Origin of the sequence: Actinacidiphila cocklensis (assembly GCF_907177275.1) — a bacterium.
Classification (GTDB): domain Bacteria; phylum Actinomycetota; class Actinomycetes; order Streptomycetales; family Streptomycetaceae; genus Actinacidiphila; species Actinacidiphila cocklensis.
On the sequence record NZ_CAJSLV010000059.1, the window covers coordinates 317206 to 370798 of the forward strand.

General features: G+C 73.4%; 57 protein-coding genes, 1 tRNA gene and 1 pseudogene (2 of these 59 running past the window's edge). 28 read left to right on the top strand and 31 right to left on the bottom strand.

Annotated features, from left to right (window positions below):
• From NFU81_RS20700 to NFU81_RS20735, 8 genes are all read right to left on the bottom strand, one after another.
• Nucleotides 1-1878 carry the start of a bifunctional nitrate reductase/sulfite reductase flavoprotein subunit alpha gene (locus NFU81_RS20700; RefSeq protein ID WP_251492036.1) on the bottom strand. 2169 nt of this gene lie to the left of the window's left edge, so 1878 of the gene's 4047 nt are visible here — the first part of the coding sequence; the start codon lies at nt 1876-1878; its stop codon lies beyond the left edge, outside the window.
• Nucleotides 1879-2185: 307 nt separating this feature from the next.
• A complete protein-coding gene (locus NFU81_RS20705) occupies nt 2186-2824 on the bottom strand; it encodes a DJ-1/PfpI family protein (RefSeq protein WP_251492038.1) in 639 nt (212 codons plus the stop codon).
• A gap of 2 nt (nt 2825-2826) precedes the next feature.
• Complete coding sequence (locus NFU81_RS20710) at nt 2827-3801, bottom strand: GlxA family transcriptional regulator (protein WP_251492040.1); 975 nt, start codon at nt 3799-3801, stop codon at nt 2827-2829.
• 153 nt (nt 3802-3954) lie between these two features.
• Nucleotides 3955-4362: a rodlin gene (locus NFU81_RS20715; protein ID WP_251492042.1), complete on the bottom strand. Its 408-nt coding sequence runs from the start codon at nt 4360-4362 to the stop codon at nt 3955-3957.
• Nucleotides 4363-4483: 121 nt separating this feature from the next.
• Entirely contained in the window at nt 4484-4822 is a 339-nt protein-coding gene (locus NFU81_RS20720) for a hypothetical protein (protein WP_251492044.1), read from the bottom strand.
• Nucleotides 4823-4999: 177 nt separating this feature from the next.
• The gene (locus NFU81_RS20725; RefSeq protein WP_251492046.1) at nt 5000-5545 is read right to left on the bottom strand and encodes a chaplin; all 546 of its coding nucleotides are present in this window, start codon (nt 5543-5545) and stop codon (nt 5000-5002) included.
• A gap of 131 nt (nt 5546-5676) precedes the next feature.
• Nucleotides 5677-5916: a chaplin gene (locus tag NFU81_RS20730; RefSeq protein WP_251492048.1), complete on the bottom strand. Its 240-nt coding sequence runs from the start codon at nt 5914-5916 to the stop codon at nt 5677-5679.
• A gap of 282 nt (nt 5917-6198) precedes the next feature.
• Entirely contained in the window at nt 6199-6609 is a 411-nt protein-coding gene (locus NFU81_RS20735) for a rodlin (protein WP_251492050.1), read from the bottom strand.
• Nucleotides 6610-6986: 377 nt separating this feature from the next.
• Between NFU81_RS20735 and NFU81_RS20740 the strand changes: the two genes are divergently transcribed.
• The 8 genes from NFU81_RS20740 to NFU81_RS20775 all read left to right on the top strand — a co-directional run bounded on the left by NFU81_RS20740 (nt 6987) and on the right by NFU81_RS20775 (nt 16911).
• The gene (locus NFU81_RS20740) at nt 6987-8207 is read left to right on the top strand and encodes a glycosyltransferase (RefSeq protein WP_251492052.1); all 1221 of its coding nucleotides are present in this window, start codon (nt 6987-6989) and stop codon (nt 8205-8207) included.
• Nucleotides 8204-9826: a sugar transferase gene (locus NFU81_RS20745; RefSeq protein WP_251492054.1), complete on the top strand. Its 1623-nt coding sequence runs from the start codon at nt 8204-8206 to the stop codon at nt 9824-9826. Before NFU81_RS20740 ends, NFU81_RS20745 begins: the two co-directional genes overlap by 4 nt.
• 7 nt (nt 9827-9833) lie before the next feature.
• Nucleotides 9834-11168, top strand: coding sequence for an O-antigen ligase family protein (locus NFU81_RS20750; RefSeq protein WP_251492056.1), 1335 nt, complete (start codon nt 9834-9836; stop codon nt 11166-11168).
• Nucleotides 11165-12808, top strand: a complete 1644-nt coding sequence (locus NFU81_RS20755) for a lipid II flippase MurJ (protein WP_251492058.1) — start codon at nt 11165-11167, stop codon at nt 12806-12808. Before NFU81_RS20750 ends, NFU81_RS20755 begins: the two co-directional genes overlap by 4 nt.
• Nucleotides 12798-13532, top strand: coding sequence for a polysaccharide deacetylase family protein (locus NFU81_RS20760; RefSeq protein WP_251492060.1), 735 nt, complete (start codon nt 12798-12800; stop codon nt 13530-13532). Before NFU81_RS20755 ends, NFU81_RS20760 begins: the two co-directional genes overlap by 11 nt.
• A gap of 426 nt (nt 13533-13958) precedes the next feature.
• Complete coding sequence (locus NFU81_RS20765) at nt 13959-15077, top strand: glycosyltransferase (RefSeq protein WP_251492062.1); 1119 nt, start codon at nt 13959-13961, stop codon at nt 15075-15077.
• A gap of 8 nt (nt 15078-15085) precedes the next feature.
• Nucleotides 15086-15685 (top strand): lipopolysaccharide biosynthesis protein, encoded by a 600-nt coding sequence (locus tag NFU81_RS20770; protein ID WP_251492064.1) that lies wholly within the window; start codon nt 15086-15088, stop codon nt 15683-15685.
• Nucleotides 15682-16911, top strand: a complete 1230-nt coding sequence (locus NFU81_RS20775; protein WP_251492066.1) for a GNAT family N-acetyltransferase — start codon at nt 15682-15684, stop codon at nt 16909-16911. The genes NFU81_RS20770 and NFU81_RS20775 overlap by 4 nt, the downstream gene beginning before the upstream one ends.
• 27 nt (nt 16912-16938) lie before the next feature.
• On the opposite strand, the gene NFU81_RS20780 is transcribed toward NFU81_RS20775, so the two are convergent.
• Nucleotides 16939-18375, bottom strand: a complete 1437-nt coding sequence (locus NFU81_RS20780; RefSeq protein WP_251492068.1) for a glycoside hydrolase family 26 protein — start codon at nt 18373-18375, stop codon at nt 16939-16941.
• A 404-nt stretch (nt 18376-18779) separates the two neighbouring features.
• Between NFU81_RS20780 and NFU81_RS20785 the strand changes: the two genes are divergently transcribed.
• On the top strand, nt 18780-19193 hold the full coding sequence (locus NFU81_RS20785; protein WP_251492070.1) for a tyrosinase cofactor: 414 nt from the start codon (nt 18780-18782) through the stop codon (nt 19191-19193).
• A gap of 15 nt (nt 19194-19208) precedes the next feature.
• Nucleotides 19209-20078: a tyrosinase family protein gene (locus NFU81_RS20790; protein WP_251492072.1), complete on the top strand. Its 870-nt coding sequence runs from the start codon at nt 19209-19211 to the stop codon at nt 20076-20078.
• A 325-nt stretch (nt 20079-20403) separates the two neighbouring features.
• Here the strand turns inward: NFU81_RS20790 and NFU81_RS20795 are convergent, their stop codons facing one another.
• Nucleotides 20404-20679, bottom strand: a complete 276-nt coding sequence (locus NFU81_RS20795; protein ID WP_251492085.1) for a chaplin — start codon at nt 20677-20679, stop codon at nt 20404-20406.
• A gap of 179 nt (nt 20680-20858) precedes the next feature.
• Between NFU81_RS20795 and NFU81_RS20800 the strand changes: the two genes are divergently transcribed.
• Nucleotides 20859-21362 carry a DUF5949 family protein gene (locus NFU81_RS20800; RefSeq protein WP_251492087.1) on the top strand — a complete coding sequence of 168 codons (504 nt, stop codon included), beginning with the start codon at nt 20859-20861 and terminating at the stop codon, nt 21360-21362.
• A 67-nt stretch (nt 21363-21429) separates the two neighbouring features.
• On the opposite strand, the gene NFU81_RS20805 is transcribed toward NFU81_RS20800, so the two are convergent.
• From NFU81_RS20805 to crcB (NFU81_RS20820), 4 genes are read right to left on the bottom strand one after another with little or no spacing between them, the layout of a single operon-like run.
• Nucleotides 21430-21702 (bottom strand): hypothetical protein, encoded by a 273-nt coding sequence (locus tag NFU81_RS20805; RefSeq protein WP_251492089.1) that lies wholly within the window; start codon nt 21700-21702, stop codon nt 21430-21432.
• Between the two features lie 40 nt (nt 21703-21742).
• Nucleotides 21743-22117, bottom strand: coding sequence for a fluoride efflux transporter CrcB (crcB, locus tag NFU81_RS20810; RefSeq protein WP_251492091.1), 375 nt, complete (start codon nt 22115-22117; stop codon nt 21743-21745).
• Nucleotides 22114-22503 carry a DUF190 domain-containing protein gene (locus NFU81_RS20815; RefSeq protein ID WP_251492189.1) on the bottom strand — a complete coding sequence of 130 codons (390 nt, stop codon included), beginning with the start codon at nt 22501-22503 and terminating at the stop codon, nt 22114-22116. The genes crcB (NFU81_RS20810) and NFU81_RS20815 overlap by 4 nt, the downstream gene beginning before the upstream one ends.
• A 14-nt stretch (nt 22504-22517) precedes the next feature.
• Nucleotides 22518-22946 carry a fluoride efflux transporter CrcB gene (crcB, locus tag NFU81_RS20820; protein ID WP_251492093.1) on the bottom strand — a complete coding sequence of 143 codons (429 nt, stop codon included), beginning with the start codon at nt 22944-22946 and terminating at the stop codon, nt 22518-22520.
• 273 nt (nt 22947-23219) lie between these two features.
• On the opposite strand from crcB (NFU81_RS20820), the gene NFU81_RS20825 reads away from it, so the two are divergent.
• Complete coding sequence (locus NFU81_RS20825) at nt 23220-24302, top strand: TolB-like translocation protein (protein ID WP_251492095.1); 1083 nt, start codon at nt 23220-23222, stop codon at nt 24300-24302.
• Between the two features lie 15 nt (nt 24303-24317).
• Here NFU81_RS20825 and NFU81_RS20830 read toward each other — a convergent pair whose 3' ends face one another.
• From NFU81_RS20830 to NFU81_RS20840, 3 genes are all read right to left on the bottom strand, one after another.
• Nucleotides 24318-24899 carry a hypothetical protein gene (locus tag NFU81_RS20830; RefSeq protein ID WP_251492097.1) on the bottom strand — a complete coding sequence of 194 codons (582 nt, stop codon included), beginning with the start codon at nt 24897-24899 and terminating at the stop codon, nt 24318-24320.
• A 12-nt stretch (nt 24900-24911) separates the two neighbouring features.
• Nucleotides 24912-25415, bottom strand: a complete 504-nt coding sequence (locus tag NFU81_RS20835) for a DnaJ family domain-containing protein (RefSeq protein WP_251492099.1) — start codon at nt 25413-25415, stop codon at nt 24912-24914.
• A gap of 64 nt (nt 25416-25479) precedes the next feature.
• Nucleotides 25480-27186 (bottom strand): SpoIIE family protein phosphatase, encoded by a 1707-nt coding sequence (locus NFU81_RS20840; RefSeq protein ID WP_251492101.1) that lies wholly within the window; start codon nt 27184-27186, stop codon nt 25480-25482.
• A gap of 155 nt (nt 27187-27341) precedes the next feature.
• Here NFU81_RS20840 and pip point away from each other — a divergent pair, with 155 nt between their 5' ends.
• Complete coding sequence (gene pip / locus NFU81_RS20845; protein WP_251492103.1) at nt 27342-28286, top strand: prolyl aminopeptidase; 945 nt, start codon at nt 27342-27344, stop codon at nt 28284-28286.
• A 3-nt stretch (nt 28287-28289) separates the two neighbouring features.
• On the opposite strand, the gene NFU81_RS20850 is transcribed toward pip, so the two are convergent.
• Complete coding sequence (locus tag NFU81_RS20850) at nt 28290-29696, bottom strand: MFS transporter (RefSeq protein WP_251492105.1); 1407 nt, start codon at nt 29694-29696, stop codon at nt 28290-28292.
• 147 nt (nt 29697-29843) lie between these two features.
• Between NFU81_RS20850 and NFU81_RS20855 the strand changes: the two genes are divergently transcribed.
• The 3 genes from NFU81_RS20855 (at nt 29844) to NFU81_RS20865 (ending at nt 31887) form a co-directional block, all read left to right on the top strand.
• Entirely contained in the window at nt 29844-30743 is a 900-nt protein-coding gene (locus tag NFU81_RS20855; RefSeq protein WP_251492107.1) for a LysR family transcriptional regulator, read from the top strand.
• A 166-nt stretch (nt 30744-30909) separates the two neighbouring features.
• Nucleotides 30910-31206, top strand: a complete 297-nt coding sequence (locus NFU81_RS20860; RefSeq protein ID WP_033173270.1) for a type II toxin-antitoxin system VapB family antitoxin — start codon at nt 30910-30912, stop codon at nt 31204-31206.
• Nucleotides 31207-31227: 21 nt separating this feature from the next.
• A complete protein-coding gene (locus tag NFU81_RS20865) occupies nt 31228-31887 on the top strand; it encodes a LytR C-terminal domain-containing protein (protein ID WP_251492109.1) in 660 nt (219 codons plus the stop codon).
• Nucleotides 31888-31939: 52 nt separating this feature from the next.
• On the opposite strand, the gene upp is transcribed toward NFU81_RS20865, so the two are convergent.
• Nucleotides 31940-32575, bottom strand: a complete 636-nt coding sequence (gene upp / locus NFU81_RS20870; protein ID WP_251492111.1) for a uracil phosphoribosyltransferase — start codon at nt 32573-32575, stop codon at nt 31940-31942.
• A gap of 158 nt (nt 32576-32733) precedes the next feature.
• On the opposite strand from upp, the gene NFU81_RS20875 reads away from it, so the two are divergent.
• The 4 genes from NFU81_RS20875 (at nt 32734) to NFU81_RS20890 (ending at nt 34341) form a co-directional block, all read left to right on the top strand.
• A complete protein-coding gene (locus NFU81_RS20875) occupies nt 32734-32898 on the top strand; it encodes a hypothetical protein (protein WP_251492113.1) in 165 nt (54 codons plus the stop codon).
• A 255-nt stretch (nt 32899-33153) separates the two neighbouring features.
• Complete coding sequence (locus tag NFU81_RS20880; RefSeq protein ID WP_251492115.1) at nt 33154-33693, top strand: tRNA adenosine deaminase-associated protein; 540 nt, start codon at nt 33154-33156, stop codon at nt 33691-33693.
• Nucleotides 33694-33776: 83 nt separating this feature from the next.
• Nucleotides 33777-34214: a nucleoside deaminase gene (locus NFU81_RS20885; protein ID WP_251492117.1), complete on the top strand. Its 438-nt coding sequence runs from the start codon at nt 33777-33779 to the stop codon at nt 34212-34214.
• A 40-nt stretch (nt 34215-34254) separates the two neighbouring features.
• Nucleotides 34255-34341 (top strand) — tRNA-Ser (locus NFU81_RS20890).
• 272 nt (nt 34342-34613) lie between these two features.
• Here NFU81_RS20890 and NFU81_RS20895 read toward each other — a convergent pair.
• Nucleotides 34614-35054, bottom strand: a complete 441-nt coding sequence (locus NFU81_RS20895) for a peptidoglycan-binding protein (RefSeq protein WP_251492119.1) — start codon at nt 35052-35054, stop codon at nt 34614-34616.
• Nucleotides 35055-35234: 180 nt separating this feature from the next.
• On the opposite strand from NFU81_RS20895, the gene NFU81_RS20900 reads away from it, so the two are divergent.
• A complete protein-coding gene (locus tag NFU81_RS20900; RefSeq protein WP_251492121.1) occupies nt 35235-36452 on the top strand; it encodes a GNAT family N-acetyltransferase in 1218 nt (405 codons plus the stop codon).
• A 7-nt stretch (nt 36453-36459) separates the two neighbouring features.
• On the opposite strand, the gene NFU81_RS20905 is transcribed toward NFU81_RS20900, so the two are convergent.
• Nucleotides 36460-37428 (bottom strand): FAD-dependent oxidoreductase, encoded by a 969-nt coding sequence (locus NFU81_RS20905; RefSeq protein WP_251492123.1) that lies wholly within the window; start codon nt 37426-37428, stop codon nt 36460-36462.
• Nucleotides 37429-37587: 159 nt separating this feature from the next.
• On the opposite strand from NFU81_RS20905, the gene NFU81_RS20910 reads away from it, so the two are divergent.
• The 4 genes from NFU81_RS20910 to NFU81_RS20925 all read left to right on the top strand — a co-directional run bounded on the left by NFU81_RS20910 (nt 37588) and on the right by NFU81_RS20925 (nt 40087).
• Nucleotides 37588-37752, top strand: coding sequence for a hypothetical protein (locus NFU81_RS20910; RefSeq protein ID WP_251492125.1), 165 nt, complete (start codon nt 37588-37590; stop codon nt 37750-37752).
• A gap of 23 nt (nt 37753-37775) precedes the next feature.
• Nucleotides 37776-38069, top strand: coding sequence for a Dabb family protein (locus NFU81_RS20915; RefSeq protein ID WP_251492127.1), 294 nt, complete (start codon nt 37776-37778; stop codon nt 38067-38069).
• Nucleotides 38070-38283: 214 nt separating this feature from the next.
• Nucleotides 38284-39081, top strand: a complete 798-nt coding sequence (locus NFU81_RS20920) for an RNA polymerase sigma factor SigF (RefSeq protein ID WP_251492129.1) — start codon at nt 38284-38286, stop codon at nt 39079-39081.
• 166 nt (nt 39082-39247) lie between these two features.
• A complete protein-coding gene (locus NFU81_RS20925; protein WP_251492131.1) occupies nt 39248-40087 on the top strand; it encodes an RNA polymerase sigma factor SigF in 840 nt (279 codons plus the stop codon).
• A 25-nt stretch (nt 40088-40112) separates the two neighbouring features.
• Here NFU81_RS20925 and NFU81_RS20930 read toward each other — a convergent pair whose 3' ends face one another.
• Nucleotides 40113-40301, bottom strand: a complete 189-nt coding sequence (locus NFU81_RS20930) for a hypothetical protein (protein ID WP_251492133.1) — start codon at nt 40299-40301, stop codon at nt 40113-40115.
• Between the two features lie 235 nt (nt 40302-40536).
• Here NFU81_RS20930 and NFU81_RS20935 point away from each other — a divergent pair.
• Together NFU81_RS20935 and NFU81_RS20940 are read left to right on the top strand one after the other, a co-directional pair.
• A pseudogene (locus NFU81_RS20935) lies at nt 40537-42051 on the top strand (MDR family MFS transporter); the annotation flags it as partial.
• Between the two features lie 239 nt (nt 42052-42290).
• Complete coding sequence (locus NFU81_RS20940; protein ID WP_251492135.1) at nt 42291-42752, top strand: PPOX class F420-dependent oxidoreductase; 462 nt, start codon at nt 42291-42293, stop codon at nt 42750-42752.
• Between the two features lie 159 nt (nt 42753-42911).
• Here NFU81_RS20940 and NFU81_RS20945 read toward each other — a convergent pair whose 3' ends face one another.
• From NFU81_RS20945 to NFU81_RS20970, 6 genes are all read right to left on the bottom strand, one after another.
• The gene (locus NFU81_RS20945) at nt 42912-45032 is read right to left on the bottom strand and encodes an ArnT family glycosyltransferase (RefSeq protein ID WP_251492137.1); all 2121 of its coding nucleotides are present in this window, start codon (nt 45030-45032) and stop codon (nt 42912-42914) included.
• Complete coding sequence (locus NFU81_RS20950; RefSeq protein WP_251492139.1) at nt 45029-46303, bottom strand: bifunctional glycosyltransferase family 2/GtrA family protein; 1275 nt, start codon at nt 46301-46303, stop codon at nt 45029-45031. Before NFU81_RS20950 ends, NFU81_RS20945 begins: the two co-directional genes overlap by 4 nt.
• Nucleotides 46304-46328: 25 nt before the next feature.
• Nucleotides 46329-47894: a HAMP domain-containing sensor histidine kinase gene (locus NFU81_RS20955; protein WP_274036955.1), complete on the bottom strand. Its 1566-nt coding sequence runs from the start codon at nt 47892-47894 to the stop codon at nt 46329-46331.
• Nucleotides 47891-48655 carry a response regulator transcription factor gene (locus NFU81_RS20960; protein WP_274036954.1) on the bottom strand — a complete coding sequence of 255 codons (765 nt, stop codon included), beginning with the start codon at nt 48653-48655 and terminating at the stop codon, nt 47891-47893. Before NFU81_RS20960 ends, NFU81_RS20955 begins: the two co-directional genes overlap by 4 nt.
• A gap of 110 nt (nt 48656-48765) precedes the next feature.
• Complete coding sequence (locus NFU81_RS20965; RefSeq protein WP_251492141.1) at nt 48766-49413, bottom strand: HAD family hydrolase; 648 nt, start codon at nt 49411-49413, stop codon at nt 48766-48768.
• Between the two features lie 78 nt (nt 49414-49491).
• A complete protein-coding gene (locus tag NFU81_RS20970) occupies nt 49492-50421 on the bottom strand; it encodes an NAD-dependent epimerase/dehydratase family protein (protein WP_251492142.1) in 930 nt (309 codons plus the stop codon).
• Nucleotides 50422-50521: 100 nt separating this feature from the next.
• Between NFU81_RS20970 and NFU81_RS20975 the strand changes: the two genes are divergently transcribed.
• Nucleotides 50522-51544: a GlxA family transcriptional regulator gene (locus NFU81_RS20975; RefSeq protein ID WP_251492143.1), complete on the top strand. Its 1023-nt coding sequence runs from the start codon at nt 50522-50524 to the stop codon at nt 51542-51544.
• Between the two features lie 45 nt (nt 51545-51589).
• On the opposite strand, the gene NFU81_RS20980 is transcribed toward NFU81_RS20975, so the two are convergent.
• The 3 genes in view from NFU81_RS20980 to NFU81_RS20990 are tightly spaced (at most 59 nt apart) and all read right to left on the bottom strand, a layout consistent with a single transcriptional unit that may run on beyond the window.
• Nucleotides 51590-52102: a GNAT family N-acetyltransferase gene (locus tag NFU81_RS20980; protein WP_251492144.1), complete on the bottom strand. Its 513-nt coding sequence runs from the start codon at nt 52100-52102 to the stop codon at nt 51590-51592.
• Nucleotides 52103-52161: 59 nt separating this feature from the next.
• Entirely contained in the window at nt 52162-53004 is an 843-nt protein-coding gene (locus NFU81_RS20985; RefSeq protein WP_251492145.1) for a PhzF family phenazine biosynthesis protein, read from the bottom strand.
• Nucleotides 53005-53028: 24 nt separating this feature from the next.
• A protein-coding gene (locus NFU81_RS20990; RefSeq protein ID WP_251492146.1) for a histone deacetylase crosses the window boundary here: on the bottom strand, nt 53029-53593 show its 3' portion. It continues 122 nt past the right edge of the window; 565 of the gene's 687 nt are visible here — the last part of the coding sequence; its start codon lies off the right edge, out of view; its stop codon occupies nt 53029-53031.

A 53593-nucleotide genomic window follows, 5' to 3' on the forward strand; every position in this document is an offset into this window, starting at 1 on the left:
CGGGTGCAGCTCCACGAAGGGGCCGGGGTTGAGCTTGTTGAGCCGGGCGACCTTGCCGGTCTTGGTCAGGGTGTGCCACTGGTGCTGCAGCCGACCGGTGTTGAGCACGAAGGGGAAGTCGTCGTCGGGCATCTCCGCGGGCGGCACGTGCGGCCTGGGGTGGAAGACGGCCCGCCCGCTCGGCGTCGGGAAGCGCAGGCCGTCGCCCTCGACATAGCGGACCGGGTTGCGGTCCGGGCCGTCCGCGGTGGGCGCCGGCCACTGCACGGGGGTCTCGCGCAGCCGCTCGTACGTCACGCCCCGCAGGTCGTAGCCGGTGACCGGGTTCCAGGCGCGGCGGATCTCGTCGAAGACGTCCTCGGGTCCCGCGTAGTCGAACGCGTCGCCGTAGCCCATCGCGCGCGCCACCTCGGCGATGATGCGCCAGTCGGGCAGCGCCTCACCCGGCGGGTCGACGGCCTGCCGGGCCAGGGTGAGGTTGCGCTCGCTGTTGATCAGGACGCCGTCGGACTCCGTCCACATCGCGCCGGGCAGCACGACGTCGGCGTAGGCGTTGGTCTCGGTCTCGGCGAAGACGTCCTGCGTGACGACGAACTCCGCCGCCTCCAGGCCCTCGATGACGGTACGGCGGTTCGCGACCGACGCGACCGGGTTGGTGCACATGATCCAGCAGGCCTTGATGTCGCCCTCGGCCATCCGCTGGAACATCTCCACGGTGCCGCGCCCCACGCCGTCCGCCCGGACCGTGCCGGCCGGCAGCCCCCACAACTCCTCGGCGAACGCCCGGTCCTCCGCGACCAGCACCGAGCGCTGCCCCGGCAGGCCGGGACCCATGTAGCCCATCTCCCGGCCGCCCATGGCGTTCGGCTGGCCGGTGAGCGAGAACGGGCCGCTGCCCGGGCGGCAGATCGCGCCGGTCGCCAGGTGCAGGTTGATCAGCGCGTTGGTGTTCCAGGTGCCGTGCGTCGACTGGTTGAGGCCCATCGTCCAGCAGCTCGTCCACTCGGCCGCGCCGCCGATCAGCTCGGCGGCCCGCCGGATGTCGGCCTCCGGGATGCCGGTGGTCCCGGCGACCGCCGCCGGCGGGTAGTCGGCGAGGAAGTCCGGCATCGCCTCCCAGCCCTCGGTCCAGCGGGCGATGAAGTCCTGGTCGGTGTGGCCGCCCTCGTGCAGCAGGTGCAGCAGGCCGTTGAGCAGCGCCAGGTCCGTGCCCGGGCGGATCTGCAGGAACAGGTCCGCCTTCGCGGCCGTCGCGTTGCGCCGCGGGTCCACCACGATCAGCTTGGCGCCCGCCTTGACCCGCTCCATCATCCGCAGGAAGAGGATCGGGTGGCAGTCGGCCATGTTCGAGCCGATGACGAGGAAGACGTCGGCGCGGTCCAGGTCCTGGTACGACCCGGGCGGGCCGTCCGCCCCCAGCGACAGCTTGTAGCCGCTACCCGCGCTGGCCATGCACAGCCGGGAGTTGGACTCGATCTGGTTGGTGCCGACGAAGCCCTTGGCGAGCTTGTTCGCCAGGTACTGCGCCTCCAGGCTCAGCTGGCCCGAGACGTAGAGGGCGAGCGCGTCGGGGCCGTGCTCGTCCACGATCGCCCGCAGGCGGCGGCCGGTCTCGGCGATCGCCGCCCCCGCGGGCGACGGTACGGCCTCGGCGCCGCGCTCCTGCCTGACCAGGGCCGTCTCCAGCCGGCCCGGCGCCGAGAGCATGTCCGCGGTCGTGGCGCCCTTGGTGCACAGGCGGCCGTGGTTCGCCGGGTGCGCCTTGTCGCCGACCGCCTTCAGCACGGTGCGGCGCCCGTCGGGACCGGCGCCGACGTCCAGCAGGAGGCCGCAGCCGACACCGCAGTAGGAGCACACCGTTCGCACCGTCGTGCCCACCCGGGGGTCCTCCCTCCGCGGCCCCCGCGGCCGCGCCCGCTCGACGCTACGAACCCGCGATTACGCGGCGGTCACCCCGCGGGCCGCCCGCGGTTACGCCCTCTGCACAGCCGCCGGCCCGCGCGTGTGAGCAGTGGCCTGCGGCGGGGTGCCGTTTGCAGGTGCCCCTGGTGTGACGGTCGCCTTTCCCCGGTGGGGGCTGATCGCGCGGTTCCCCGCGCCCCCACGTGACGGCCACCGTGCGCCGCGCCGCTTGCCCGCGACTGCACCGCGGCTTGGCGCGCAGGTCCCCGCGCCCCCGCCGGGGTCAGCGCGGAAGGACCGCGAGCTGCGTCGAGCGGAGGCTCGCGACCAGGTCGGGCGGGGCGGCGGCGACCGAGCCGACCGCGTACGGCGGCTCGGGGTCGTACTCCACGACCAGCTGGATCGCCTCGGCGACCGCGTCCCCGGCGATCCGGCCTGCCAGGTGCAGGGCCAGGTCGATACCGGCGGACACTCCCGCGGCCGTGGCGTACTTGCCGTCGAAGACGACCCGGTCGGTGCTCGGGACCGCGCCGAAGAGCGGCAGGTGCTCCAGGGCGATCCAGTGCGAGGCGGCCCGCCGCCCGCGCAGCAGCCCCGCCGCGGCCAGCAGCAGCGAGCCGGAGCAGACGGACGTCGTCCAGGTCGTCCCGGCGTCGGCGGCCCGCAGCCAGTCCAGGACCGCGGTGTCGGCGAGCACCTGCTCGGTGCCGGGGCCGCCGGGGACGACCAGCATGTCGGGCGAGGTGACCTCGGACAGCGGGCGGTCCGCGGTCAGCGCGAGGCTGGCCATGTCGGTGCGCACCGGCCCGGCCTGGACCGCGGTGAAGACCACCTCGGCACCGGGCATGCGGGAAAGGATCTCGTACGGGCCGACCACGTCGAGCCCGGTGAAGCCCTCGTAGAGCAGTACGGCTATCTGCATCGTCAACTCCTGGCAGAGTGGAAACGCCGGCGGTACTCCGCCGGCGGGACCGACAGCGTGCGGACGAACGCGCGGCGCATCGCCTCGGCCGTGCCGTAGCCCGCCGCGCGGGCGACCTCGGCGACCCCGGAGCCGGTGTCCTCCAGCAGCCGGCGCGCCGCTTCGAGCCGCGTCCTGTCGACGTACCGGCCGGGCGTGACCCCGACCTCGGCCCGGAAAGCGCGGGCGAACTGCCGCGGGGACAGGGCGGCGCGTTCCGCGAGCGCGTCCACCGACAGGTCGGCGTCCGGGTGCTCGGTGATCCAGCGCTGGACCTCCCGCAGCGGGTGCCGCTGCGCGAGCTGCGCGGCCAGCTGCGTGCTGAACTGCGCCTGGCTGCCCGGCCTGCGCAGGAAGACCACCAGGCCGCGGGCCACCGCGAGGGCGACGTCCCGGCCCAGGTCCTCCTCGACCAGGGCGAGCGCCAGGTCGATGCCCGCGGTGACACCCGCGGAGGTGGCGTAGCGGCCGTCGCGTACGAAGACCGGCTCGGGGTCGACGGTGATCCCCGGGAAGCGGCGGGCGAGCGTGCCGCAGTACGCCCAGTGCGTGGTCGCCCGGCGGCCGTCCAGCAGGCCCGCCTCGGCCAGCAGGAAGGCGCCGGTGCAGACCGACACGACCCGTCCGGCGCCAGGGGCGAGCGCCGCGATCCGGGCGACGACCTCGGGGTCGGCCGGGTGCGTGCCGTGGCCGCCGGGGACGAGCAGGACGTCGGGCGGCGCGGCGGTCCGCAGGTCCTCGTCGGGCAGCAGCCGCAGCCCGGCGGAGGTGCGTACGGGGCCGCCGCCGAGCGCCGCGGTCCGTATCCGGTAGGCCGGTGCGCACCCGTCCGCCGCGGTGGCGACGTCCGCGGCGCCGGCGAGGACTTCGAGCGGGCCGGTCACGTCGAGGCTCTGCACCCCCGTGAAGAGCACGATGAGCACGTCATGGCTGGTCACGCCGTTCAGCCTGGCAGCGTGCCCGGATGGCGGCAATGACGGGTCTCCCACCTTTCCTGCCATCGGACACGCCGACGGGCCGCCGGCGGGAGATCGCCGGCGGCCCGGGGTGGAGCAGGTGGTGCGGGTCGAGCAGGTGGTGCGGGCGGAACGTCAGCCGTTGGCGACACCGTTGCCGGTCAGGACCGGGATGTTGCTGAGGACGTGCGACAGCGGCTCGTCGCCCTTGGCCTGGGTCGAGTTCTCGGCGCACTGCTCGTTCTGCGGCGACGACAGGACGTTGACGTCCTGCGCGGTGATCGGAACCAGGCCGATCAGCGAGCCGACGTTCGCCTTGACCGGCAGGCCGACGCAGGGCTTGTTCAGGCTGCCCTGGACCAGGCCGAGCTGCGGGCTCTCGGTACCGCTGGTCACGGTGTTGCCGAAGTTCTCGGCGGAGCCGTTGCCGTTGACCGTGGTCGTGCCCGACTCGTCGCCGAGCGCCATGGCCGGCCCGGCGCTGACGCCGACGGTGACGACCGAGGCGGCGAGGGCGGCTCCGGCCAGCATCTTCTTCATCATTGGGTGTCCCCTTGCAGTGGGATGGTACGTGGTTGGGAAGGAGGGTCCGGGCGCTCCGGTCGACCGCACCCGGCGGTTCGGGCCGGGCCGGCTGCCGGGCCGCCCGGGGCGTGACCGCTCGTCAGCGGCCGAGGGCGCTGAGCGGCAGCCCGCCGAGCAGCACAGCACCGGGCGCGGCATCGGCAAGACCGGACTTGGCGACGTCCTGGGCGACCAGGCCCGCCTGGCCCACGAGGGCGTCGGCCGAAGTGTCGCCCCGGAGGTGGTCGCTCGCCTGGGCGAGAGTGTCCAGCGCGGAGTCGACCTGCGCGCCGTCGGCGGCCTTCTGCAGCGGCTGCTCGTTGAGCGCCTGCTCAATGCCACCGTTGATGCTGGTGGGCATCGAGGTCATGTTGTCGGTGTTCACCGTGTCGGCGAACGCGGGGGCACCCACGCCGACCGCCATGATGGATCCGACCACAACCCCTGCAGCCTTCGCGTACTTCACTTGCCAGCCTTTCCGTAGCGCCGAATTCCTTCGAAATGACAACGACTACGTTTTCCAACGGAAACTGTTCGCGGACCCATAACCGGGTAATCACCCGATAGTGCGGGAGCGTGACCTCCCGCACCGGGCGGCGCTACGGTCGGGAATCGCTCACGAACCGGCGCGCTGAACGGGCACCGCACGGGACTTGCGTCGATAGAGCATCGCGCCGCCCAGCAGCAGCACCGCCCCCGCGCCCACCGCCGTGCCCACCGTGCCGGCCGACGCGCCGGTCTCCGCGAGCTGCGTGTGCACTTCGGGTGCCGCGGCCGGTGCCGGCGGCTGTGCCCGCGGTGCCGGCACCGCGGGAGTGGTGGGCGCCTCGCCGTTCGCACAGGAAACCCCACTCACCGCATCGAGCAGCGCGACGGCGTCAACAGAGTTGCCGCAGACGTTCACCGGCGCCTCGATCGGGAGACTCAAGCTGTTTCCCGACAGCAGCCCGGGGGAGCCCTGAGTGATTCCCTGCGCAGTCGCCCCGGACGGATGGCCGTCGCTCTGCGAATCGGCCTCCTCCTGGGCGGTGGCCGAACGGGCCGATCCGTGAGGACCCCCGTGTACATCGGAGTCCGCGTTCGCATAGCCGCCCGTCACCGCAAGGATGCTGCTCGCGGCAGCAACGGTGAGAAGGCTACGGCTCAGGATCTGTCGTCGCATCGACTCATTTTCTCCGCTCGTGCTACTCGTACAAAAAGGTGGTGGGGAAGAAGAACCGCCCGGTGTGCTGCGCACTCGACCCGGGCGGGATCTGGCCGGAGCGTGGCGCCCGGCCGGTGGGACCTCAGCCGTCAGTCGGCGTCGACGCAAGTGGTGCCGAACGCCGGGTCCAGCAGGCCGATGACGTCGACGGTGTCGCCGCACGCGTTGACCGGCACGTGGACCGGCACCTCGACGAGGTTGCCGGACACGACACCCGGGGAGTGGTCGGCGACGCCGTTCGCGTCGGAGTTGGCGAACGCCGGGGTGGCGAGGCCGACGGCGATGACCGTTCCGGCGGTGAATGCTGCGGCCCTGGTGAACTTCTTCATTGTTCTACTCCTTTTTTCCGGCGGCGGCGGCCTCGCGCCGTCACGGATTTCGTGTCGGCAGTACTCGCTTTTCGCGGGCACCTGCACACCGCGCCGACAGGTCAAACGACGATTGGTGCCGGAAGGTGACTCCCCGCGCTTCCCCGAGTGCCATCAATCACTCGAATGGAGGGCGGCGGAATTTTCCTCCCAGGTGAAACGAACGGCTCCGGCCGCTGGTTTTCCACCGGCGGGCGGAGCCGCGAAAGGGGGGACCGGGCGGCCCGTGGGGACGTCGCGCCCTCAGCTGTTGCCGCGGCCGTTGCCGGACAGCACCGGGATGTTGTCCAGGATGTGCGAGAGCGGCTCGTCGCCCTTGGCCTGGGTCGAGTTCTCGGTGCACTGCTGGTTCTGCGGCGACGACAGGACGTTGACGTCCTGGAGGCTGACCGGGATGCCGCCGACGAGCGATCCGAGGTTGGCCTTGGCCGGCAGGGCGACGCAGGGCTTGTTGAGCGAGCCCTGGACCAGCGCGAACGACGGGCTCATGTAGCCGCCGGTGTAGGTGTTGCCGTAGCTCTGCTCGGAACCGTTGCCATTGGCGGTCGTGGTCCCGGTGCCGTTGCCGATGGCCATCGCCTGCGGAGCGATCGTCGCCGAGACGCCCGCGACGGACACGGCCACGGCGGCCGTGGCGAAGAGCTTCTTGATCACGGTGTGTCCTTTGTGAACTGGGTGGATTGCCCTCGTAAGACCGGTCGGCCTGTCCAACACCATGACGTGCGTTTAGTAATGACGTTTCACCCGAACGGCTACCGCCGACCGTTGCATTCGCCTGCACCAGGGGCCGGGGTGAGTGCGCCGTCAGCGGGATGACACGCCGTCAACAACGCTCCGGTGTGATCGTCATAAGAGGCCCGAACAAGCCCGGCGCTCGCGCGGCTTACGTGATTTTCGACGCGCCATCTGCCACGGTGCATTCCTGTTTCCCGGGATTTCCTGGACGACTCGCTTCGCGTCGGGTCCACGCAGCCGCCCGGGGGGACCGAGTGGCGGGGTCTGACGGGCTCGTAGAGGGAGAACGGCGCGCGATGCCGCAACAGCAGGACGGACTTGCCGGGCTGACGGTGCTGCACATGGCCCAGCCTGTCGAGGGCGGGGTGGCCCGCGTCGTGGCGGACCTGGTCCGCGCGCAGGTGCGTGCGGGAGCGCGGGTCGTCGTCGGCTGCCCGGAACCGGGCGCCCGGGGGCGGTCCGGGGCGCGGGACCCTGCGGTACCGGCGCCCGACACGCTGCCCGCGGCTGCCGCACGCGCGGGCGCGCAGGTGATCCGCTGGCCCGCCGGCCGCGCGCCCGGCCCCGCGCTCCCCCGCGAGGTGGCGGCCGCGGCCCGCATGGTGCGTGCGGTACGCCCCGACCTGCTGCACCTGCACAGTGCCAAGGCGGGCCTGGCGGCACGCCTCGCGGTTCGCGGCCGGGTGCCGACCGTCTTCCAGCCGCACGCCTGGTCCTTCGACGCCGTCGGCGGCGCGACCGCCGCGGCCGCACGGAACTGGGAGCGGTACGCGGCCCGCTGGGCGGACCGGGTGCTGTGCGTCAGCGAGGCCGAGTGCCGGGCCGGGCGGCAGGCCGGGGTACGCGCCCGATGGTCCGTGGTGCGCAACGGCGTCGACCTCGCCCGCTTCACCCCCGCCCCCGACCGCGACGCCGTCAGGGTCGCGCTGCCCGCGCTGTCCGACGCCGGGCCGCGGACGCCGCTGGTGGTGTGCGTCGGGCGGCTGTGCCCGCAGAAGGGCCAGGACGTGCTGCTGCGGGCCTGGCCCGCGGTCTCCGCGGCCCTTCCCCAGGCCCGCCTCGTCCTGGTCGGCGACGGACCCGACCACCGCCGGCTGCTGCTCGACGCGCCCCCGGGCGTCCTGCTCGCGGGCGCGGCCCGCGACACGCTGCCGTGGTACAGGGCCGCGGACGTCGTCGTGCTGCCCTCCCGGTGGGAGGGCATGGCGCTCGCCCCGCTGGAGGCGATGGCCTGCGGGCGCCCGGTGGTGACCACCGACGTCAGCGGCGCCCGCGAAGCCCTCCACCCGGACGACGCCGCCGGCTGCGTCGTCCCGGTCGGGGACGCCGCCGCCCTGTCCGCGGCCCTGCTGCGGCTGCTGGACGACCGGCCGCTGCGTACGGCGGCGTCGCTGCGCGCGCTGGCCCGCGCCCGCGACCGGCACGACGTGGCAAGAGCCGCGGCCGAGACCACCGCGGTCTACTGCGACGTGCTGGCGCTCCCCCGCTCCGCCCGCGCCCGGCGGCTCCCCCGGTGATCCCCGACCCCGCGCCCCGCACCTGCGACCCGACCCGCCCCGACCCCGAACGGGTGCTGGCTCCGCGGACGTACGACTCCGGCGCGAACGCCGCCGACCGGACGCCCGCCTACGCCGCGGGTCAGCCCGCCGGCACCCGGACTTCCCCGGTCGCCCGCAGTGCCCCCGCCCCGGCGCCCGTACCCGCCCCGGCACACTTCCCCCGGCAGGGGGTTGGGCAGCCGCGGCACCGGGCGGCGCGGGAGCGGGTCGGGGGAGTGCTTGCCGCGGCGGACTGCGCCGGTGCCGTCGCCGGGGCCGCGGTCGCGGTGCCGCGCGGGGTGCTCGCCGGCTGCGTGGTCGCCGGGTGCCTGCTCCTCACCCAGCACAGGGCCGGGCTCTACCGGCCGGGTTTCGCGCCCGGCGCCTTCGCGGAACTGCCCGGGCTCGCCTGGCGCACCGTCCTGGCCTGGGGCCTGCTCGCCGCCGTGGCGGGTCCCTGGGCACCCGGCTGGGCGGCGCTGCCCGTCGCGGTGGTGCTGACCGCGGCCGTCGCGTGCGGGCTGCGGGCCGCCGTCTACGGCACGCGCCGCCGGATGGCCCGCAGGCGCCCCTCCTCGACGCTGGTCGTCGGCGCCGACGCGGCGTCAGCGGCCCGGATCGCCGCGGTCCTGCACGCCCGCCGCGAGTACGGGATGCGCCCGGTGGGGCTCGCCGCGCCGGCCCCCGTACGCCCGGCGCCGCCGGAACCCCCAGAGCCGCCCACCCTGCACATTGCCGCGTCGAAGACCGCGCCGCCCGTGCCGCCGCCGGTGCTGCCCGTGCTGCCGTCGCCGGGCGACGTCACCCGAGCCGTGGTCCAGAACGCCGTGCGGGACGCCGTCGTTGCCGGCCCCGCCGCGCTGGACGCCAGGACCACCGCGACCGTACGGCTGCTGGCCGCGCAGGGCTGCCGGCTGTGGCAGGTCGACGGGGACAGGCGCGGCAAGAGCGGCGGCACCGGCCACCTGTGGGGCCACCCGTGCCGCAGGCTCGAACCGTACCCGCCGACCGCGAGCCGCACCGCCCTCGGCGGCAAGCGCCTGCTGGACGCGGCCGGGGCCGGCGCCGCGCTGCTGTGCCTGACGCCGGTGCTCGCCGCGTGCGCGCTCGCCGTACGGCTGGCGGACGGCCCCGGCGTGATCTTCCGGCAGGAGCGGATCGGGCTGCACGGGCGGCCGTTCACGCTGCTGAAGTTCCGCACGCTGCGCCCCGCCGACGACCACGAGTCCGCGACCCGGTGGAGCGTCGCCGACGACCGCCGGATGAGCCGCGCGGGACGCCTGCTGCGCCGCACCTCCCTCGACGAGCTGCCGCAGCTGTGGAACGTCCTGCGGGGCGACATGAGCCTGGTCGGGCCGCGACCGGAACGCCCGTACTTCGTCACGCAGTTCAGCCAGACCCTGCCCGGCTACACCGACCGGCACCGGATGCCCGCCGGCATCACCGGGCTCGCCCAGGTGCACGGCCTGCGCGGCGACACCTCGATCGCCGACCGCGCGCGCTTCGACAACCACTACATCGACAGCTGGACGCTGTGGCAGGACGTGTCGATCCTGCTGCGGACCGCCGCCACGCTGTTCCGCTGCGGCGGGAGCTGACCGGCCCATGGCCCTTGCCACGGCGGCGCTTGCGCCGCTCACCCTGCACCGGCTGCGGCGGTTCGCCCCGCTGCTGCCCGCCCTCGCCACCGTGCTGCTGCTGGCCGCGCCCGTCGCCACCGGCGACGTCAGCACCTCGGGCAAGGTCACCCCGGCCGACGCCGCCTCCGCGGTGCTCGTCGCGACCGCCGCGGTACGGCTGCTGCGCGACCGCGCCCGCCCCCTCACCCCGGCCGCGGCCGCTGTGCTCGGCGCACCCGTGGTCGGCTTCGCGGCGGCCGCCGCGACCTCGCTGGACCCGGGAGCGGGGCTCGCCGGATTCCTGCGCTATGTGCAGGTGTTCGTCGCCGTGCCCGCCGCCGTGGTCCTGCTGCTGCGCGACCGCCGGGACTTCGCCGTGGTCGCCGCCGCGATCGTGCTGCTCGCCCTGGTGCAGGGGGCGATCGGCACGTGGCAGTACGCCACGGCGAGCGGGGCGTCGTACATGGGCGAGGACATCCGCGCGGTCGGCACCTTCGGCCCGTCCGACGTGATGGGCATGGCCACCGTCGTGGCGTACGGGCTGGTGATCGCCGTGGGCTACGCCCTCGTACCGCCGCCGCCCGGCGCCCCGCGCTGGCTGCGGCCCGCGGCAATGTGCTGCGCCGCACTGCTCGTGGTCCCGCTCACCGTGTCCTTCAGCCGCGGTACGTGGATCGCCACCGCCGTCGCCTGCACGGCGATGATCCTGCTCGCGGGCCGGCGCCAGGCGCTGCGCGTGCTGGCCGCGCTCACCGCGGGCGCCGTCGTCGCCGTCGGCGGCCTCGGCGTCGGGTCCCAGATGATCAGCGAACGCGCCGCCAGCATCACCCGGGTCACCGACGCCCCCGACCCCTCCGTCACCGACCGGTACACCCTGTGGACCGCGGCCCTGGGCATGTGGCGCGAACACCCCGTCACCGGAGTCGGCCTGAAGCGCTTCCCCGCGGAACGCGACGGCCACGCCGGGCTCGGCCTGTCGTCGGCGAGCGACACGGCAGGCGCCGGGCAGGGCTTCGCGCGCGAACCCCTGCTCTCGCCGCACAACATGTACCTGCTCACGCTGAGCGAGCAGGGCCTGCTCGGCTGCACCCTCCTGACCGGCGGCTGGGCGGCCGTCCTCGCGCTCGGCCTGCGCCGGCTGCGAACCGCCCCCGGGCGGCGGGTGCCCGGTCCGGGGCTCGTCGCGGCCGGGTTGCTGCTCTGGCAGTGCGTCGACTTCCTTTACGCCGACATCGGCGGCCCGTCGACCGTACTGACCGCGCTGCTCCTCGGCCTGGCCGCGTGGTGGGCGCTGCACCCGGAGGACGGCGGCGCCCGGTGACCGACCTCGTCCGCGTACCGCCGCGGCCGCGCTCCGGGCCGCGGCACGCGGGGCCGCCGCGCGGCTTCGTGGCGCGGGCCGCCGCGCTGACCGCGGGACTGACCGCGGCCGGCTCCGCGCTCGGGCTGGTACGCGACCAGGTCATCGCGCGGCTGTTCGGTGCGGGCGCGGCCAGCGACGCCTTCCTCGTCGCATGGACGGTGCCGGAACTGGCCGCGACCGTCCTCATCGAGGACGCGATGGCGCTGCTGCTCGTCCCGGCCTTCAGCGCGGCTCTCGCCAAGGGCGGCGCCCACGCGCTTGTCCGCGGCACATTGCCGCGCATCGCCGCACTCCTCGCCGCCGCCACCGCCGGCTTGTACGCCGCCGCCCCGCTCGTCGTCCGCCTCCTCGCCCCCGGCCTCGCCGACCCCCGCCTCGCCGTCACCTGCACCCGCCTGACCGCGGCCACGCTCCTCACCTTCGGCCTCGCCGGCTACCTGAGCGCCGCCCTCCGCGCCCACCACCGCTTCCTCCCCCCCGCCGCCATCTACGTCGCCTACAACGCCGCGATCATCACCACCCTGCTGGCCTTCCACGCCCGTTGGGGCGTGCGCGCGGCAGCGGCGGGCGTGGCGATCGGCGGCGCGACGATGGCCCTGGTCCAACTCCCCGCCTTCTTCCGCATGCTGCGCCGCCCTCCGCTCCCCGCGGCCCATCCGGTGGCCGAGCTCCCGCGTGCCCACGTGCCCGGCCCTGCGGACGCGCCCGGCCCTGCGGACGCGCCCGGCAGCCGGGCGCCCTCGCGGCGGGTGGGTGCGGCGGTCGGGGTGGGGGTGGTGGTCCCGGTCGTCGTGTTCGCCGTCGAGCGGCAGGCGCAGGTCCTGGCCGAGCGGTTCTTCGCCGCAGGGCTGCCCGCGGGGGCGATCTCGCACCTCAACTACGCGCAGAAGATCGCGCAGTTGCCGATGGTGCTGTCGCTCATGGTCTGCACCGTCACCTTCCCCGTCGTCGCGCGCGCCCTCGCCGCAGGGGACCGCGAGCGCGCCAGGCAGCGCGTCGAGCGCGACCTCACCCTCGCCTGCGTCCTCGTCCTGCTCGGCACCGCCTACGTCGTCGCCTGCGCGCCGCAGATCGTCCAGGCCCTCTTCCAGCGCGGCGCGTTCGACGCCGCCGACACCGCCGCGACCGCCGCCGTCATGCGGGTCTACGCGCTCGGGCTGCTCGGGCAGAGCCTGGTCGGCGCACTCATCCGCGCTTACTTCTCCGCGGGTCGGCCCACCTGGTACCCCGTCGCCGCCATGTCCGCGGGCCTCGGCCTCACCGTCGTGACCGACGCCGCCGCCGTCACCGCGTGGGGCGCGTACGGCGTCGCGGCCGGCAATGCCGCGGGGATCAGCCTCACCGCCGCCCTGCTGCTGCGCGGGCTGCCCGCCCGCGCCGTGCCCGTCCGCGTACGCGCCCTCGCCTCGGCCGTGTCCCGCTACGTACTGGCCGCGGCCGCCGCCACCGGTGCCGGGTGGTGCACCACCCGGCTGCTGCCCTCGTCCGCCCCCGCCGCGCTCGTCGCGGCAGCCTGCTGCCTCACCGTCCCGCTCGCCTTCGCCGCCGCAGCCGCCGCGGTCGGCGCACCCGTACGGAGCCTGCCCCATGCCGCCTGACGCCGCGCCCGCCCCCTGGGTGCTCATGTACCACTCCGTCGCCGACTGCCGCGACGACCCGTACCTCGTCACCGTCAGCCCGCAGCGGCTCGCCGCACAACTGGCCTGGCTGCGGCGGTGCGGCCTGACCGGCGTCGGCGTCGGCGAGCTCCTCACCGCCCGGGCGGAGGGGCGCGGCCGCGGGCTGGTCGGGCTCACCTTCGACGATGGTTACGCCGACTTCCTCACCACAGCGGTGCCGCTATTGCGCCGGCACGGCCACCGCGCCACCGTCTTCGTGCTGCCCGGGCGGCTCGGCGGCACCAACGCGTGGGACGCAGAAGGGCCGCGCAAACCGCTGCTCACTGCCGAGGGCATCCGGGCGGTCGCCTCCGCCGGGATGGAGGTGGGGTCGCACGGGCTCCTCCACACCGACCTCACGTCGGACGCGGTCGACGAGGAACGGCTCACCGCCGAGGCCACGGACAGCCGCGCGCTGATCGCCGAGATCACCGGGCGTGCCCCGGACGGCTTCTGCTACCCGTACGGTGCGGTGGACGCCCGGGCCGTGCGCGTGGTGCGCTCCGCGGGGTACGCCTACGCGTGCGGTGTCGCGCCCGGGCCGCTCACCGGGACCTTCGCGCTGGCCCGCACATACGTCGGCGACCGCGACTCGTCCACACGTCTGCGCGTCAAGCGCCTCCTCCACGCCTTCCCCGCGGTGCGGGAGGCCCTCCATGCGTGACCGCTACCGCGGCGGCCGGGCGTGTACGTGCCGGTACCCCGCGCCTCCTCGCGCCCCTTCCGGCGGCCGCCGTCCCCCGCGCTTCCCCGCCGTGCCGGCTGAGCGCGCAGTTCCCCGCGCCTCTTCGGGGCACGTCCGCCGGCAACCACAGCTCCTCACCGTCGTGGTTGCGCGCGTCCCTGGGGGTGACCGCTGTCGTCTGCCGTCCGACGCACCGTCGCGGCCGAGGCCGGCCGTCGGGTGCGGAACCAGCGCAACCGCCTCAGGGGCGCGGGGAACTGCGCGACAGGCCACCGCGGACCGCCATGTACGCACGGTCGGCAACCGCCCCCAGGGGCGCGGGGAACTGCGCGACGAACCACAGCGCACCCGCGGAGGCGTACTCACCGCGACCGCCCGCGGGCGCCGCCCGGAAGGGCGCGAGCAGTGAAGGTCGTGCACGTCATCACGGGGCTCGGGATCGGCGGAGCCGAACAGCAGTTGCGGCTGCTGCTGCGGCACCTGCCGCCGGAGAGAGCGACGTGCCATGTCGTGACGCTGACGAACCCCGGCCCCGTCGCAGACGGCATCAGGTCGGACGGCACCGGCGTCACCCACCTCGGCATGGCGGGCAACCGGGACCTGCGCGCGGTACCGCGCCTGGCGCGGCTGATCAGGTCGGGGGGATTCGACCTGGTGCACACCCACCTCTACCGCGCCTGCGTGTACGGCAGGGTCGCCGCCCGCCTGGCGGGCGTGAGGGCGGTGGTGGCGACCGAGCACTCGCTCGGGGACTCCCAGATCGAGGGAAGGCCGCTGAGCGCGGGCACCCGCGCCCTCTACCGCGCGACGGAACGCATGGGCACCGGTACGGCCGCGGTGTCCGCGACGGTCGTGCGGCGGCTGCGCGCATGGGGCGTCGCGGACGACCGCATCCACCTCGCCCCCAACGGCATCGACCCGTCCCGCTTCCGCCACGACCCCGCCGTCCGCTCGGCGGTGCGCGGGCTCCTGGGCCTGCCGCCCGCGGCCTACACCGTCGCGGGCGTCGGCCGCCTCGTACCGGCCAAGCGCTTCGACCTGCTCGTCCGCGCGGCCGCCGCGAACGCCGGCACATTCCTGCTGATCGCGGGAGACGGCCCCGAGCGCGGCAACCTGCTGCGGCTCGCCGCCGACCTGGGCGCGGCGGACCGCGTCATCGTGGTGAGCGCCCAGGACGGCGGCCCGGACGTACCGGAAGTGCTGGCGGCAGCCGACCTGTTCGTGTCGCCGAGCCCCGAGGAGGCCTTCGGGCTGGCCGTGGTGGAGGCGCTGGCAGCGGGGCTGCCGGTGCTCTACGCGGCCTGCCCGGCGATCGAGGACCTGCCGCCGCACGACGCGCCCGGCGCGCGCCGGATCGGCGGTGACCCGCGGCAATTGGCCGCGGCGATCGGCCGGCAGCGCCAGGCGGGCGGCCCGGCGCGGCTGCCGGTGCCGGCGGCCGTCGACCAATACCACATCGCCCACACCGCGGACCGCGTCCTGGCGCTCTACGCCTCGGCTCTCGCGTCCGCCACGAAGAAATGAGCACACGCATGAAGGCACCCCGCTGGCTCCCGCTCCCGCTGGGCCTCGGCATCGGCCTGCTGGGCGGCCTCGGCTACGGAATTGCCGCGACGCCGCAATATGCCGCGACCAGCTACGTGATGGTCGTACCCGACCACGCCGACTCGCCGACGGCACTCGGCTTCGCGCAGGCGTACGGCAGGGTGGTGACGGGTTCCGCGGTGCTGGCCGGGGCGCAGGCCGCCGCGGGGGCGCCCGCCGACCGGCTGCGCGGGCACGTCCAGGCGCAGACCTCGCCCGACGCACCGATGATCTCGGTGACCGGTACGGCGTCGAGCGGCGCGGCCGCGGCACGTTACGCCAACGCCGTGGCCCGGTCCCTCACCGCGACGGGCAACCGCACCGCCCCGAGCACGGGCGTACGCCTGCTGGTCCTCTCACCGGCCTCGGCGCCCGCCTCCCCCGCCTCCCCGTCCGCGGCCCTGTCCGCGGCGGTGGGCGCGAGCGCGGGCGGCCTGCTGGGCGCGCTGGTGCTCCTGGTGCGCCCCGCGCCCCGCCGCGAGGACACGGACGCGCCGGCCGCCGTACCGTCACCGTCACACGCGCTCGCGACGCGGGAGACCGTATGACCCTCGCCGACGGCCTCGCGCAAGGGCGTCCCGGTACGTCCGCGGCCGCCCCCGACCAGGGACGCGGACACACCGGCGCCGGCGACCTCGCCGTCACCGTCTGCCGCGACCCGCGGGAGTTCGCGGCGCTCGCCGCCGAGTGGGCGGCGCTGCACGGGCGCTGCACGCAGGCGACGCCCTTCCAGAGCCACGCCTGGCTGCACTCCTGGTGGCTGTCCTACGCCACCCGCCGGGACCGCCTCCGGGTGGTCCTGGTGCACAGGCAGGGCGTGCTCGTGGGTGCGGCGCCGCTGCTGCGGACGTACCGCCCGCTGCCGGTGGTACGGCCGCTCGGCGGCAGGATCACGGACTACACCGACGTCCTGGTGAGCGCCGCCGGGAACGGCCTGCCTGACGCCGAGGTCACCGCCGCGCTCACCCGGGGCGTGCGGCGGGCCGCACGGGGGGCGGTGGTCGACCTGCCCGAGGTGCGGCCGGGCGGCGCGGCCCTGGCAATGTACGAGGCGTGGCGCGGGCCCAAGCGCCGGGCGGCCGCCTCGGTGTGCCTGGAACTGCCAGGACTGCCGATGGACGGGCTGATCGCGCGGGTCGGGAGTTCCCAGGGGCAGCGCATCAGAGCCAAGCTGCGCAAGCTCGACGCGGCAGGGGTGGCCGAGCGGGATGTGCCCGCGCACGAGGTGCCGGAAGCGGTGGCCACCCTGCTGCGGCTGCACCATCTGCAGTGGCAGGGCCGCGGGGTGACGCCCGAGCACGTGCGGCCGCGGTTCGCCGAGCACCTGGCGCGGGCCGCGGCCGCGATGGTCGCGGCGGACGAGGCGGTGGTCACCGAGTTCAGCATCGGCGGCACAGTGGTCGCCGCGAACCTGACCGTCCTGTCACCCGCCATGGCCGGCGGCTACCTCTACGGCGCCCACCCGGACCTGCGCGGCACGAAGATCGACGTGACGACGCTGCTGCTGCGGCACGGCGTACGCCATACGGCCGGCGCCGGACGGCCGGTGCTGACGCTGCTGCGGGGCGCGGAGCCGCACAAATTCCACTGGCGGCCCGAGCACCTGGCCAACGAGCGGCTGCTGCTGGCCGGCCGCCCGCTCGCACCGGTCCTCCACGCACGCCACGCCCTGGCCGCCGCCCGCACCCGCCTGGCCCGCGCCGCCGCGGCCCGGCTGCCCGCCCTCAGGGCCTGGCGTGCCCGGCTGAACGACCTGCGGGCGCGGCGGGCGTGACACGGCGACGCGGCGGCAGAGCCCTCGTCAGCCGGTCCGCTTCGACGGCTTCGACGGCTTCTCCGGCTTCGGGGTGAGGCGGAAGCACACCTCGCCGCTCGCGTACTGCTTCTTCATCTCCTCGGTCAGCTGAAGCGGCAGGCACGCCTCGACAAGGGAGGACGGCTTCGGCACGGGAGCGGCCCCCGGCGGCGGCGCGTGCGTCACGGACGGGGCGGGCCTGGTCGGCACGACGGTGGGTACGGTCGTCGGCTTCGTCGGCTTGGTGACGACCGGGCTCGGCTTCGCAGGAGGCGTCGGCTTGGCAATGGGCGTCGGCGTCACAGTAGGCGTCGGCGTCGGGGTCGGCGTCGTACCAGGCGTCGGCGTAGATGTCGCCGTCACCGTAGGCGTAGGCGTAGGCGTAGGCCGCACAGTGGACGTCGGCGTCGCCGTGGGTGTCGCCGCGGGCACGGGGCGGGTGTTGCGGCCGTAGAGCATCGAGCGGTAGACCTCCGACGACCTCGGGTTCTCCGAGCACTGCCACACGCCGTGCGGGCAGTAGTCCGTGACGGTCTGGTAGAGCGCCTTGTGGTCGCTCATCCACTGCAGCATGGCCGCGATGTACTGCGGGTTGTCGCCGCTTCTGAACAGCCCCCACTCCGGGTACGAGACCCGCTTGCCGTGCGCGGCCGCGAAGTCGACCTGGGCCTGGAGCCCGTACGGCTGCCTGACCTGCTCGGAGAAGTCCTCGCCCGACGGCTGGTCGTAGGAGTCCATGCCGATGACGTCGACCGTGTCGTCGCCGGGGTAGCACTCGGTCCACGGGACGTCGTCGGTGCCGCGGCTGGGCGCGAAGTCGAAGCGGAAGTTCTGGCCGGGCACCGCGCGCATGGCGGCGACGATGCGGTTCCAGTACGTCTTCCACCCCTCCGGGTCGGGGCCGCAGCGGTCGGAGTACGTGGTGCCGTTCATCTCCCAGCCGAGCACGACCACGGTGTCGGGCACGCCCAGTTCCACCAGGTGCTCGGCCAGCCGGGTGTAGTGCTGGTCGAAGGCACCGCTCGCGCCCTGCCGGATCAGCGAGCGGACCTCACTGTCGTCGAGGTGCTCCTCGTTGCGCTCCTGCATCGGCACATTGAGCACGAACAGCCGGGTCGGGTCCGCGCGCCGCCAGTCCGCCCACGGCTGCAGAAGGTCCTGCTCGCCCTCGATGGCGTCCCAGTCGTCGCCGGGCAGGTAGGTGTGGCCGACCCGTACCGGTGTGCCGCCGAGCCACTTCTGCAGGCCGGCGACGGCCTGCACGCCGGGGGCGCCCGAGTCGGTGAAGGCACCCAGGTACGGGAGGTCGACGGGGTGGGTGGACGGGAGCCGGGCGCTCGGGTAGGCGGAGCCGAGCGCGTTCGTCGTCAGACCGGTCATCAGCAGGGCGGCAACGGCGGCCCCGACGCCCGTGCCTGCCGTCCATTGGCGCCGGTTGGCCATGGTCACTCCTTGCTCGTCGGGCGTGGGCGCCGGAGCGCCATCACGCACGGGCACGGGCGGTGAGCGTGCCCTCCTCTTGGCCAGTCATAACGTATGAGGAATTGATGCGCGCTCTGAGATGCGCCATAGGCGTCGTCATGTCTCGCACGTATGACGGAATACGACACGCCCGGTGATTCCGACGTATCGTCAATATCGGTGCGGACGTGCCGGCAAGGAGCCGAGGAGAACATCACTCGGGTGGATGATTTTCCGGTCAGTACTCACCGATAATCCGCGGTTTCTCACCCCTACGGCTGCATGATTGTTCGGCAGCCCGATCGATCACAAACAGACGAGAGGAGTCGGCCATGGGCGAATCCGATGCCACAGGAAAAAGCCGCGGGAGATCCCAGCGCTCCTCCGTGACACGCAGACGGATGATCAGGTCGGGCGTGACGGCCGTCGCCGCGGTGTCGGGGACCGCGGCGGCGCTGCGGCCGATGCTGACGACAGGTCAGCAGCGTGCGAACGTCGCCCCCGACGGCGCGGGGGCCGACGGCGCACCGCAGGCGCCGCTCGCGCCCGGCGCGGTGCCGGCGCTCTTCGACGAGGTCTACCGCGGTCGCCGCATCCAGGGCTTCCCCGACGCCGGCGCCGAGGGCGTGGCCATCAAGGTCGACGGGAAGCCCTTGCAGGTCATGCGGCGGGTAGACGGCAGCTGGATCAGCGTGGCCAACCACTACCAGCCCTATACGACGCCGCTGGCCACCGCCAGGGCCGCGGTCGACGTCATCGGGCGTGCCGAGCTGTCCATGACCACCGAGCACCACCACTGATCGGGGCCGGGACCGGTGTACACCCGTGTGAATCAAAGGAATCTGACCAGCAGCCAGCGCGCCCGCTTCGTCAAGGCGGTCATCGCACTCAAACGCTCCGGCAGCTACGACAAGTACGTGCGGCTGCACGCCGAGTACTTCGCCGCCGACGGTGAGAGCGGGCTGCGGATGGCGCACATGGCGCCGACGTTCTTCCCCTGGCACCGGCAGTTCCTGCTGGTGTTCGAGCGCGAACTGCAGACGATCGACCCCCAGGTCACCCTCCCGTACTGGGACTGGACCACGGACAACCAGCCGACGTCCGCGCTGTGGGCCGCGGATTTCATGGGCGGCAACGGGCGGGACAGCGACGGCCAGGTGATGACCGGGCCGTTCGCGTACCAGGCGGGCGCCTGGCCGATCACCTACGGCGTCACCGACGAGAAGTACCTGACCCGCAACCTGGGCCGGCCCGACCGCCCCATCGTGCTGCCCACCGAGGCCGAGTTGAGCGACGCGCTGGAGATCGCGACGTACGACACGGACCCGTGGAACTCCGCGCCGGACACGGAGGGCTTCCGCAACGAGATCGAGGGCTGGACGGTCAGCGAGAGCATGGGCGGCTATCTGCACAACCGGGTGCACCAGTGGGTCGGCGGCCACATGGTCGGCGCGGCCTCGCCGAACGACCCGATCTTCTGGCTGCACCACGCCTTCATCGACCTGATCTGGGTGCGCTGGCAGCGCCTGCACCCGAAGTCGGCGTATCTGCCCGCCCAGCCGCTGGCGGCGGACGACCCGGAGCACGGCCGGGTCGTCAGCCTCAACGAGCCGATGCCGCCCTTCGCGGTCAAGCCGTCCGCGGTGCTCGACCACCGGCAGTTCTACACGTACGAGGAGGGCTGACGCCCGAGGTTGCGGAGCGGTCGGCCGAGGAACGAGACCGCCCGCGTAGAAACCGAGCAGGAAGACCGACCCGCAAAACACCGGGCTGACGCCCGAGGTTGCGGAGCGGTCGGCCGAGGGACGAGGCCGCCCGCGCAGAAACCGAGCAGGAAGACCGACCCACCAAACACCGGGCTGACGCCCGAGGTTGCGGAGCGGTCGGCCGAGGAACGAGACCGCCCGCGCAGAAACCGAGCAGGAAGACCGACCCACCAAACACCGGGCTGACGGCGCATGAAACGGCCTCCCGCACGCAAGGTGACGGGAGGCCGCAGTGGTGCGCGAACTACCAGGCGGCGTCCGTGACCGTGGTGGTGGCCGCGTCCACGTTCGCGCAGTGGCTGCCGAACGCCGGGTCCAGCAGGCCGATCACATTGACGGAGTCGCCGCAGACGTCGACCGGGACGTGCACCGGGACCTCGACCAGGTTGCCGGACAGCACGCCCGGGGAACCGACCGCGGCACCCTGGGCACCGGAGTTGGCTGCGGCCATCCCGGCACCCGCGGCCAGAACGGCACCCGCGGCGGCGGTGATAGCCGCAGCCTTTGCGATACGCGACATCAAGATCTCCCTGAGACGAATAAGCAGCCGCAGAAAACCGCGGCTTTGACGCTCTGGGCAACGGGGGGAGATCACAAATAGTCACGCAGGTTGCGCTGAATCGGTAATTCCGTATCGGATTACTCCGAAGGAGTGACATAGGCGGCTGCACGGCACGTACGGCCGTTAGGGTCCGGCGCATGACCCAGACCAATACCTCATCCGGCACCTCACTGATGAGCCGTCTCGGCACGCTCGTGGTGATTCCGTGGGCCGGCGAGAGCCAGGACGACGGCCGCGACATGGCATTCCTGATGGCCTACACCCTCGGTGACGGCGTGGCGGGCCGCGAGGGCTCGGAAGAGGCCGCTCTGACCGTCGCCAAGGAGGCGGGGCTGCCGGTCGGCGGTGCCGTCCTCGATGTCGCCCAGGTGCCGAAGTCCCCGGTGAAGGTGCTGGTCGAGGGCGGCAAGGCGGTGCTGACGATGCCGTACCTGCACGTGGCGTCCCCCGTCCCCGAGCAGTGGGTCGCGGCCGCCCGCGCCCGCGGAACGGTCTACGTCATCCTCGCCAGCCGGCCCTGGCCCGAGGCCGTACCAGGCCGTGCGGTCACCGAGGCGGCGCTGCAGGCCTTCGCGGCGGACGAGGACGTCCTGCGCACCGCCGCACACTGCCTGGTGCCGGTGGGCTCGCTCACGACCTGAACGGCCGAGTCCCGCCCGACGGGATGTCGGGCGGGACGTCGGGCGGGACGGGACGAACCGCCGGGGCCTACGGGTTCACCAGCTCGTTGCCTGCGCTGACGGCGTCTGTGCCGGCCTGCACGGCCTTCCGGACGGCGGTGACCTTCTGGCCCACGCCGGACTGCTCGAGCACTCCCTCGGTGGCCGTGGTGGCCTGCTCACCGGCGGTCTGGGCGGTCACCGCCGTACCGCTGAGGGTGTTGCCGAGGTCGGCGGCCTGCGCCGCCGCGGTCGCGGACGTGGCGGCGACGAGCAGGACCGAGCCTGCCGCCGCCTTGCTGAGGATTCGGCGTACGTTCATGGTCCTTCCAACGAGTGGCCGCCCCCCAGGGCACGCCGGGTCACCCCCACACGGTGGTGCCCAGCGTCACCCCCGCGAAGGCCATGCCGAGCCCGCCGGCCACGCTGAGCAGGGCGTTGCCCGCCGCGTACGCCTTCGCGCCGCTCTGTGCAAGCCGCAGCGTCTCGTACGAGAAGGTCGAGTACGTGGTCAGCGCGCCGCACAGGCCGGTGCCGACGAGCAGTTGCAGGTGCGAGGACGCGGCGCCCTCGATGGCGGCGCCGGTGAGGGTGCCGAGGATGAGGCAGCCGGCCATGTTGACGGTGAAGGTGCCCCAGGGGAAGACCGAGTCGTGCCGGGACTGGATCGCCCGGTCGGTCAGGTAGCGTATCGGCGCCCCGACTGCCGCGCCCGCGATGACCAGCAGCCAGTTCACGTCGCGGCACCGCCGGCCTGCGCGGTGTGCCGGACGACCTCGCAGGCGTCGAGGACCACCAGTCCTGCGCCGACGAGTTCGTCCAGCTCCGGCAGGAAGCCGCGGATGCGCTCCTCGGTGTCGACGACGACCACGGCCACCGGCAGGTCCTCGCTGAGCGAGAGGAGCCGGGAGGTGTGGATCAGCGACGACGAGCCGAAGCCCTCGATGCCGTGGAAGACGCTGGCGCCGGCCAGCCCCGCGCGTTGCGCCCGGTGCACGATCTCGGTGTAGACCGGCTTGTGGTGCCACCGGTCGCTCTCGCCGAGCAGCACCGTCATCCGCAGCGCGGCGCCCGAGAGCAGCCGCTCACCGCCACCGTCGTTGTCCGACCCCTCGGTCGCCATGGTCGTCACATCCCTCATCGTGCCCTCCGCGCGAGCACTCGGCGGGTCGCCCACGCCGCACTCCACACCGCGGTGAGCGCCGCCGCAAGGGTCGCGGCGGCGTAGCCGAAGGCGGTCGCGGCCTCGTGGGCGTCGGTCAGGCGGCGGATCTCGACGGCGTAGGTGGAGAAGGTGGTGTAGCCGCCGAGCACCCCGGTGCCGAAGAAGGGCCGCACCAGGCGGTGCGCCGCCCAGACCTCGGTGATCACCACCATGAAGACGCCGATGACGGCGCATCCGGAGATGTTCACGCAGAACGTCGTCCACGGGAATGTGCCGGGCGTCTGCGGCCACAGCAGGGCGGCGCCGTATCGGGCGCAGGCCCCGGCGGCGCCGCCGGCGGCGACCACCGCGACGACGGGCCACTGGTCGTGCATGAGGCCTGGCCGGTGCTGCGCCTGCATGGTCGGGCTTCTCCTGCTGCTCGCTGCCGTCGGGACGGCCAGCGTAGTGCGCGATACCCGGCTCATTGCGGGCAACCCACAGGGCGCGGCCAAGGGGCGGGCGCACCGCCGTTCCGTGCGGGAACGGGCGGCGTTACAGAGGGCGAAAGCGCTGTTGCACGCACGTGACAACGGGCGGACAGGAGGGGGATCTTCCCGGCCCATTCTTTGAGTACCGCAGGCCGACGAACGTGCCGCGGAGCCGACTTCACGCTTTTCCAGGGGGACACCACCATGCCTGCTCGCACCATGCGCCGCACGACCGCCACCGCCATCGCCCTCACCGCGGGCATCACCGGCCTCGGCCTGATGCTGACCGCCTGCGGCCCCGAGGACGCCACCGGCGCGGACGGCGCCAACCCCTCGGCGACGAGCACCGCGAACGGCAACGGCACCACAAGCGGAACGGGCAGCAACGGCAGCAAGGGGAGCAGCGGCGGCAACGGGAACGCCGCAAAGCCCATTGCCAGTACGGCGCCGAAGGCCGCCCCGCCGCTCAACGGCACCGCGCACAACGGCCTGACGATCAGCGACGGCACCCGCTTCGTGGTGATGAACGGCACCCGCGTCGACTTCGGCACCGCCGTGCGCGACCTGGCCTGGTCGCCCGACGGCAGGAAGGCCGCCTTCGTGGACGGCGACGGCGACCTCGTCGTCAGCAACCCGGACGGCAGCGGCCGCACGGTCGTCGCGAAGAACCCGGGCGGCCAGAACTGGTCCCACCCGACGTGGCAGGTCAGGAAGGCCGACACCGCCAACGGCCTGCCGAAGCTGGACAACCTGTTCTTCGCCGGCCGCAAGGACGGTGTGTCCAAGCTCTACGGCGTCCCCGCCACCGGGCACAATGCCACGCCCACCGTGCTGGGCCTGGGCCACGAGTCCGGCGAGAACATCAAGCCGCTGCCGCAGACCGGCAACGCGTGGCCCAGCGGGGGCGGCACGTACGGCACCTCCGTCTACGCCAACAGCGGCGACGGAATGGTCTACATCCGCGACGACTACCTGCGGCAGCAGGGCGCCGCCATCACCAAGGGCTCCGAGCCCGCGGCGGCGCCGGTCGACGACGACGGCTTCGTCTTCGTCCGCTCCGTCGGCGGCCACGACCACCTCTTCCGGGAGACGCCGGGGACGAACGGCCCGACGTTCAAGGACCTCACCCCGAACGCCACCACCGACTACACCGAGCCGGCCTTCTCCGCCGACGGCAGGACCATCGCCGCCCGCACCCCCGACGGCATCGTCACGCTGCCCGCCGACGGCTCCAAGGCCCCGGTCAAGGTGTCGGGTTACGTGGGCCTGCCCGCCTACCGCGCCTGACCGCCCCCAGCGACCCTACCGGCCCTTGGCCAACTCCGCCCGCAGCTCGTCGAGATGCGCGTCGGCGACGTCATGCGGCAGGAATTCCACGACGTCGACGAAACGGAAGACCACCTGCGAGGCGCTCACCGCGAACTCGTAGTCGGCGAAACCGACCACCGCGCCCATCGAACCGCGCACCGCACCCCGGACGACATGCGACGTCATGTCGTCCGGGGTCTGCGCGCTGGTGCCGCGGCGGGCGTTGGGCCTGGCGAGATACGGGCACACCATCGAGGCGTAGAGCATGCACGCCCGGTGCCCCGGGCCTTCGAGGGTGGGCGCCATGTTGCGGTACGGGCGTCCCGCGGCCAGCGCCTCGCCTATTGCCGCGCTTTCCGGCCCGCCCACCACGCGCCAGACCGGGCCGCGCGGCATCAGTACATTGCACACGGAACACAGCCGCTGCCTGGCGCAGTTCGCACTGCGGTCGTAGTCGGTCAGCGCGAACTGCGGCTGGTCGCCCTCCCACGGAGTGATGGCGGGCACGGGATAGCCGCGGACATCGCGCGGCCTTTCCTCCACCGACTGCGGCATGGGCACGGTTTCGAAGCGCATCCGCCTTGCTTATCAGGCGGAACGGCGCCTGCGGAACAGCCCGCCCCGACCGCCCCTGCCGCCCCGCGCGGGCGCCTCGGGCGCCTGAGGCGGCGGAGCTGGTTCCGCCTCGGCCGCCGCGGCCCTCGCGGCCCGCCAGTCGGCGACGACCTGCTCGGTGTCGAACAGCCCGCGGCCCAGCGCAGGCCCCTCGGGAGGCCGCCGCAGCGCCTCCCGCAGCTTGTCGTTGATCTCCCCGACGATCTGCCGCACCTGCGCCTCGGTGGCCGCCCGACCGACGGCCTCCATCGCGTCCTCGGCCTCCTTGCGCAGCACCAGCGACGGCGGCAGCGCGGACAGGCCCTCCCGCTGCATCTTGCCGCGGACCCACCACAACTCGTCGTAAGGCGCGTCCAGCGACGGCAGCGGTTTGCCCGCTCCGGGCAGCGACGCGAACTCGCCGCGCCGCTCGGCCTCGCGGATCTGCTTGTCGGCCCAGGTCTCCCAGGAGACGCCGGGCGGCTTGCGCTCGGTCATGCCGCACTCCTCCCGCTCCCGCACGGCCCCCGAAAACCGGGACGCACGCGACGACGCCTCCAGGCTACAAGTGCGCCGCGGAAGGCGGCCTTGCGCGGGCGGCCAGCAGCGCCACGTCGTCCTCGGCCGCGGACGGCGCCACCTGGTGCACGACCCGGGCGAGCAGCGCGTCCAGCGGCCCTGCCGCGTGCGGCAGCTCGATCCCTGCCAGCCGGCCCAGCGACGTGTCGATGTCCTCGTTGCGCCGCTCGACCAGGCCGTCGGTGTAGAGCAGCAGCGTGTCGCCGGCCCGCCAGCGTACGTACACCGCCTCGTACTGCCCGCGCAGGTCCGCGCCCAGCGGCGGTCCCGGCGGGACGTTCAGCAGCCGCACACGGCCGTCAGGGGTGACCAGGGCGGGCGGCAGGTGGCCGGCGTTGGCGAACCAGCAGCCGCCGCGCACCGGGTCGGCCAGCGCCAGCAGGCACGTCGCGGGCCGCTCGGTGCCCGCGGCCGCCAGCAGCTTGTCCATCCGGCGCAGGATGCGGTCCGGCGGATCGCCCTCGCCCGCGACCACCCGCAGCATCGACCGGTAGTGGCTCATCTCCACGGCCGCCTCCACGCCGTGGCCCATGACGTCGCCCATCGCCAGCAGGGTGATCCCGGACGGCAGCGCCAGGGTGTCGAACCAGTCGCCGCCCACCAGATCCATCGCACCGGCCGGCAGATAGCGGGTGGCGACGTCGAGCTGCGGATGCGGGACACCGGGCGCGGCCAGCAGCGCCCGCTGCAGTTCCACGGCGATGCCGTGCTCGCGGCTGTAGCGGCGGGCGTTGTCCATGCTGATCGCCGCCCGGTCGGCGAGCGCCCCCGCCACCGCCATGTCCTCGTCGTCGAAGGGCGGCGACGAGCCGGCCCTGATCAGCGTGACCGTGCCGAGCTGCGCCCCGCGCGCCGCCAGCGGCACCACGAGCCCCGAGTGGATGCCCGTCGCGCGGTAGGCCTCCACCCTTTCCGCGTTCGGCGCCGAACGGGCCAGGTCGGCGTCGGCCGGCACGTTGTACATCATCGGGCGCCGGGTCTCCAGGCAGCGCGGGATCGCCGAGCCCGGCTGGTAGTCGACGTGCTCGCCCGCCACACCGAACTGCTGCACCGACTCGTGCAGCCGCGGCACCGCCGCCATCGCGGCCCGGCGCATCCGGAGCATCCCCTCGGGCGGCGGGCGGCGGCCCTCGCCGCCCTGCATCTCCAGCAGCTCCACGGTGGCCACGTCCGCGATGACCTCGACCAGCAGGTCGCACAGCTCCTGGCAGGTGCGGTCTATCTCCAGGGTCTGCCCGATGCGCACCGCCGCGGTGTCCAGCAGCTGCAGCCGCTCCCTGGCCCGCTCCAGCTCCGCCTGCGCCTCGCTGTCCGCGCTCACCTCGAAGATCACCGCGCCCACGCCGCGGACCCGGCCCTGCTCGTCCTCCAGCCGGTGGTAGCAGCCGCGCCACACCCGCACCCGGTGCGGCGAGTCCGCACGGGTCTGCCCGCTCGACACCATCTCGCGGGCGCGGCCGTCGGCGAGGACCTGGCGCAGCGTCTCCACGCCGACGTCCACCAGGGGGACGATCTCGCGGATCGTCCGCCCGATGTGCGCGTCCGCGTCCAGCCCGTTCATGCAGGCCAGCGCCGGGTTGACGTACACGTAGCGCAGGTCCGTGTCGAGCACGGCGACGCCGGCCTCGGTGCCGTTCAGCAGCGCGCCCCACGCCCACGCACCGGCGTCCGCCGGAGGGTCGCCGTCCATCCCCGTCCCTCCTCGCAGCGTCCTCACCTACGTTCCACAGTGCGCGCCCCCGCCCCGATCCGCCCTCCGGGCGGAAAGCCGTGGCCGATCCCCACGGGAGGCGGCACCATCTACGGGCGCGGCAAACCGCGCCGCACAGCGGAAGGCGGGACGTCATGGACAGCGAGCCCTACGACCACGGGATGCTCGACGTCGGCGAGGGCAACCTCGTTTACTGGGAGCAGTGCGGCAATCCCGCGGGGAAGCCCGCGCTCGTGGTGCACGGCGGCCCCGGCTCGGGTTGCACCCCGGGACACCGCACCCTCTTCGACCCGCAGGCCTACCGCGCGGTCCTGTTCGACCAGCGCAACTGCGGCCGCAGCCTTCCGCACGCGTCCGACCCTGCCACGGACCTCGCGCACAACACCACCGACCACCTCGTCGCCGACATGGAGCAGCTGCGCCGCCACCTCGGCATCGAGCGCTGGCTGCTGATGGGCGGGTCGTGGGGCTCGACGCTGATCCTGGCGTACGCGCAGCGGCACCCCGAGCGGGTCACGGAGATCGTGATCAACGGGGTGACGACGACCCGCCGCGCCGAGACCGACTGGCTCTACCGGGGCGTGGGCCGGTTCTTCCCCGGCGAATGGGAGCGCTTCAGGGACGGCGCGGGACCCGGCGTGGCACCGCAGGACGTGGTCGCGGCGTACGCGGCGCTGACCGAGCACCCGGACGCGGCCGTACGGGAGCGCGCCACCGCCGACTGGTGCACCTGGGAGGACGCGGTGCTCTCGCTCGAACCGAGCGGCGGCCCGCGCCCTTACAGCGACCGCCCCTCCACGGCGAAGCTGGCGATGGTGCGCATCACGAGCCGCTACTTCTCGCACGGGGCCTGGCTGCCGGAGGGCGCCCTGATCGACGGCGCCGCCCGGCTCACCGGCATTCCCGGCGCCCTCTTCCACGGCAGGCTCGACCTCAGCTCGCCGGTGGACACCGCGTACCACCTCGTACGCGGCTGGCCGGACGCCCGGCTGACCGTGGTGGACGACTCCGGCCACAAGGGCAGCGCCACGATGAGCGCGAGCGTACGGGCGGCCCTGGCGGCGTACGCCACTCGGTAATGGTCAGCGCCGGGCCGGGGCGAGGACCGGGGCGGCCGCGTCCCTGGGCGTACGCCGTCCGGCCGCGGCAATGGCCGCCGCCGCGGCGCACACCGCGGCGGCCACCAGCAGTGCCCCCGCCACACCGTGGTCGGCGCGGCCCGTCCCCCGGTGCGGGCCGACCGTGACGAAGGCGCCGAGAACGGCGACGCCCATGGTGGCGCCGAGTTGCCGCAGGGCGTTGAAGAGACCGCCCGCTGCCCCTGCCGCGCCGTCGGGCGCGAGGGCGATGACCGCGGTGGTGAGCGCGGGCAGCGCGAAGGACACCCCGAAACCGGCCGCGGCGAGCCCGGCCGCGAGCAGCGCGTAGGGCGCCCCCGTCCACACCGCGGCGCCCATGGCGGCGGCGCCCGCGGTGAGCAGGCACAGCCCGGCCAGGACCGGCCCGCGCGGCCCGACACGGGCGACGATGCGCCCGGTGAGCAGCGGGTTGAAGGCGGTCGGCAGCGTCATCGGCAGGAAGGCCAGGCCGGTGCCGACGGCGCTGTAGCCGAGGTGCTGCTGGAGCAGCAGCGGCAGCACGAACAGCACGCCGGTGAGCGTGAACCCGACCGCCGCACCGGCCAGCAGCATCGCCCCCATGCCGGGCGCCCGCAGCACCGCCCCCGACAGCACGGGCGAGGTACTGCGGGCCTCCCGCAGCGCGAAGAGGCCGCCCGCGGCAATTGCCGCGCCGCACGACCACGCGGTGTGCGCCCAGTGCCGCCCCCCGGACGCGATCAGCGCGTCCGTGCCCAGCGCCAGCGCGGCGCAGGCCAGCGCCTGCCCCGTACGGTCGATGCGCCGGGCGGGAGCGGCGGGGCAGCGCACGGCGTTCCCCGACACCAGGGCGAGGGTGAGCGCGGCGATCGGCACGTTGACGAGGAAGACGGCCCGCCATCCGGCCAGCCCCACCAGCAGCCCGCCCACGATCGGCCCGGCGGCGAGCGCGGCCCCGCTGACCGCCGCCCACACCGCGACCGCACGGCCGCGCCTGGCGGGGTCCGGGTAGAGCCGGGTGATCAGCGCCATCGAGCTGGGCACGCAGGCCGCCGCCGCGGCGCCGAGCACCGCACGCAGCACGACCAGCGTCCACAGCCCCTGCGCCGCCGCGCACAGCAGCGACCCGGCGCCGAAGACGGCGACACCGCCGCGGAAGAGCCGGTGCGCGCCGAAGCGGTCTGCGGCCGCCCCCGCCGACAGCAGCAGCGCGCCGAAGGCGACCGTGTAGCCGGTCACCGCCCACTGCAGGCCGGCCACCGAGCCGCCCAGCGCGTGCGCGAGGTCGGGCTCCGCGACCGACAGCACGGTCATGTCGAGGAGCACCATGAAGTAGCCGAGCGCGATACCCGCAAGCGCGTACGGTTTCGGGTCGGGGGACATGCCAGGCATCACCACTCCGGTCGTCCGGGACCGGCCCGGATCGCAGGTTCAGGGGGAAACGCCTGCCAGGGTGCGGCCGGGCCGCACACCGCCTCCACCGGCTTGGCCGCACCCTGCGTTCGGCCGCGCCGAACGCACCGAAACGGGAAGTGAGCGATGGAACTGCGTCAGCTGCGGACCTTCGAGGCCGTCGTGCGCGAGGGCAGCGTCACGGACGCCGCCGTCGCCCTCGGCCTGGCGCCGTCGTCGGTGTCCCAGGCCGTCCGCACGCTGGAGAAGTCGCTGGGCGTCCAGCTCTTCGTCCGCGACCCGCGCGGCATGCGCACCACCGATGCGGGCGAGCGGCTGCTCTCCTGGGCCGGGCGGCTGCTCGACCAGGCCGAGCAGGCCCGCCGCGAGGTGGTCGCCGTCGACGCCGCGGCCCGCGAGGTCACCAGCGTGCGGCTGGGGGCGCTGGAGTCGATCGCCGCGGAACTGGTGCCGGGAATCCTGGACCGGCTGGCCGCCCGGCGCCCCGGGCTGCGGGTCGAGGTCCGCTCGGAGCCGTCCCGCGACGCGCTGCTCACCGCGGTGGGCGCCGGAGAGCTGGACGCCGCGCTGGTGCTGGACACCGGGAACGCCCTCGGCGACCTGGGTTTCCCCGTGCCCGCTGCCGGCCCGCTGGAATTCCTCGACCTGGATCCGGTCCCGCTGGTCCTGGTCGGCCCGCCCGACCACCCGTATGCCGGTACCGCCGGACTTTCCCCCGGGGACTTCGACGGGCAGCGGCTGCTGGTCAACACCGCGTCCTCCTGCTCCTTCGCGCTGGCCGCCGACCGGCTCTTCGGCCCTGCCGTCGAACGCGTCCAGGCCGGGAGCGTCGCCGTCATGCGGGCCTGGGCCAGGCAGGGCGTGGGCCTCGCCCTCCTCCCCGCCTTCGCGGTCACGCCCGACCTCGCCGCCGGCACCCTCGTCGCCCTCCACCTCCCCCTGCCCACCCTCCATCTCCGCCTCACCTGGCCCCCCTCGTCGGCCTCCCACCCCACCACCCGCGCCCTCCTCTACGCGGCGACCTGAGGCCTTCCCAGGCCCCGCAGAGGGTGGGTATCCGTCAGAGGCGGGCGGAACAGCGCCCTTTCGTGTCACGACCTGGACCCATCCCATCCCGATATGCGCCTTTTGGCGGCATCGCACCGCGGCGCCACTGCTGCGCCCGCACAAGCCGGACCGGTAGGCTTTCCGTGTGATCTTCAAGCGCATCGGAAGCACTCGGCCGTACCCGGACCACGGCCGGGTGAGTACGCGTGAGTGGGCGGACGTCGCCCCCCGACCCGTGCGGCTGGACCAGTTGGTGACCACCAAGGGACAGCTCGACCTGGAGACGCTGCTCGCCGAGGACTCCACCTTCTATGGCGACCTCTTCGCACATGTCGTCAAATGGCAGGGTGATCTCTATCTGGAAGACGGCCTGCACCGGGCGGTACGCGCCGCACTGCAGCAGCGTCAAGTGCTCCATGCCCGGGTCCTGGAGATGGACTGACAATCCGCTTACGCTGCGCTCATGAGCATGCTGACGCCCTCTGGGATGGGCGGTAAGTACCGAGTCACCGGGGACACGTACCCGCGGATGCGGCGACCCAGAAAGCGCGGTCGCCTCGTGGCCGCACTCGTCGCCTCGGTCGTCGTGCTGGGCCTGTTCGGCTGGGGCGCGCTGCAGCTCTTCCACGTCTTCACCGGAGACGACGGGGACACCAAGGCGAACGCGGCCCCGCAGAGCCGTCCCTGCGCCCCGGCGGCGACGCCGTCGCGCGCGCTGAAGGCGATGGCGCTGCCGCAGCCGGCCGGCGTGACGATGAACGTCTACAACGCCACCGTGCGGGGCGGCCTCGCCAAGACCACCGCGGACGAGCTGGCCAAACGCGGCTTCAAGGTGAGCAAGTTCGGCAACGCACCGGCGCCGTACGACAAGAAGGTCATCCAGACGGCGCTGATCGTGGCGGGTCCCGCCGCCGAGGCGGCCGCCCGGGAGGCCGGCACCCAGGTGGCGGGTTCGACGGTGAAGATCGATCCGACCCGCAAGGACAAGAGCGTCGACCTGATGATCGGTACGGCCTTCACCGCGCTGGCCACCCCGGCCGACGCGGCCAAGGCCCGGATCACCGCGGCGAACCCGCCGGCACCCAAGCCCACCTGCGCGACCGCGACTCCGACCGCCCGCTGACGCCGGACACTCCGCCTGTCCGCCCGCCATCGCGGGCGGACAGGCCAGGCCGCTAGCTCGCGGTGCCGTAGAGGCGGTCGCCCGCGTCGCCGAGGCCGGGGACGATGAAGCCGCGCTCGTTGAGCCGCTCGTCCACCGCCGCGGTGACCACGGTGACCGGCTTGCCCGCCAGCGCGCGCTCCATCACCTCGACGCCCTCGGGGGCGGCCAGCAGGCACAGCGCGGTGACGTCGTCGGCGCCCAGCTCGATCAGCAGGTTGATCGCCGCGACCAGGGTGCCGCCGGTGGCCAGCATCGGGTCCACCACGTAGACCTGCCGGCCGGACAGGTCGTCGGGCATCCGGGTGGCGTACGTCCTGGCCTCCAGGGTCTTCTCGTCGCGCACCATGCCGAGGAAGCCGACCTCGGCGGTCGGCAGCAGCCTGACCATGCCGTCGAGCATGCCGAGCCCGGCACGCAGGATCGGCACCACCAGGGGCCGCGGGTACGACAGCCGCACGCCGGTGGTCGGCGCGACGGGGGTGCGGATGTCGACCTGCTCGGTCCTGACGTCGCGGGTCGCCTCGTAGGCGAGCAGGGTGACCAGCTCGTCGGCGAGTCGCCGGAAGGTCGGTGAGTCGGTGCGCTCGTCGCGCAGGGTGGTGAGCTTGTGCGCGACCAGCGGGTGGTCGACAACGTGGAGACGCATACCGATGACTGTATCCGCCGCCCCCGGGGACTCTGCCAGCCCCGCTTCACCGGCGGCTCGTACGCCGCCGGTGGGGTAAACCGCCCGTAAGAGGGAAACTTGGTCAGTACGCCCGGCGCGTCACCCGGGCGAACCGGACCCGGGGATGGTGGGTGCCCATGGCGGACCAGGACGACGAACGCGATCTGGAGCGCCGCCGCAAGCGCGCCCTGTTCCTGCGGGAGCTGAACGAGGCCAAGGAGCTGCGCGACCGGGTCCAGCCCCGCAAGGCCCGCGCCGCACGCATGCGGCAGCAGATGCGGATGCGGACCTTCCGCTGGTGAATGTCCGTGATCCGCACCACACACCGTGGGCGCGCAGCGTGACCACTCGGTGACCTCCGGGTGACCTCCGCACCCCCACAATGGCCGTACAAGATCGCCGAATCTCGCAGAAGTGACGAAGACCTGGCACGTCGCAGTGCCGAAGACCCTTCGCAACGCCCCGGTTTCTGCCACGATGCCGATGGGCGGGGCCGACAGAAGTGGAAAGCGGCCCCCACCCGGTCCGGACGGCCTGAGACCAGTGGGAGAGTCACGGTGTACTTCGCCGCACTGCTCGCGCGCACCGAGGACGGTTGGCACGCGAGCGAACCCGATCTCGACAATGTGGAAACCCTCGCCGATCTGAGCGATCTGGCCCGCGCGGCCGGCGACGAGGAGGAAACGGTTCTGGTCTTCATCGAGCAGGAGGACGCCTGGTTCGGCGTCATCCGGGTCGACGGTGAAGAGGACCCCAGGATCTACGTGTCCGACGCGGCAGCCGCCGCCCGCAGCTCGTACGGAGAGATCCTTCTCACGGACGAGGTGCTGGGCCGCGACCCGGAGGACCTCGACGACCTGGTCGACCTCGACGGCACCGAGGACGGCGAAACCGACGACGACGAGGACGCCGTGGCGGGCGCCTCTGACGACCATGTGCCGACCGGCCCGCTCGGCGAGACCGATCTGCTCGCCGACCTGGGGATGAGCACCCTGGAGCTGCTGGCACTCAGCGGCGACGGGGCGCTCACCGGGGAGGCGCTGGGCGAGATCGCCGAGGCGCTGGGCTGTGCCGACGTACTGGAGGCGGTCCGCTGACAGCACACCCACCGGCATCGGAACCTCCGCCAGGGGACGGGGCGCAGCCGGCAGACCCGGTACGCGACCCGTGGACCGCCGCCATGCGGCTGGCCCTGGCGGAGGCCGAACACGCCCCGCTCACCGGCGACGTCCCGGTGGGCGCGGTCGTGCTGTCCGCGGACGGTACGACCGTGCTCGCCCGCGCCCGCAACGAACGCGAGGCCACCGGCGACCCGACCGCCCACGCCGAGATCCTGGCCATCCGCAGGGCCGCCGAGGCCACCGGCGAGTGGCGGCTGACCGGCTGCACCCTGGTGGTCACCCTCGAACCGTGCTCGATGTGCGCGGGCGCGATCGTCCAGTCCCGCCTCGACCGGGTGGTCTACGCGGCCACCGACGCCAAGGCGGGAGCCGCCGGCTCCCTGTGGGACCTGATCCGCGACCGCCGTCTCAACCACCGCCCCGAGGTGGTCTCCGGCGTCCTCCCCGGCCCCGCGGCGACCCTCCTCAGCCACTTCTTCCGGCCACCCGCCCGCTAACGATTTCGGCACACCGTCGGCGTGGGCTAGGATCTCTCTCGGTAGCGTGTCCGAGCGGCCTAAGGAGCACGCCTCGAAAGCGTGTGAGGGGGCAACTCCTCCGTGGGTTCAAATCCCACCGCTACCGCTCTGAGCAGAACGCACTCGACCACCCGCGGGCATCCGCGGGTGGTCGAGTGCGTTCTGCGTCCCCGTCCCGTCCCCGTCCCCGTCGCCGGCGGCGTGGAGGTCCGTCGCGGGCGCCGCGGCCGTCATGTCACGAATGCCGGGAATGGCAGGAATGCAGGAATGGTGACGGTTCCCGCCATGACGGGAGCCGCTCCGGCCATTCCGGAATCACCGCTCACAGCTCCGGCGCGGCCAATGCCGTACGGCATTGAATTACCGCGTCCGGATTGTTCACGGTGCTGCCGCAGGAACGCGGAGCCGGTCCCAGGAGATCTTGCCGGGCATTCCGTCCGCGTCACTTCCGGAGAATCCGATTTTCTGCTGCCACATGGCGTAGGATTCCCGGTCCTCCTGCGACCACCTGTCGTCGGGCGGCTCGGTGAACTTCGAGCAGCCCTCCTCGATGAGCCGCTCGTCCATGGCGACGATGATGGGGCTCTGGGGTGCCTGGTTGAAGAAGTCCTTACCAGGGAACGGCTGGTTGGTGGAGACCGGCGGGGGGCTGGAGCCGCCGGGCGCCGAGACGAGCAGCTTCTGGCCCACCTTGATGATGTTCGGGTTGGGGATGTTGTTCCACTTCGCCAGCAGCTCCGGCGTCGTGTGGAAGTGGGCTGCGATGGAGGTGAGCGTGTCACCTGATTTCACTACGTAGGTCTGTGTTGTCTGGGTCATATGTCCACCGTAAAACGACCCGTTGGAGCGAACAACCGGGAGAGATGGGCCGCGGTGGAAAACCCGGTGGCCGAATTGCGCGGCGAATATTCTACCCACCCTGCGGCTCGCTCGCCTATGCTCTCCGTCGTTGTGACCCGGCCCGCTCCACGGGCACCGGGAGGGGGAGGGGCGGTCGCGATGAGTGCGACGACGAGGACGGCCGGCGAACCGGACGTGGTGGCGGTGCTCGACCTGGCGGCGGAGCTGCAAGGGCCTGACGGCCACGGCGGGGCGGCGCTCGAAGAGGCCGTACGGGAGGGGCGGGTCAGGGTCGCCGAATTACAAGGCGCCCTGGTGGGCTACGCCGTGCTGGAACACCCGCTCCCGCACCATGTCCGGCTGTCCTGCATAGGCGTCCGCCGCGGCCACCGCCGGCGCGGGGTGGCCTCGGCGCTGCTCGGCCTGGTGCTCGACGAGGCGCGGGAGACCGAGGCGGGCGGCGGCACCGTGTCCTGCGTCGCCGACCCCGCGGCGACGGCGGTCGCGGGCCTGCTGCTGTCGCACGGCTTCCTCGGCACCCGGACCATGCGGACCGGGCCCGGCGGGCGGTCGCTGCAGCTGTACTTCCAGCACAAGGAGCGGGTGGATTACCTCGACCCCGGCACCGGCCACCTCGTCCCGGTGGCCGACACCGAGCAGCTGGTCGACTCGCTCGCGTCCCGCGACGACCACGCGGTGACCGCGCTCGCGGTGCTCTCCGGCGAACCGGCCTTCGAGATATCGCGGTTCGAACGGGACGACCCGTCGGCTCTGCAGTCCGGCGAGGCCCAGGCCGGCGTGGCCTTCTCCGGCTCGGTGCTCGCCTCGCTGACCTTCCTGGTCGGCTTCTCCTTCGCCTCCTCGCACTACCCCGACGATGTGCGGCTGCTGCTGATCGTGGCCACCTTCGTCACCACCATGTCGCTGATCATCTACGCCAGCGCCGCCGGTGAGCTGGCCCGGATACGCTCCAACGCCTTCGGGCGGATCATGAAGTGGGGCAACGTGCTGTCCGAGTACGGCGGTGTCCTGCCGTTCCTCGCCTCGCTGCCGATCACGTACGCGCAGCTGACCGACTCGACCTGGCTGACGGTCCTGACCGGACTGGCCTTCAGCGTGGGCCTCGCCGTCTACGAGCGGTCCGGGTTCTCGATCGCGCACCGCTTCCGGTGGACGCCGTGGGCCACGGCGCTGGCCGCGGTCACCAGCCTGGGGCCGGCCGCCGGCGTGGTCACCGTGGCCGCCGGGCTTCCCAGTTGGCCCTCGACGACCGTCCTGATGGCCGCCCTCGCGGCGCGGACCGTGGTCTACCTCTTCCGGCGCGGCGCGGAGTCCGGGGTCCCCGAGCCCAGGCGGGTGTGGCAGATCAGGCAGTGACCGGCCGTCAGCCGCGCAGCAGGGCGGCCACCTCCCTGGCGCAGCCCCAGGACACGGTGACCCCCGCGCCGCCGTGCCCGTAGTTGTGCAGCAGCCGCCCGTGTGCGGTGGGATCGGCCGCCAGCCGCACCTGGGGGCGCACCGGCCGCAGGCCGACCCGGGCGGCGAGCACCGCCGCGTCCCGCACCTGCGGAAGCACGGCGGCGCAGCGCCGGATGATCGCGGCGGTCGCCGACGGGTCGGGCCGCAGGTCCCAGACGCCCGGCTCCGCGGTGCCGCCGAGCACGAGGGTGTCGCCGTGCGGGTAGGCGTAGACCAGTTCCTCGGCGTCCGGGGTGTCGTCGCAGAAGAACTCCGTGATGCCGGGGTTCTCGACCACCGCGATCTGGCCGCGGACCACGGTGGTCGCCGGATCGGGCACCAGTGCCCGCGCGCCGCTGCCCGAGCAGTTGACCACCACGGGCGCCTCGGCCAGCGCCTCGGCCGGGGAGCCGTAGCGCCGCGTGCGCAGCCGGCCGCCGGCCGCGGCGAGCCGCCGCACCAGGTAGCCGAGGTAGTGGGGCATGTCGATCACCGGGGCGGTGTAGCGCCACCCGACGGCGTAGCCGGGCCGCAGCTCAGCGGGGGTGCAGGCCTGCGCGCCGACGGTGCCGGTCCAGTCGGGAGCGGTGCGCGGCACCAGGGACTGGTGCGTCCCGCTCACCAGCCGTACGCCGGTGGTCTGCGGCCGGTCGGCCAGGGAGGCGAAGTCCGCGAGGGAGATCTCGCTCCACTGCCTGACCCGGTCCTGCGGCTCGATCATGAAGGGGTCCCAGGCCGCCCCCGCGGCGGCCGAGGTGGTGGCGCCGGGCGGCAGGTCGGAGTCCACCCGCACGGTGAGGCCGTCCTCGGCCAGGCAGACGGCGGTGGTCAGGCCGGTGACGCCCGCGCCGATGACCAGGACGTCGGGGCGGGCCGGACGGGTCGCCTTCGCCATGGGATGACGATGGCACAACCTGCCGTGGGCGGCGGACATGGCGTTCATAGGATCAAGAGGCTGGGTGAGCACCTGATTGCGCCGACTGATGGATAGACTCTGTGGATTGCACACTTGTGACCGTTGGTGCGTAACTGCGGCTGGGGAGGGCAAGGGAGCATGGCGCAGGCGAGGAAGGTCGCCACGTACGTGATGGTGATCTTCGTGCTCTACACGATCATCAACCAGCCCGCCCGGGCAGCCGATCTTGTGCAGGTGGGTTTCGTCGGGATATCGAACGCGGCGAAGAGCATCGGGCAGTTCATGCACGACCTGGTCAACTAGCACGACAGCGAGCGAGGGGTTCGATGATCCGGCATCTGGTGCTGTTCAAGCTCAACGAGGGCGTCTCGCGGGACGAGCCGCGGGTGGTGGACGGGGCACGCGGGTTCGCCGAGCTGGGTGGGCTGGTGCCCGAGGTCGAGTCCTGGGAGTGCGGCTGGAACGTCAGCGACCGGCCGATCGCCTACGACTTCGCGATCAACTCCTCTGTCGCGGACGGCGACGCCCTGGTGCGGTACCTCGAACACCCGGCGCATCAGGCCGCGGTCGCACCCTGGGCCGGATTCGCCACCTGGGTGATCGCCGACTACGAGATCTGAGCCCCGGCCCGCGCCGCCGCGGGCCCATCGTGAGCCCCCTGCCGGGTCCGGCGGGGGGCTTCTTCGCGGGCGGGGCGCACTCCGGTTGTACAACACGGCAATATGCGGTGCTTGCACACACAGCACATGAATTGTGATGCTATGACCGCTTTTGCCGGACGAGTCGACCAGTGTGGGGTGTGATGTGCCGATGCCGGCCCGTACGGCGTCAACGATGTATCCGCGCGGAAGGACCCGTACCCCGAGCACCAACGCGGCGGACGCACGGGCACTCACGCAGGTGCTGTTCGAACAGATCCGCACACTGGAACCCGGCACACCCGAGCACACCCGGGTCCGCGCCGCGCTCATCGAGGTCAACCTGCCGCTGGTGCGGTACGCGGCGGCCCGCTTCCGCAGCCGCAACGAGCCGATGGAGGACGTGGTCCAGGTCGGCACGATCGGCCTGATCAACGCGATCGACCGGTTCGACCCGGACCGCGGGGTGCAGTTCCCGACCTTCGCGATGCCGACCGTGGTCGGCGAGATCAAGCGCTACTTCCGTGACAACGTGCGGACCGTGCACGTACCGCGCCGGCTGCACGAGCTGTGGGTGCAGGTCAGCGGGGCGATCGAGGACCTGACCGTACTGCACGGCAGATCCCCCACCACCGCCGAGATCGCCGAGCGGCTGAAGCTGTCGGAGGACGAGGTGCTGGCCTGCCTGGAGGCGGGCCGGGCGTATCACGCGACGTCACTGGAGGCCGCACAGGAGGGCGATGGCGCACCCGGGCTGCTCGACCGGCTCGGCTACGAGGACCCGGCGCTGTCCGGCGTCGAGCACCGCGATCTGGTCCGGCATCTTCTGGTGCAGCTTCCGGAACGGGAGCGCCGGATTCTGCTGCTGCGCTACTTCGGCAACCTGACCCAGTCCCAGATCAGCGCTGAGCTGGGGGTTTCCCAGATGCACGTGTCCCGGCTGCTGTCCCGCAGCTTCGCCCGGCTGAGATCCGCAAACCAGCTCGAAGCGTAACCGATGGGGATTAAGCCACCTGCACAGATATGTCGACTTGGCGCTACAGCGTGTTGCCGACATGTGACATTCTGCGGATACCGCGTTTGTCGCGAGCGCACCTCCGGTATTCCAGTGGAGGAACAACGTCGCTCGCGACACCCGTCCGCGACCTCAAGGGGGTGGCATGTCCGTACAGGTGGGCAGTCCCAAGGTGCTCCGCAGTACCACCGACGCACCGCACGATGCTCTTCACGGCGAGGCCATCGACACCCGTACGCTGTCCCGCTCGCTCTTCCTGCGACTTGCGGAAGTGCCGGTGGACAGCCCGGAACGCACCTACGTACGCGACACGCTCATCGAGCTGAACCTCCCGCTCGTGCGTTACGCGGCGGCCCGCTTCCGCAGCCGCAACGAGCCGATGGAGGACATCGTCCAGGTCGGCACGATCGGCCTGATCAAAGCCATCGACCGCTTCGACTGCGAGCGCGGGGTGGAATTCCCCACGTTCGCGATGCCGACCATCGTCGGCGAGGTGAAGCGGTTCTTCCGCGACACCTCCTGGTCGGTCCGGGTACCGCGACGGCTCCAGGAGCTGCGGCTGGCCCTCACCAAGGCCAGCGACGAGCTGTCCCAGCGGCTCGACCGCTCGCCGACCGTGGCGGAACTCGCCCTGTGCCTCGGCGTGACCGAGGAGGACGTGGTCGACGGCCTGGCCGTGGGCAACGCCTACACGGCCAGCTCGCTCGACTCCCCGCCGCCCGAGGACGACGGCGGCGAGGGCACCCTCGCCGACCGGCTCGGCTACGAGGACACCGCACTCGAAGGCGTCGAGTACCGCGAGTCGCTCAAGCCACTCCTGGCCCAACTGCCGCCGCGTGAGCGCCAGATCATCATGCTGCGGTTCTTCGCGAACATGACGCAGTCGCAGATCGGCGAGGAGGTCGGCATCTCCCAGATGCACGTCTCCCGGTTGCTGACCCGCACACTGGCCCAGCTGCGCGAGGGCCTGACCGCAGAAGGATGACGTCGGGACGGAGTGGTCGGGCGCCTTACTTCAGGGCGAGGGCGACCACTCCGACAATGACGACCAGCGCGACGACCAGTCCGATGATCAGCCCGGTACGGGGTCGGGCCTGCGCCCGCTGCACCTCTGCGGCCGGCTGCTGCTCATCGACGAAGGCCCGGAACATCTGGGTGCTGCCGGCCGGGTCGTAGTTGTTCTCAGGGTTGTTCGACATGCCGCCTGACCCTAGCGTGTCAGCGGAATCCCCCGCACCCCCCGTGGCGTGCACCACAGCCGGCCCACAGAACTTGCCGTATACAACCATCTGGTCCTATGGTTGCTTCAGGCAATTAAGTGGAGGCCTGATGGCGACCCCGTCGACCCGGAGCGACGCGCTCCCCGACAACCCCGGCAACGCCGGGACGACAGCGAAGACCAGCACCCTGCCCGACCCGTCGGGTGGGGCGGCCATGTCTCACCGGCAGATCATGGAAGCCCTCTCCGGGCTGCTGCTCGGGCTCTTCGTGGCGATCCTGTCGTCGACCATCGTCTCCAACGCCCTGCCACGCATCCTCGCCGACATCGGCGGCGGCCAGAGCGCGTACACCTGGGTCGTGACCGCCTCGCTGCTCGCCGTCACGGCCACCACCCCGATCTGGGGCAAGCTCTCCGACCTGTTCAGCAAGAAGCTGCTGATCCAGCTCTCGCTGGTGATCTACGTTCTCGGGTCCGTCGTGGCCGGCTTCTCCACCAGCCCCGGGATGCTGATCGGCTGCCGGCTGGTCCAGGGCGTCGGCGCGGGCGGGCTCTCCGCGCTCACCCAGGTGATCATGGCCGCGATGATCTCGCCCCGCGAGCGCGGCCGCTACAGCGGCTACCTGGGCGCCACCTTCGCCGTCGCCACCGTCGGCGGCCCGCTGGTCGGCGGCGTCATCGTCGACTCCGCGCTCGGCTGGCGCTGGTGCTTCTACGTCGGCGTGCCCTTCGCCGTCATCGCGCTGATCGTGCTGCAGAAGACGCTGCACCTGCCGGTGGTCCGGCGAAAGGTCACCATCGACTGGGCCGGCGCCTTCTTCATCACCGCCGCGGTGTCGCTGCTGATGATCTGGGTGTCGCTGGCCGGCCAGAACTACGCATGGCTGTCGTGGCAGTCGTACGTCATGGTGCCCGCCGCCGTCCTGCTCGGCTTCGTCTTCCTCTACGTCGAGTCGCGGGCCGAGCAGCCGATCGTGCCGCTGCGGCTGTTCCGCAACAAGACCATCACCCTGACCTCGCTGGCCAGCCTCTTCGTCGGCGTCGCGATGTTCGCCGGCACGGTCTTCCTCAGCCAGTACTTCCAGCTGGCCCGCGACTGCACCCCCACCATGTCGGGCATCATGACGATCCCGCTGATCGGCGGGCTGTTCGTCGCCTCGACGGTCACCGGCCAGATCATCACCCGCACCGGGCGCTGGAAGGCCTTCCTGGTCGCCGGCGGCCTGCTGCTCACCGCGGGTTCCGCGACGCTCGGCCTGATCCGCTACGACACCCCGTACTGGGAGGTCGCCGTCTACATGGCGCTGCTCGGCCTCGGCGTCGGCATGATGATGCAGAACCTGGTCCTCGCCGTGCAGAACCAGGTCTCCACCGCGGACCTCGGCGCCGCCAGCTCGCTGGTGACCTTCTTCCGCTCGCTCGGCGGCGCGGTCGGCGTCACCGCGCTCGGCGCCGTCCTCGGCAACCGCGTCACCCACTTCGTCTCCGACGGCCTGGCCGCGCTGCACGTCAAGGCCTCGGCCGGGGACAGCGGCGGCATCCCCGACGTCGCGACCCTGCCCGCGCCGGTCCGCGGTGTGGTCGAGAGCGCGTACGGGCACGGCATCGGCGACGTCTTCCTCTACGCGGCGCCCTTCGCGCTGCTGTCCTTCCTGCTGGTCGTCTTCGTCAAGGAGGTGGCCCTGCGCACCCACAGCGGTCTGCAGCAGGCCGCACCGGGCGCGGCGGCCGAGGAGTGACGGCAGCAGGGCATTGATTCCCGTCCACCCGGCCTGCGTCCCCTGCGGAGAGGTCCAGGCACGGAGGTGCGGGTAGGGCCTGGACACCAGGCCCCGGGTACCGGCGACGGCGGAGGCAGGGGACGGCCGACGCCGCCGCCGGTACCCACTCGCTCTTCCCCGGGCGGCCCGCCCCCTCATGCCGGTCGGCCTGACCGCGTGCGCGCGGGGGCGCGACGTAGAGTGCGGGCATGGCTCCCAACATCGCCACGAACACCGCGGTATCGCGGGAAGAGCTCCTCGACTTCGTACGCCCGAGGCACCGGGCGATCCTCCTCACCACCCGCGCGGACGGGCGCCCTCAGGGCTCGCCGCTCACGTGCGGGGTCGACGACTCCGGGCGCATCGTCGTGTCGACCTACCCCGAACGCGCCAAGACCCGCAACGCGCGGCGCGACCCGCGGGTCAGCGTCGTCGTCCTGTCGGACGAGTGGAACGGGCCGTGGGTGCAGGTCGACGGCACCGCGGAGGTGCTCGACGTGCCGGAGGCCGTCGAGCCGCTCGTGGAGTACTTCCGCAACATCAGCGGTGAGCACCCGGACTGGGCGGAGTACCGCGAAGCGATGCTCCGGCAGGGCAAGTCGCTCATCCGGATCACCCCGGAACGCTGGGGTCCCCTCGCCACGGGCGGCTTCCCCGCACGTCTGGCGTAGCCCTGCGCCCGGGTCCTCCCGCCCTGCCGGGCTGGGCCTGCTCCGGGACCTTCCCCTGCTGGGTGACCGGGCTCGCCGTCGCCTGGGGCCCCGCGCCCCTGGAGAACGGTCGTCCTCCTCGCAGAGGGCGGGCCGTCAGGGGCGCGGGGAACTGCGGGGTCAGGACAGGTCGTAGACCGTGGTCGAGCCGACCGTCTTGGCCGTGTACGTGGATTCGACCCAGGACGTGATCGCGGAGGCGGCTCCGGAGCCGCCCATGCTGCCGCCGCCCATGCCTCCACCACCGATGAAGTAGTGGATGCGGCCCTCGGCCACGTACTTCTTGAACTGGGCCAGCGTCGGAGACGGGTCGCTGCCGTTGAAGCCGCCGACGGACATCACCGGCTCACCGCTGGCGAGCTGGTAGCTGGCCTGGTTCTGCGAGCCGACCGCGGCGGCGACCCACGTGTAGTGGCCGGCGTCGGCCTTGAGCAGTGCCGTCATCGCGGAACCGACCTGGGCGCCGTTCAGCAGGCCGCCCATACCGCCGCCACCGCCACCACCGAAGCCGCCTTCCCCGCCGCCGGGGAAACCGCCCGCGAAGCCGCCCCCGGTCTGGCCGCCCTTGCCGGGAAGCTGCCCCTGGCCGGGGAACTGACCCTGGCCCTGGCCCTGCCCGGGAGCCTGTCCCTGGCCACCAGGCGCCTGGGCGGTGCCACCGGCTCCGGGGGCACCGGGGAACGTGCCGTTGCCGCCGCGCATGGCCCCGCGCGGGCCACCGCCGCCTCCTCCGGGGAAGCCGCCGGAGGCCACTGCGGGTCCTGCCGTGATGATGGAGCCCTGGTGCGGAGTGGCCACCGTGTCGAGGGTGTAGGCCACGGGTCCGCCGAGGGACGCCGCAAGGCCGAGCACCGCGGCCGCGCGGCCCAGCGCGGCGAACCGCACGTAGGGCGCCGCGATGAAGGCCACCGCGGCGGCGATGCCGACGACCAGGACGGCGTACCGCAGCCAGGGGTGCCAGGACGGGGAGCGGTCGAGCAGGACGTAGGAGACCGCCCCGGTGCCCGCGGCGGTCGCGGCGAGCACGACGGCGCCGAGCGGCGAGCGGCGCCGCCGCCACACCAGCACCGCGCCCATGCCGGTGACCGCCGCGATGTACGGCGCCAGCGCGATGTTGTAGTACTGGTGGAAGATCCCGGACATGAAGCTGAAGGTCACGAAGGTGGCGAGCAGCGAGCCGCCCCACAGGAGGAACGCGGCCCGTTCCAGGTCGGTGCGCGGCGCGCGCCGGGTGAACCACAGTCCGGCCAGCAGCAGCGCGAACGCGGCCGGCAGCAGCCAGGCGATCTGCCCGCCCATGTCGGCGGTGAAGAGCCGGCTGATGCCGGTGGCGCCCCACATGCCGCCACCGCCGCCCGGGCCGCCTCCGCCGCCGACGCTGCCGGTCTCGTTGCCGGTGATGCGGCCGAAGCCGTTGTAGCCGAAGGTCAGGCCGAGGAAGCTGTTGTCCTGGGAGCCGCCGATGTAGGGGCGGGAGGACGCGGGCCACAGCTCGACGATCGCCACCCACCATCCGCCGGCCAGCAGCATCGCACCGCCGGCGTAGAGGAGTTGCAGGAGCCGGCGGCGCAGCCGGGTGGGCGCGCAGACCGCGTAGACGACGGTGAGCACCGGGACGATCAGCCAGGCCTGCAGGGTCTTGGTGAGGAAGGCGAGGCCCAGCAGAGCACCGGCGGCCAGCAGCCACCTGGTGCGGGCGTCCTCCAGGGCGCGCTGCACGCTGTAGAGCGTCGCGACCATGAGCAGCGCCAGCAGCGCGTCGGGGTTGTTGAAGCGGAACATCAGCGCGGCGACCGGCGTCACCGCGAGCACCGCACCGGCGACGAGCCCGGCGGCGGCACCGAAGCGGCGGCGTACGGCCGCGTACAGCAGCGCCACCGTGCCGACGCCCATCAGCGCCTCGGGCACCAGGATCTGCCACGAGCCGAGGCCGAAGAGCCGCACGGACAGCGCCATCGGCCACAGTGCGGCCGGCGGCTTGTCGACGGTGATGGAGTTGGCGGCGTCCGAGGAGCCGAAGAAGAAGGCCTTCCAGCTCTGGCTGCCCGCCTGGACCGCCGCGGAGTAGAAGGAGTTGGCGTAACCGGACGCGCCGAGGTCGTACAGGTAGAGGACCAGCGTGCCGAGCAGCAGGGCCAGCAGTGCGGGCCTCGCCCATGCGGGGTCGTCGGGGCGGCCGCGCCAGGTGCGCCGCCCGAGGGAGGCGGCGGGGGCGGCGGGCGCGTGGGTCAGCGCGGTCATCGCGCACTCCTGTCGGAGGTCGTGGGGGAAGGCTCGGGGAAGACCCAGGCCCGGAAGAGCAGGAAGCGCAGCACGGTCGCCGCGAGGTTGGCCGCGACCAGCACCGCCACCTCGCTGCCGTGCGAGGGCGCGCCGGTCGCGGTGTGCAGCGCGGCGAGCGAACCGCTGGTCAGGGCGAGGCCGATGGCGAAGACCACCAGGCCCTGTGCCTGGTGCCGCATCGCCCGGTCGCGGCCGCGCACCCCGAAGGTGAGCCGCCGGTTGGCTGCGGTGTTGCCCAGCGCGGACAGCAGCAGGGCCAGCGCGTTGGCGACCTGGGAGCCGGTGCCGGTCCTGAAGAGCGAGAAGAGCGCGAGGTAGACCAGGGTGCTCAGCACCCCGACGACGCAGAAGCCGACCACTTGGCGGGCAAGTCCCGCGGGTACACCGGACAGTTCGCGGTCGCGCGGGTCGTCGCCGAAGGGGCGGCGCAGCCGGTCGAGTGCCAACTGCCCGGTGGTGAGCGCCCGTCCGACCCGCCACACGCCGCGCAGGTCGTCGGTGGCGGTCCTGACGATGTCGACGCTGCTGTCGGGGTCGTCGACCCAGTCGACCGGCACCTCGTGGATGCGCAGGCCCGCGCGTTCGGCGAGCACCAGCATCTCGGTGTCGAAGAACCAGCCGCTGTCCTCGACCATCGGCAGCAGCCGCTGCGCCACGTCGCCGCGGATCGCCTTGAAGCCGCACTGGGCGTCGGAGAAGCGGGCGGCGAGCGAGCCGCGCAGGATCAGGTTGTAGGCCCGCGAGATGAACTCCCGCTTCGCGCCGCGCACCACCCGCGAGGAGCGGGCGAGACGGGAGCCGATCGCCAGGTCGGAGTGCCCGGAGATGAGCGGGGCGACCAGCGGCAGCAGCGCGTTGAGGTCGGTGGACAGGTCCACGTCCATGTACGCCAGCACGGGCGCCTCGGACGCCGTCCAGACGGTGCGCAGGGCGCGTCCGCGGCCCTTCTGCTCCAGCCGGAAGCAGACGACCTCGGGCAGTTCGTCGGCCAGCGACTTGGCGACCGCGGGGGTCAGGTCGGTGCTGGCGTTGTCCGCGACGGTGATGCGGAACGGGTAGGGGAAGGTGGCGGAAAGGTGGGCGTGCAGGCGGCGGACGCAGGTGCCCAGGTCGTCCTCCTCGTTGTACACGGGAATGACGACGTCCAGCACCGGGGTGCCGGTCGCAAGCGTGGCGTCCGCGACCGGCAGGTGCTGCCGGGCGGGCAGGTTGCCGAGTGGGCTTCGCATACTCCGAGACTCGGCAAGTGCCCTGTCACGACGATGTGCTGAGGCTGGGGACGAGCTGTGAGCCGGCCGGGGGCAGTGTGACGGTGAAGACAGTGCGGCCCGGCTCGCTGGCCAGAGCGACGGTGCCGCCGTGCGCGGCCACCACGGAGTGCACGATCGCCAGGCCGAGGCCCGTACTGCCGGCGGAGCCGGTGGCGCGGGCGCGGGAGGCGTCGCCGCGGGCGAAGCGCTCGAAGACCACCGGCTGCAGCTCGGCGGGGATGCCGGGGCCGTCGTCCTCCACCTGGAGCCGTACGCCGGACGGCTCCGCGGCGACCCGGGCGGTGACGGTGGTGCCGGGCGGGGTGTGGGTACGGGCGTTGGCCAGCAGGTTCGTGAGCACCTGGTGCAGGCGCTGCGGGTCGCCGTGCACGAGGGCGGGGTCGTCGGGGAGGTCGAGCCGCCACACGTGCCCGCCGCCGGCCGCGCGCGCGTCGCTGACCGCGTCGACGACCAGCGGGGACAGGTCGGTCGGCGCGGGGGACAGTGGCCGGCCCGCGTCGAGCCGGGCGAGCAGCAGCAGGTCCTCGACCAGGGTGGTCATCCTGGCGGCCTCCGACTCGATACGCCCCAGCGCGTGCTGGGTGTCGCGGCCGACGGGTTCGTGGCCGCGGCGGGTGAGTTCGGCGTAGCCGCGGATCGAGGCGAGCGGGGTGCGCAGCTCGTGGCTGGCGTCGGCGACGAACTGCCGTACCCGGGTCTCGCTCTCCTGCCGGGCGTGCAAGGCCGAACCGACGTGCCCCAGCATGCGGTTGAGCGCGGCGCCGACCTGGCCGACCTCGGTGCGCGGGTCGGTGTCGGAGTCCGGGACGCGGTCGATCAGCGCCACCTCGCCGCGGTGCAGCGGGAGTTCCGAGACCCGGGTGGCGGTCGCGGCGACCCGGCGCAGCGGGTGCAGGGCGATCCGCATCAGCGCGGCACCCGCGAGGCCCGCGGCGACCAGTCCCGCGGCCGACACGGACACCTCGACCCACATCAGGGTCGACAGGGTGTCCCGCGTGCCCTTCGTGGACAGCCCGACCAGCACGGTGCTGCCGTCGGTGTAGGGCCGTGCGGACTCCACCCGGAAGCCGCCGAGCCCGGGCACGTCCAGGGTGTGCGGACGGCCGTCCAGCGACACGTGCGCGAAGGCCGCGGCCTGTGCCGCGGTGAGCGGCGCCGCGACCAGGCCGCCGGAGCCGGTGGACCCGGTGGCGCTGACCGAGGCCTGCCCGACGCTGCCGCCGGCGGTGACGACGGCGCCGACGGTCTCGCCGGGCTGCCCGCCGCCGATCAGGAAGTTCAGCGGGATGTTCCCGGGCCCGTTGCGGCCCACGTCGCCGGGTCCGCCGGGTGCGCCCTGGGGGCCGCCGTGCGGGCCGGCCGCGCGGGCGGCCAGGTCGCGCACCTTGCCGTCCAGCTGGCCGTAGAGGAAGTCGTGCAGCGCGAAGATGGTGACCGCGCCGATCACCGTGCAGACCACGGCGACCAGCGCCACGCAGGACGCGACGAGGCGGCGGCGCAGCGACCACGTCGCACTGCGGCCCCGCAGCCGCAGGCGCGGCAACGTCACGCCGGCTCCCCCGGCTTGATCAGGTAGCCCGCGCCGCGCCGGGTGTGGATCATCGGCGGGCGCCCGACGTCGATCTTGCGGCGCAGGTAGGAGATGTACAGCTCGACGACGTTGGCCTGCCCGCCGAAGTCGTAGGACCACACGCGGTCCAGGATCTGCGCCTTGCTCAGCACCCGGCGCGGGTTGCGCATCAGGTAGCGCAGCAGCTCGAACTCGGTCGCCGTCAGGTGGATGTTGGCGCCGCCGCGGCTGACCTCGTGGCTGTCCTCGTTCAGTACGAGGTCGCCGACGGTCAGCAGCGACTCGTTGCGCACCGCGGCCGCGCCGGAGCGGCGCAGCAGGCCGCGCAGCCGGGCGACGACCTCCTCCAGGCTGAACGGCTTGGTCACGTAGTCGTCGCCGCCCGCCGTCAGCCCGGCGATACGGTCCTCGACGGCGTCCTTGGCGGTCAGGAAGAGCACCGGCACGTCCGGGGTCTCGCGGCGCAGCCTGGCCAGCACTTCGAGGCCGTCCATGTCCGGCAGCATCACGTCGAGCACGACCGCGTCGGGCCTGGACTCCCGGGCGGCCCGCAGCGCGCTCGCGCCGTCGCCCTCGGTGCGCACCTGCCACCCCTCGTAGCGCAGGGCCATCGACAGCAGGTCGGCGAGCGGCGTCTCGTCGTCCACGACGAGCACGCGCACCGGCGAGCCGTCCGGACGTGCCAGGTCGGCGGCGGGTGCGGCGGGGTGCGCGGCGGGTGCGGTGGGTGTCGTCGTCATGCGCACCAGCCTGTGCGCAGGCTATGAGAGCAGTCTTTCCCGATTCTGTGAATCGTCTGAGAAAGCGCTTCGCGCGGCTTGCGAGGCGCCCCTCCCGGACCGCCCGGGGGTCAGCGGAGGGTCGTGAAGGCCGGTGCGAGGGCGTCGCGCAGGTCGGCGGGTATGCGGTAGTGGAGCGCGCTCATGCCCAGCGCGAGGGCGGCGTCGACGTTCTCGCGCGAGTCGTCCACGAACAGGCAGCGCTCGGCGGCGACCCCCGCGTACTCGACGGCGATGGCGTAGATCCGCGGATCGGGCTTGGCCACCCCGACCCGGGCGCTGCTGACCACGTGGTCGGCGAGCTTCGCGAGCCCGAGCCCGGCCAGGTCGTCCTCCAGGGAGACCGAGGCGTTGCTGACCAGGACCAGCGGCAGCCCGGCCTCCTCGCGCACCCGGCGCAGCAGCGCGACGACCTCCTGGTCGGCGGCGAAGGGCGACCCGGGGAGCGCGACCGCCAGCGGTCGGGCCGCCGCCGCGTCGAGCACCCCCTGCTCGGCGAAGCCCGCCGTGATCGACTCCACCCACTCCCGCGGGGTGATCGCCCCCAGCAGCAGCGGCAGCACCACCTCGGGCGCGAACGCGATCCGCGCCGTGGTGCCCTCAGGCAGGCCCGCCGCGCGCTCCAGGGCGGTGAGCGCGGCGGAGTCGTAGTGGCGGATGACGTTGTCGATGTCGCACAGGACGGCGTCGAAGGGGCGCGATGGCGCGGTGGCGGTCACGGTCCCTGCATAGCACCCCGCGCGCCGCCGCGGGGGGTGAGCGTCGCCACGTCGGGGCCGACCGCCGCGGCCGCGGCGTCAGGCGGCCGGCGCCACCATGCTGTCCAGCACCTCGTCCAGCGGGGTCGCGGTGACGCCCAGCTTCTCGGTGGTCGCCGTCGCGTCGAGCAGCAGCGGGCGGTTCAGCAGGTAGAGCACCTCGGGGAATTCGGCGGTGACCGAGTCGGCGCGGGCCGCGGCCGCAAGCTCCGCCTCCGTCATCAGGACCAGCTGCGGCGCCGGTGCACCGGCCCTGGCGGCGAGCCGGGCCGCCAGGCCGCGCACCGGCAGGTCGGAGGTGGGCGGTACGTGCCAGGCCCGCCCCCAGGAGTCCTCGTGCCGGGCCGCGGCCACCAGCGTGCGGGCCACGTCACCGGCGTAGCACCAGCTGTGCGGGACGTCGAGGTCGCCGGGATAGGCCGCGGGCCGGCCGGCGAGCACCTGGTCGCCGACCAGGATCGTGAAGGGGGAGTAGGCGCCGCCGCCCAGGAAGTCGCTGGCCCGCACCTCGGTGACGCGCGCCCGCCCCGCCTCGTGCGACGCCAGCGCGTCCCGCCACATCCTGGCCCTGACCTCGCCCTTGACGCTGCTGGGCGCGAGCGGCAGGTCGTCGGTGAACGGCCCGTCGACCGGGCCGTAGCCGTACAGGTTGCCGAGCATCACGTAGCCGGCCCCCGTCGCCTCGGCCGTGCTGAGCAACGACGCGGCCAGCGGCGGGAATTCGGTCGGCCAGCGGTCGTAGGGCGGCATCGCGCAGTTGATCAGGACCTCGGCGCCCGCGGCGAGGGCGGTCAGGCGTACCGGATCGCTCGCGTCGGCGGCGACCCGCTCGATACGGGGGTGGTCGGGACCCGAGCCGCTGCGGGTGACCAGCAGGACCCGGTCGCCGGCCTCGGCGAGCAGGACGGCGACGGCCGAGCCCGTGGCGCCGGCCCCGACCACGACAGCGGTGTTGACGTGCTGCGACACAGTGTTCGCTCCTCATCGGTGGGTGCTTCGCCCTCCACCCTCGGCGACGGGCCGCCGGTAGGGTAGTGGCCCGGATGCCAAACCTACGGAGGTTCGGGCCATGGCTGTCCCCGTCCCCGCTGCCGCCCGCCCACGACGGGACTCCGCCCCGATCCGGGTCGCCGTCCTCGCGGTGCCGCCGGTCACCGCCTTCGACCTGACCATCCCCGACCTGGTGCTCGGCGAGCTGACCGTGGGCGGCCGGCCCGGCTACGACGTGCGCGTCTGCACCGCGGAGCCCGGCGGCCCGGTCACCGCCGGCGGCGGCCTGCAGATCGCCGTACCGCACGGACTGGACGCCGCCGCCGAAGCCGACACGGTGATCGTCACCGGCACCGCCGCCCGCGACGACGACGTCGACCCGCGGGTGCTCGACGTGCTGCGCACGGCCCATGGCGCCGGGCGGAGGGTCGTGTCGATCTGCACCGGTGCCTTCGTCCTGGCCGAGGCGGGCCTGCTCGACGGCCGCCCCGCGACCACCTACTGGGCGAAGTCCGCCGAATTCCGCGCCCGTTACCCCCGGGTCGAGCTGCGGCCCGGCGTGCTCTACGTCGACGACGGCCGCGTCCTCACCTCCGCCGGGCTGTCCGCCGGGATCGACCTGTGCCTGCATCTGATCCGCACCGACTACGGCGCCGCGACGGCCAACGCCGCGGCGCGGCTGGTGGTGGCCGCCCCCGTACGGCCCGGCGGGCAGGCGCAGTTCATCGACAGCCCGCTCCCGCCGGAGAACGGCACCTCGCTCGCCCCCACCCGCGCGTGGGCGCTGGCCCGCCTCGACCAGCCGCTCACCCGCGCCGACCTGGCCGCCCACGCCCGCACCAGCGTCCGTACGCTGACCCGCCGCTTCCACGCCGAGACCGGTCTGAGCCCGCTGCAATGGCTGCTGCACCAGCGCATCAACCGCGCCCAGGAGCTGCTGGAGACCACCGACCTCCCGATCCCCCAGGTGGCCCGGCTCAGCGGCCTGTCGACCCCCGACTCGCTGCGGCACCACCTCGCCCGGCGCACCGGCCTCGCCCCCTCGGCCTACCGCAACGCCTGGCACCACCCGGTTGCCGCGGGCGCCCCGAGGCGGTCCTGAGAAGTCCCCCGGCACGCTCCCCCCGCCCCCCGGCGCCCCGTCTTCTCACCCGGCCGCGAGGTCCACCCGCCAGTCGTTCGACGTCATCCAGCTCCCCTTCGGATACTCGAACTCGACCTCCCCCAGCAGCTCGAACCCCGCCTTGCGGCACACCGCGTTCGAGGCCGGATGGTCGGCCCCAGGGAACGCGTGCAGATACCGGTGCGCTCCCGCCTCACGTGCGGCCACGACCACGGCCCTGGCCGCCGCCACGGCCAGCCCCCGCCCCTGGAACTCCGGCAGCACCTCCCAGCCGGTCTCCCACACCGTCCCGCCCCGCCACTCCCGCTCCCAGAAGCCGACCGACCCCGCGGTCTCCCCGCTCCCGGCGAGCACGACCCGGAACATCCGCCCTGCCGCCAGCTCCAGATACCGCCGGTGCCGCCGCTCCAGCTGCTCCGCGCTCTCCGGCCCCCCGAGATGCTCCGTCATCTCCACCGCGTTGGCCCGCTCCAGCAGCCAGAAGTCGCCCTCCGCCCAGCCGACCAGTTCCACCGCCACCCCGCGCACGTCGTCCATACCGACCACCGTAGAGCGGGGGTCTGACAACCGGCCCTCACCAGGCCCCCACCGTGCCCTCACCCGACCGTCGCCCACCCGCCGACCCGTACCGACAGGTCCGGTCCCGCCGTCGCGGTGACCGCCGACGGGACGCCCAGCGAGTCGCCCATCTCGGCGGTGACACCCGGGACGCCCCTCCCCGCGAGCCAAGCGGCCAGGCAGGCAGTGCTGTTGGCGTTGGCGATGTCCTCGGGCACGCCGATGGACGGGGCGAACATCCGGGCCGCGAGGCGGCCGCCCGGCCCCGCCGGCGTATGGACGTAGCAGCCCAACAGGCCGAGCCGGTCGCAGACTTCACGCAGGCTCCGCTGGTCCGGGTCCAGCCCCCTGAGGACGTCCCGGCCCGCCACGGGGAGCAGCAGCCGGGGCCGCCCGAGCGAGGCGACCTGCGCGCCTTCCAGGAAGCCGCCCGCCGGCGTACGGCGGAAGGCCGCGCGGACGAGCCCGGCCTCGTCCTGCGTCGCCGCCCGCAACTCGACCTGGCCGGTGCGGAATTCGGCCAGGTAGGCCCCGCCGTCCCGTACCGCCCGGCCGTCGAAGGCCCGCCCGCCGACCCGCAGCGCCACCTCGTACGCGCCCGTCGCGCCCCGGCCGCGCGCCCGCTCGGCGAGATGGGCGAGCGCGGCCACCGTCCCGTGCCCGCAGGCCGGCAACTCCCCCTCGGCGGTGAAGAACCGCAGCGCGGCGCCGTCGCCGTCCTCTGCCACGAAGACGGCGTGCGACGCCCCCGACCGCCGGGCCACCGCCGTCCGCTCCTCGTCGCTCTGCCCCGCCTCGGCCAGGACCGCGGTGGGGCTGCCGCCGCGTCCGTCCCGCCGGCACGCGTGCACCATCGTGACGTCCGGTTCGCGCATTCCCATGCCGGGATCGTAGGCCGCGGCGCCTCAACCCCCGGAGCCCCCGGCGTCCTCGGCGTCGTCCTCGGTAAGCAGGCGGGCGACCTCCCCGGCCGTCCAGTGGCCCGCCGCGCCCGGGCGGGACGCCAGGTAGCCGGCGATCGCGCCCGCGTCCCACGCGCCCGCCTCCAGCAGCCCGGCGGCGAGCTCCCGCACGTAGGCGGCGGAGGGCTTCGTCCACTCCACGTCGGCGGCCGACCACGGCGCCGTGAACGTCAGCAGCGGGACGCCGTCCAGGTCGCCGGGATGCACCAGCGTCTCGTACCGCCCCGGCCCGAGCCGCGCCCTGCCCCGCGCGAGGGCCGCACCGAGGTCGAGGTCCGGGCCGGGCGGCCGGTACATCTCCTGCGCGGCGATGTCGGAGAACTGCCCGGCGGTCATCAGATGCGCCCGAGCCCACACGGTGCCGTCCGCGGCCGGGTCGTAGAAGGCCCGGCCGCCCTTCCACACCGGCGACTCGGTCGCGAAGTACAGGACCCCGGGCAGTTCGACGGCCGCGGAACGCACCGGCATGCTGCGGTCCCGGGCGCCCGGGTACGTACGGCCCCCGCGG

What these genes read in the sequence shown, in the direction of transcription:
- NFU81_RS20895 (WP_251492119.1), bottom strand. Translation starts at nt 35,054, where the DNA reads ATGACCCAGACAACACAGACCTACGTAGTGAAATCAGGTGACACGCTC.
- NFU81_RS20815 (WP_251492189.1), bottom strand. Translation starts at nt 22,503, where the DNA reads ATGGCGACCGAGGGGTCGGACAACGACGGTGGCGGTGAGCGGCTGCTC.
- NFU81_RS20740 (WP_251492052.1), top strand. Translation starts at nt 6,987, where the DNA reads ATGCCGCAACAGCAGGACGGACTTGCCGGGCTGACGGTGCTGCACATG.
- NFU81_RS20840 (WP_251492101.1), bottom strand. Translation starts at nt 27,186, where the DNA reads ATGGACGGCGACCCTCCGGCGGACGCCGGTGCGTGGGCGTGGGGCGCG.
- NFU81_RS20705 (WP_251492038.1), bottom strand. Translation starts at nt 2,824, where the DNA reads ATGCAGATAGCCGTACTGCTCTACGAGGGCTTCACCGGGCTCGACGTG.
- NFU81_RS20775 (WP_251492066.1), top strand. Translation starts at nt 15,682, where the DNA reads ATGACCCTCGCCGACGGCCTCGCGCAAGGGCGTCCCGGTACGTCCGCG.
- NFU81_RS20950 (WP_251492139.1), bottom strand. Translation starts at nt 46,303, where the DNA reads ATGCGAAGCCCACTCGGCAACCTGCCCGCCCGGCAGCACCTGCCGGTC.
- NFU81_RS20855 (WP_251492107.1), top strand. Translation starts at nt 29,844, where the DNA reads ATGGAACTGCGTCAGCTGCGGACCTTCGAGGCCGTCGTGCGCGAGGGC.
- crcB (WP_251492093.1), bottom strand. Translation starts at nt 22,946, where the DNA reads ATGCAGGCGCAGCACCGGCCAGGCCTCATGCACGACCAGTGGCCCGTC.
- NFU81_RS20865 (WP_251492109.1), top strand. Translation starts at nt 31,228, where the DNA reads ATGAGCATGCTGACGCCCTCTGGGATGGGCGGTAAGTACCGAGTCACC.
- NFU81_RS20725 (WP_251492046.1), bottom strand. Translation starts at nt 5,545, where the DNA reads ATGCGACGACAGATCCTGAGCCGTAGCCTTCTCACCGTTGCTGCCGCG.
- NFU81_RS20885 (WP_251492117.1), top strand. Translation starts at nt 33,777, where the DNA reads ATGCGGCTGGCCCTGGCGGAGGCCGAACACGCCCCGCTCACCGGCGAC.
- NFU81_RS20940 (WP_251492135.1), top strand. Translation starts at nt 42,291, where the DNA reads ATGGCTCCCAACATCGCCACGAACACCGCGGTATCGCGGGAAGAGCTC.
- NFU81_RS20825 (WP_251492095.1), top strand. Translation starts at nt 23,220, where the DNA reads ATGCCTGCTCGCACCATGCGCCGCACGACCGCCACCGCCATCGCCCTC.
- NFU81_RS20805 (WP_251492089.1), bottom strand. Translation starts at nt 21,702, where the DNA reads ATGAACGTACGCCGAATCCTCAGCAAGGCGGCGGCAGGCTCGGTCCTG.
- NFU81_RS20770 (WP_251492064.1), top strand. Translation starts at nt 15,086, where the DNA reads ATGAAGGCACCCCGCTGGCTCCCGCTCCCGCTGGGCCTCGGCATCGGC.
- NFU81_RS20945 (WP_251492137.1), bottom strand. Translation starts at nt 45,032, where the DNA reads ATGACCGCGCTGACCCACGCGCCCGCCGCCCCCGCCGCCTCCCTCGGG.
- NFU81_RS20780 (WP_251492068.1), bottom strand. Translation starts at nt 18,375, where the DNA reads ATGGCCAACCGGCGCCAATGGACGGCAGGCACGGGCGTCGGGGCCGCC.
- NFU81_RS20835 (WP_251492099.1), bottom strand. Translation starts at nt 25,415, where the DNA reads ATGACCGAGCGCAAGCCGCCCGGCGTCTCCTGGGAGACCTGGGCCGAC.
- NFU81_RS20985 (WP_251492145.1), bottom strand. Translation starts at nt 53,004, where the DNA reads ATGGGAATGCGCGAACCGGACGTCACGATGGTGCACGCGTGCCGGCGG.
- NFU81_RS20925 (WP_251492131.1), top strand. Translation starts at nt 39,248, where the DNA reads ATGTCCGTACAGGTGGGCAGTCCCAAGGTGCTCCGCAGTACCACCGAC.
- NFU81_RS20915 (WP_251492127.1), top strand. Translation starts at nt 37,776, where the DNA reads ATGATCCGGCATCTGGTGCTGTTCAAGCTCAACGAGGGCGTCTCGCGG.
- NFU81_RS20715 (WP_251492042.1), bottom strand. Translation starts at nt 4,362, where the DNA reads ATGATGAAGAAGATGCTGGCCGGAGCCGCCCTCGCCGCCTCGGTCGTC.
- NFU81_RS20730 (WP_251492048.1), bottom strand. Translation starts at nt 5,916, where the DNA reads ATGAAGAAGTTCACCAGGGCCGCAGCATTCACCGCCGGAACGGTCATC.
- NFU81_RS20920 (WP_251492129.1), top strand. Translation starts at nt 38,284, where the DNA reads ATGTATCCGCGCGGAAGGACCCGTACCCCGAGCACCAACGCGGCGGAC.
- NFU81_RS20795 (WP_251492085.1), bottom strand. Translation starts at nt 20,679, where the DNA reads ATGTCGCGTATCGCAAAGGCTGCGGCTATCACCGCCGCCGCGGGTGCC.
- NFU81_RS20850 (WP_251492105.1), bottom strand. Translation starts at nt 29,696, where the DNA reads ATGCCTGGCATGTCCCCCGACCCGAAACCGTACGCGCTTGCGGGTATC.
- NFU81_RS20910 (WP_251492125.1), top strand. Translation starts at nt 37,588, where the DNA reads ATGGCGCAGGCGAGGAAGGTCGCCACGTACGTGATGGTGATCTTCGTG.
- NFU81_RS20875 (WP_251492113.1), top strand. Translation starts at nt 32,734, where the DNA reads ATGGCGGACCAGGACGACGAACGCGATCTGGAGCGCCGCCGCAAGCGC.
- NFU81_RS20980 (WP_251492144.1), bottom strand. Translation starts at nt 52,102, where the DNA reads ATGGACGACGTGCGCGGGGTGGCGGTGGAACTGGTCGGCTGGGCGGAG.
- NFU81_RS20900 (WP_251492121.1), top strand. Translation starts at nt 35,235, where the DNA reads ATGAGTGCGACGACGAGGACGGCCGGCGAACCGGACGTGGTGGCGGTG.
- NFU81_RS20800 (WP_251492087.1), top strand. Translation starts at nt 20,859, where the DNA reads ATGACCCAGACCAATACCTCATCCGGCACCTCACTGATGAGCCGTCTC.
- NFU81_RS20960 (WP_274036954.1), bottom strand. Translation starts at nt 48,655, where the DNA reads ATGACGACGACACCCACCGCACCCGCCGCGCACCCCGCCGCACCCGCC.
- upp (WP_251492111.1), bottom strand. Translation starts at nt 32,575, where the DNA reads ATGCGTCTCCACGTTGTCGACCACCCGCTGGTCGCGCACAAGCTCACC.
- NFU81_RS20830 (WP_251492097.1), bottom strand. Translation starts at nt 24,899, where the DNA reads ATGCGCTTCGAAACCGTGCCCATGCCGCAGTCGGTGGAGGAAAGGCCG.
- NFU81_RS20930 (WP_251492133.1), bottom strand. Translation starts at nt 40,301, where the DNA reads ATGTCGAACAACCCTGAGAACAACTACGACCCGGCCGGCAGCACCCAG.
- NFU81_RS20760 (WP_251492060.1), top strand. Translation starts at nt 12,798, where the DNA reads ATGCCGCCTGACGCCGCGCCCGCCCCCTGGGTGCTCATGTACCACTCC.
- NFU81_RS20750 (WP_251492056.1), top strand. Translation starts at nt 9,834, where the DNA reads ATGGCCCTTGCCACGGCGGCGCTTGCGCCGCTCACCCTGCACCGGCTG.
- pip (WP_251492103.1), top strand. Translation starts at nt 27,342, where the DNA reads ATGGACAGCGAGCCCTACGACCACGGGATGCTCGACGTCGGCGAGGGC.
- NFU81_RS20905 (WP_251492123.1), bottom strand. Translation starts at nt 37,428, where the DNA reads ATGGCGAAGGCGACCCGTCCGGCCCGCCCCGACGTCCTGGTCATCGGC.
- NFU81_RS20975 (WP_251492143.1), top strand. Translation starts at nt 50,522, where the DNA reads ATGGCTGTCCCCGTCCCCGCTGCCGCCCGCCCACGACGGGACTCCGCC.